The following is a 47,967-nucleotide window of genomic DNA, read 5'->3' as shown; positions in this document are numbered from 1 at the left end:
GGGGGGAGCCGATGCCGCTGGCCCGCGCGGTGTCGCGGCTCGCGTCGACCCGGTTGCGGGCCGCGGCGCACGGCCACCTCGGCCGCCACGACCACGGCGCCCTCGACGGACGGGGCGGGCACGGCGGACAGGGCGCGCAGGGCCACGGCCACGGCCACGGCCACGGCCACGGGCACGGGCACGAGGGTCCCGACGTCGCCGCGATGCTCGCCGAGGCCGGGTTCTCGAGCGTCGTGAACCTGGGGGCGGGGGAGAGCAAGCTCGGCGGCTTCACGTTCTGGCGCGCGCAGGGCTGACGGGTCGTGAGCGGCGATAGTCGCGATAGCGACTATCGCCGCTCACAGGCGGTGGCCATCATGGCGACTTGATGTCAGATGTCTGTGGGCTCCGAGGTGTGCGGGGCGGGTGACGCAGGCCGCTCTGCGCGGGCCGGCGGAGGCCGAGGGTCGGTGAACACCCAGCTGAGAGCCTCAGACGTTCTACACCTTGGCGATGGACAGCAGAAGTTCTGAAGAACTATTGACAGTGGGGCCGGGGTTGCTACAGTGAGCGCGCTCACTTAGCTGATGTCAGACGTCAGTTGCCAGAATCGGGTCGAACGCCTCCTCGGAGAACGTCAGTGACGACTTGGCTCCGCTTCCGCCGGTCCGTGACCGGGTGCGTCGAATGGGGTTTCCGCCGCCAGGCGGGGGCCCACCAGGCGCGTGCGGGTGCGGGGGCCGGGTCGGCACCGGCCGGCCTGGAGGGAGAACGGGATGTCCGTCCACGACTCGGAGTTCGTCTTCGAGCCGATCGGGGTGGGCCGCGGGTTCGAGAAGATCGTCGCCAACCTGCGGGGCGCGATCGTGCGAGGAGATCTGCTCGCCGGGCAGCGGCTGCCCTCGGAACCGGAGCTCGCCCATCAGCTCGGCGTGTCACGGCCGATGCTGCGCGAGGCGTTGAAGGCGCTGGAGGTGTCGGGGTACCTGGAGGTCCGGCGCGGCTACGGCGGTGGGCGGTTCGTGGCGATGCCGGAGCCGGAGGAGTTCCACGCGATCACGTCGGCACCCCTGTCGACGATGGACGTGGAACCCCGCCACGTCATGGACGTCCGGCTGGCGGTCGAGCCGATGGCGGCGCGGCTGAGCGCGCAGGACGGCGACACCTCCGACCTGGAGCGGGCGCTGCGGCTGTTGGGGATGGCGGGCACGCGACCCGCGCGGGCGGTGGAGGCGGTCGTCTCCTTCCACGTCGGGCTGGTCGAGGCGTCGGACAACCCGGTCTTCGTCGCGGTGTTCGAGAGCCTGCGTGGTCCGGTGGCGATGAGCCTCGGTCAGCGGGTCCGCGAGCCGGAATGGCCTGGTCGCGCACGTGACGGTCTGGCCCATGTCGTGCGCCTGATCTCCGACGGCGAGGGCGGCGCGGCCGAGCGCGCGATGCGCAAGTACCTGCTCGACTTCGAGGACGACCGGGAACGGCGGGAGGAGGACGCGTGACCAGCTCCGGTGCGATCGACGGGACGACGTCGCGGCCGTTGTTCAGCGTCACCGACGACGGGCCCGACGGGCAGCTGTTCGACCGGGCGGTCGAGGCGATGCCGCGGGAGCGGATTCGCGCGCTGCAGCTGGACCTGCTCCGCACGCAGCTCGCCGGACTCGGGCGACGGTCGCCCTTCTACGCGGACCTCTGGGCCGCCAACGGTTTCGACCCGCTGTCCGTCGCATCGCTCGACGACTTCGACGCCCCGCTCACGACCAAGGAGATGCTGCGCGACAGCCAGCTGGAGTCACCGCCGCTCGGCCGGCACGCCGGCGTTCCGATGGCCGACGTCGTGCGCGTGCACGCGTCGAGCGGGACGACGGGGCGCCCGTCGTACGTCGGCATCACCGGCCGGGACCTGGAGGACTGGACGCAGGTCGTCGCGCGGGTCCTCTACAGCGAGGGGATGCGCCCCGACGACGTCGTCGTGCACGCGTTCGGCCTCGGGTTCTTCGTCGGCGGGCTGCCGCTCAAGGACGCGACCGAGCGCATCGGTGCGACCTTCGTCCCGATCGGCACCGGCAGCAGCGACAGGGTCGTGCAGAGCATCCGCGACCTCGGCGGCACGGTGCTGATGTCGACGCCGTCGTACGCGACCTACCTCGCCGAGTACTGCCGCAACAAGCTCGGGCTGGAGCCGGCCGAGCTCGGCCTGCGCAAGCTCCTGCTCGGTGCCGAGCCGGGCGCGTCGATACCCGCTGTCCGGGCCCGGCTCGAAGCCGACTACGGGGCCGTGGTCGGCGACGGGATGGGCAACGCCGACGTCTTCCCGATCTACCTGGCCAGCTGTCCCGAGCAGGACGGGCTGCACCTGTGCGCCGAGGACCAGTTGCTCACCGAGCTGGTCGACCCGGACAGCGGCCGGCGGCTCGACTGGACCGAGGGCACCGAGGGCGAGCTCGTCGTGACCCATCTGCGGCGCGAGTGTGTCCCGCTGGTGCGGTTCCGGGTCCGCGACCGGGTGGTCGTCGGCGCGACGACGTGTCCGTGCGGTCGGACGAGCCCGCGACTGCACTGCGTCGGCCGGACCGACGACCTGTTGTTCGTCGCCGGCGTCAACGTGTGGCCCAGCGCGGTCAAGGACGTGATCGCGTCCATGGCCCCCCGCACCACCGGCGCGATGCAGATCGTGCTCGCCGACGCCGGGCCCGTCGTGAGGCCACCGATGCGGGTGCAGGTCGAGTATGGCCTCGACGTCGAGGATCTCGACGAGCTGCGGACCGACGTCGAGAACCTGTTGCGCGACAAGCTGGTCGTCGCCGCGACGGTCGATCTCGTGCCGCCGAACTCGCTCCCGCGCTGGGAGATGAAGGCCCAGCTGGTGAGACGGCGCCGATGACGCCGGCCCCCGAACGCACGCCCGCGAACCGAATCCGACGCACCGAGGAGAGGACACGGATGAAGCCCCGGACAGCGCTGACCGAGGAGGTGACGAGCGCGTGCTGAACATCGACATCGACACCGGCGGAACCATGACCGACGGTCTGGTCAGCGGCGACGGCACGGTGTTCTCGATCAAGGTGGAGACCACCCCGCACGACGTGACCCTCTCGTTCCTCGAGATCCTCGACGCCGCCCGCGCCCACGTGGGCGCTGCGTCGCTGCGGGATCTGCTCGACGACGTGGCGCTGATCCGCTGGTCGTCGACGATCACGTCCAACGTCCTCGCGCAGAAGTCCGGGCCCAAGCTCGGTCTGCTCGTCAGCGCAGGCCACGAGGACGACCTCTACACCTCCCCGGAGGAGGCGGCGACGGTGCTCGGACCGTTGATCGCGCGGGAGAACATCACCGGGATCAGCGCCGACGCCGATGACGACGAGGTCCGCACCGCGGTGAAGGGGTTGTTCGACAAGGGAATCCGCCGGATCAACATCTCGTTGCAGGGCGCGTTCGAGGACAACTCCCGGGAACGCAAGATCGTGTCGATGATCGACGCGCAGTACCCGGACCACTTCCTGGGATCGATCCCGGCGCTGCCGGCGAGCGAGATCCTGTTGCGTCCCGACGACTCCACCCGGACGTTCGTGTCGCTGATCAACGCCTACGTCCATCCGTCGCTGGCCACGACGCTCTACCGCGCGGAGGAGACCCTCAAGCAGGAGCACGCGTGGCGTGGCAACGTCCTGGTCGGACACATCAACGGTGGCGTCGCGCGAATCGGCAAGACGACCGCGTTCGACACCATCGAGTCCGGCCCGCTGTTCGGTACCCACGCGAGCGCGGCGGAAGCCGCGCGCCTCGGCGACGCGAAGGTCCTCGCGATCGACGTCGGTGGCACGACCGCGAAGTCGTCGGCGGTCGAGAACGGTCGGGTCGTCGATCGCGACGAGGGTCATCTGTTCGGGATCCCGGTGCGTACCAACCTGCCGCTGCTGCGCTCGATCGCGCTCGGGGGCGGTTCGGTGGCCCGGGCCGCGGACGGTGCCGTGACGCTCGGCCCGGACTCGATGGGCGCCGCGCCCGGCCCCGCCTGCTACGGCCTCGGGGGGCGCAACGCGACGACGACGGACGCGTTCGTCCTGCTCGGCTACCTGGCGCCCGACGCGTTCCTCGACGGCAGGCGCACCCTCGACGTGAGCGCGGCCCGCGACGCGATCGCCCGCACCGTCGGGGACCCGCTCGGGATCTCCGCGGTCGAGGCGGCGCAGCGCATCGTCGACACGGCGTTCGACATGACCGCGGACCTCGCCCGTGAGACCGCCGCCGAGATGGGCTGGGACCCGGCCGACACCGCGGTGTACGCCTTCGGCGGCAACGGCCCGCTCTTCGCGACGGGCGTCGCCGAGCGGATCGGTGCCGGCACGGTGCGGCTCTTCGGGTTCGGCAACGTGCTGTCGGCCTACGGCTCGGCGATCTCGGACGTCGTGCACGTCTACGAGTCCGCGGTGAACTCCGCCGATGCCGCCCGCGCCGCCGCGGGACGGCTCGCCGACGAGGCCCGTCGCGACCTCGAGGGCGAGGGCTTCGCCCCCGACGAGGCCGTGCTGCTGTGGGAGGTCCGCGGCACCGGCGGCGTGCGGGGCACGGCCGTCGGAGCCGTCGACACCGCGCTGTCGGCCGTCGACGATCCGTCGCTGGTCCGGCTGACCGTCAGGTTCTCCCTGGCCAGCCTGGAGAAGGTCGCGGTCACCACCGGCTCGGCGGGCGCGGGCACGGGGGAACGCGGCGGCATCCCGACCCGCGACTGGGCGTCGGTGGCCGGCTCGACGGTGGCCGGTCCCGCCCTCGTCGACGGAGGCAGCTTCACCTGGCTCGTCGGTCCGGGCTGGTCGCTGACCGTGGACGCCGCCGGTGACGCCGTCGCAACCAAGGGAGGCAACTGATGCCCAGCACCATCCACGTCGCGGAGTACCTCGACCTCGATGTCGATGCCGAGCGGTGGCGCTGCCACTCCTGCGGCCACGACGTCGGCGACGCGCGGGAGAACTACAAGAGGGGGCTGCTGATCCACGAGCGCGACCCCGGCGAGGTGCACCCCCCTCTCATCGACGGTGAGTTCACCTTCGCGCCGAATCCGGAGTGGATCCGGATCCTGGAGTTCTACTGCCCCGGATGCGGCCGCCAGGTCGAGACCGAGTACCTGCCCCCGGGGCACCCGATCACCCACGACACCGAGATCGACCTCGACAGCCTCAAGCGCAAGCTCGCCAGCGGTGAGCTGCACATCGACGAGCACGGCAAGCTGGAGGTGACCGCATGAAGGCGATCGACATCGACGTGGGCGGCACGTTCACCGACCTCGTCCTGACCTGGGACGACCGGCGCATCACCGCGAAGGCGCCGACCACGCCCTACGACCTGTCGGTCGGCTTCCTCGACGTCCTGACCGACGGTGCGGACCAGCTCGAGATGTCCATCGACGAGCTGCTGCCGCAGATCGAGCTGGTCCGGTACTCGACCACCGTCGCGATGAACCGGCTCATCGAGCGCAAGGGGCCGCGGCTGGGCCTGCTCACCACGGAGGGGCACGAGGACGCGATCCTGATCGGGCGCGGTGCACAGTGGACCGACGGGACCCGGATCTCCGAGCGCCGCAACGTCGCGGTGCAGAACAAGCCGGCCCCCCTGATCACCCGGGACATGATCGCCGGCGTCCGTGAACGGGTCGACTCCTTCGGGGCCGTGCTGCGTCCCCTCGACGAGGACGACGTGCGGCGCAAGCTGCGCAAGCTCGTCGACGGCGGAGCCCGCGCGATCGCGGTGTCGCTGCTGTGGAGCTTCGCGCATCCGGAACACGAGCGCAGGATCCGCGAGATCATCCGCGAGGAGTACCGCAGCTACCACGTCGGCTATCTGCCCGTCGTGCTCTCGCACGAGGTCGTCGGCAAGGTCGGCGAGTACGAGCGCACGATGACGGCCATCCTCGACGCGTACCTGCAGAGCTCCATCAAGGCCGAGATGGAGAGCACCTGGGACCAGCTGCGCGACCACGGCTACCGGGGGAGCTTCCTGCTCACCCACAACACCGGCGGCTCCGCGGAGATCTTCAAGACGACCGCGTCGCGCACCTACAACGGCGGCCCGATCTCCGGGCTGATGGGCAGCTACCACATCGGCAAGGCTCTCGGGTACCGCAACGTCATCGCCTCCGACGTGGGCGGCACCAGCTTCGACCTGGGCATGGTCGTCGACGCCTCGGTGCGCTCGTACGAGTTCCGTCCGATCATCGACAAGTGGATGGTCGGCATCTCGATGCTGCAGTCGACGACGATGGGTGCCGGTGGCGGCTCGATCGCCTGGATCAACGAGCTGCTCGGCGGCCGGCTCGAGGTGGGCCCCCGATCGGCGGGCTCCTACCCGGGCCCGGTCTGCTACGACCTGGGCGGCACCGAACCCACCACCACCGACGCCGACGTCGTGCTCGGCTACCTCAGCCCCGACGGCTACTTCAACGGCCGCATGCCGCTCAACCGGGACAAGGCGGTCGAGGCCGTCGAAATGAAGATCGCCAAGCCGCTGGGGCTCGGTGTCGACGAGGCCGCGGCCCTGATCCGGCGCATCGTCGAGCAGAACATGGCGTCCGCGATCAAGCGTGAGGTCCACCTGCGGGGCTACCACCCGGAGGACTTCGTCCTGTTCGCCTTCGGCGGCGGCGGTCCCACCCACGTCGCCGGCTACGGCGCGGACGTGCCCACGTCGGTGATCTTCCCGCAGGCGCCGGTGTTCTCCGCGCTCGGCAGCTCGGTCATGGACATCATGCACGTCTACGAGCAGTCCAAGCGGATCCTGTTCCTCAACGGCATGACCCAGCAGTTCACCGACGACTACCAGGCCTACAACGTGCCGGTCCAGGAGATGGTCGCGCAGGCCAGGGCCGACCTGGCCTCCGAGGGGCTCGACCCGGACTCGGCCGTGTTCACCGTCGAGCTCGACATGCTCTACGGCGGCCAGGTGCAGGTCAAACGGGTCGCGTCGCCGCTGCTGTCGATCAACTCGCCGGAGGAGGCGCAACGGGTCTACGACGAGTTCGAGAAGGAGTACTCCGAGGCCTTCAGCCCGCACGTGGTCAACAAGCCCGGCGGCGCCTACATCGAGAACATCATCGTCAAGGCCACGGTGCCCACGGAGAAGCTCGAGCTCCCGGTCCACGAGCTCGTCGGCAATGACCCGTCGGCGGCGCGGACCGGTACCCGCAACGCGTACTGGCCCGAGCAGGGCGGGCGCGTCGACACCCCGGTGTTCGGCTTCGACCGGCTCCGCCCTGGCAACCAGGTCGACGGCCCGGCGCTGGTCGAGGCCGAGTTCACGACCATCGTCATCCCGCCCGGCAAGAGCCTGACGATCGACCGGCACGGGCTGGGCCTGCTCCAGAACACCGACGTCGCCGGAACCGATGCCGCCCGACCCGCCCGCGCCGGCGAGCCGGCCCTGGAAGGAGCTCCCGCATGAGCTACCCGAGTTTGGCGGAGAAGCTCGCCGCACTGAAGGTCAGCGAGCCCACCGAGTACGAGCGGTCCTGCCTGGAGTCGGTGAACGCCGGCGACTACGAGATCGGCGTGCAGCGCACCGCGGACATCCTCGACGAGGGCTACGAGGTGTTCATGCGCAGCTCACGCTCGCAGATGGGTGTCGCGGGCGACTCGATCGTCGCGATCTTCAACGCGCAGGGCGACCTGGTGAACGCGTCGGCGGGCACCTACCTGCACGCGGTCATCCCACCGATCGTCATCAAGTACATCCTCAAGAACTTCCGCGAGAACCCGGGCATCGCCGACGGCGACATCTGGTACACCAACGACGCGCTCTACGGCGGGATCCACAACCCCGACCAGGTCGCGATCATGCCGGTCTTCTTCGAGGGCGAGCTGGTGGCGTGGACCGCCGCCCTGTCGCACACCACCGAGACGGGGGCCTGCGAGCCCGGCGGCATGCCGGTGTCGGCGAAGTCCCGGTTCGACGAGGGTATGAACCTGCCCCCGATGAAGATCGGGCACGACCACGTCCTGCGCCACGACGTGATCGAGATGTTCGCCGCGTTCGGGCTGCGGTCCGAGGTCAGCGTGACCGTGGACCTGCGGGCCCGCTGCACCACGGCCGACCGGGTGCGGGTGCGGCTGCTGGAGATGTTCGCCCGCGAGGGCAAGGACTTCGTCACCGGCCTGTTCCGGCGCATGCTGATCGAGGCCGAGCAGGGCGCGCGCAAGCGGCTCGCGTCGTGGCCCGACGGGGTCTACCGCTGCGCGACGTTCTCCGACTCGGCGGGCACCGAGCACGGCCTGATGCGCAACTGCTTCATGACCATGACCAAGCGCGACGACACGCTCCACCTGGACTTCACGGGCACCAGCCCGGAGAACGGGTCGTCCTACAACGCCCACCCGCAGGCGGTGATCGGCCACCTCGCGAACTACATCTACGAGTACGTCTTCCACGACCTGCCGATCTCCTCGGCGACGTTCCAGCCGATCGACTTCGAGTTCCCACCGAACTCGATGCTCTCCCCGGCGCCCAACGCCGCCACGAGCTGCGCCGTCATGGCGGCCACCGGGGCGATGAGCTCGATCGCCAACTGCGTCGGCCGGGCCCGGTTCGGGACCACCGAGTGGCGCCAGGTGACGGCCTCGCTGGGCAACGGCGGCAACGCCTCCGTCCTCGCCGGGGTGTCGCAGTGGGGCATGCCCTTCGCCGACATGCTCGCCTACACGATCAACACCGAGGGGCAGGGCGCCCGCTCGCACTCCGACGGGATCAACGCCTACGGCTTCCCCTGGTGTGCGTTCGGGCGGGCACCCGACGTCGAGAACATGGAGAACGAGCTGCCCATGCTCGTGCCGTTCTCCCAGCACTGGCCCGACTCCGGCGGCGCCGGCAAACACCGCGGCGGGGTGGGCACCGCGCAGCTGTGGGTCGCCCACCACGCCCCGTACGTGATCTTCATGTCGATCGCCGACAACTCGATCGTCCAGACCCCGCAGCCGCTGTTCGGCGGCTACACCATGCCCACCTGCCCCGGACTGTCGATGGAAGGCGTCGACATCCCGGAGCTGCTGCGCGCGGGCGAGGAAGGCACCCTCGACCTGGCGAGCCTGCTCGCCGGCAAGTACGGCGGGCAGATCGTGTCGGAGACCTACGCCCGCACCGCCCGGCCGGTGATGGGCGACCAGGTCATCACCCTGGGCATCTCCACCGGCGGCGCCGGCTACGGCGACCCGCTCGACCGCGACCCGCAGGCCGTGGAGAAGGACGTCACCGACGGCCTGATCTCGGACTGGTCGGCCACCGACGTCTACGCCGTCCGGTTCAACGAGCGCACCGGCCGCGTCGACCCGCAGGCCACCGCGGCGGCGCGCCGCGACGTGCTCGCCGAGCGCAAGGCCCGCGGCAAGACCTGGGACGAGTTCCACGAGGGCTGGTCCCGGCGCAAGCCCCCGGAGGAGGTCCTCGGCCTCTACGGGTCCTGGCCGGACGGGGCGGTCGTGAACCCGCTCATGCGGATGTGACCGGAGGCCGTCGATGACTCTCGCGCCTCGTGCACGAGCGCAGGCCATCGCGGCGCGGCGGGGCGGCCGGCACACGCTGGCCGTCCCCCTCGCGCTGCGGCTCGCCGCGAAGATCGCCGAACGTCCCTGGGACGCGTTCCTGCGCGACCCCACCCAGCTCGCCAACGGGCTGCGCGACCTGCTCGACGCCGTCGGACCCGACGGTGTGCCGGTCACCGTCCCGAGCGTGCTCACCGAGGAGCGGGACGCGCGGCTGGACGCCGCGCTGGAGGCGACGCGCCGGCTGCGGGTCACCGTCGGCGACAACGCGGTCCTCGTCGCCGTGCTCGACCCGGACCCGGGCCTGATCGACACGGTCAGAGCGTTCCTCGACGCCGGGATCGACGGCGTCGTCCTGCACGGCGACGTACCTGCCGCGGACGCCCGCACGATCGGCAACGTCACCCGCTTCCACCGGGCGATGGCCCACGTCCTCGGCCCCGGCAGCTCCGGCCTGCCCGGCGCCGAGGCCGTCGCCCTCGACGCCCCCGTCGCGAAGACGGGCCTCGTCCTGACCGACGGCGAGGTGCCCGACGGCACCCCCGTGCCGCTCGTTCAGGACTGGGTCGGTGGCGTCCGTAGCTGACACCGCGCCGACCCTCGGCGACCCCGGGAGGGCGTCCGGCCTCCCGGGGCTCGTCGGGTGACGCGCGTCCGACGAACAAGGGGCAATCCCTCATGCAGTACAGCGATACGCAGTACGGCGATGCAGCCATCCCGCTCGGCCACGCCTGGTCGTCCCCGTTCGCCAAGTGGCAGGGAACGTTGGCCGAGACGCCGAGCCTCGACCTCGCCGTCGCGGTCACCTCGCGTGCGATGTCCGACCGCGACATCGACCCCGGCGAGGTCACCGGCCTGACCCTGGGATGGACGGTTCCGCAGCCCGAGATCTTCTACGGCGCGCCCACCCTCGCGGCCCGGCTCGGGGCCACCGGCGTCTCGGGGCCGATGATCAGCCAGGCCTGCGCGACGAGCGTCGCCGCGCTGCAGGCGGCCGCGCACTGCGTCGAGAGCGCCGGCGGTGTGCAGCTGGTGGTCGCCACCGACCGGACCTCCAACGGCCCGACGCTGACCTACCCCGCCCCGTCGCGGCAGGGCGGGGCGCCCGTGCAGGAGCACTGGGTGCTCGACAGCTTCGGCCGTGACCCCTGGGCGGGGACGTCGATGATCGCGGCCGGCGAGGCCGTCGCCGGCGAGATCGGCGCGACCCGCGACGAGCTCGACGACCTCACCGCCCTGCGCTGGGAGCAGTACACCAGCGCGCTGGCCAACGACCGCGCGTTCCAGAAGCGCTACCTCGTCCCGGTGGAGATCGCGAAGCGGAAGGGCGCGCTGGTCCTCGACGCCGACGAAGGCGTCCGCTCCAAGGAACGCGACGCGATCGGGAAGCTCCCGCCCGTGGGCCCCGACGGCGTCCACACCTTCGCGTCCCAGACCCATCCCGCCGACGGCTGCGCCGGTGCGGTCGTCACCACCGTCGACCGGGCCCGCGAGCTGTCCGGCGGGGCCGGGATCGTCCGGCTGCTCGGCACCGGGTTCGCCCGCGTCGCCAAGGGCCGCATGCCCCAGGCCCCCGTGCCCGCGGCCGTGGCCGCGCTGCAGGCCGCCGGCCGCAGCGTCACCGACGTCGCCGCGGTGACCACCCACAACCCGTTCGCGGTCAACGATCTCTACCTCAGCCGGGAGACCGGCATCGACGTGGAACTGATGAACGCCCACGGCTGCAGCCTGATCTTCGGCCATCCCCAGGGGCCGACCGGGCTGCGGTCCATCGCCGAACTGATCGAGACCCTGCGCGAACGCGGGGGAGGGGTCGGGCTGTTCACGGGATGCGCCGCGGGAGACACCGGCGGCGCCCTCGTCATCGAGGTGACCGACTGACATGACCGCACACGACGACACCGCCGCGACGTCCCCGGCCACGTTCGCCCGGCCCCGGATCGTCGCGAAGACCCGGCCCGACGGCTCGGTCCTGCTGCGCTCCACCGACGGTCTCGGCCCGCACAGCGACCACGTCGGCCAGGAGCTGCATCGGTGGGCTGACGCGGCGCCGGACCGGCTGCTGATCACCGAACCCACCCCGCAGGGGCGTCGCGACGTCACCTACGGTCGGGCCCGCACTGCGGCGCAAGGTCTGGCGCAGGCGCTGCTCGATCTCGGAGCGGCGCCGGACCGGCCGCTGCTGGTGCTGGCCGGGAACTCCCCGGAACACCTGCAGCTCACCCTCGCCTGCTACCTGGCCGGGGTCCCCGTGGTGCCGGCGAGCATCGCGTACTCGTTGTCCTCGGCCGACCACCGCCAGCTCCGCACCATTGCCGCGCTCGTCCGGCCCGCGGCGGTGTTCGTCGACGACGTCACGGCGTTCGCCGGGGCGATCGATGCGGTCGTCGACGCCGTTCGCGCCGCCGGCGTGAGCGCACCGACCGTTCTCACCCGCGGCGCAGCGACGCCTCGGGGCGGCGCGCCGGTCGTGACGTTCGACGAGCTCGCCGCCACGCGACCGGGGGAAGCCGCGGCGCGCGCCTACGAGGCCGTCACGCCGGACACCGTCGCGAAGATCATCTTCACGTCGGGGTCGACCGGATCGCCCAAGGGCGTGCTGACGACGCACCGGATGCTCACCAGCAACCAGCAGATGATGCGCCAGGTTTGGCCGTTCCTGCAGACCGAGCCGCCCGTGCTCGTCGACTGGCTGCCGTGGAGCCACACGTTCGGCGGCAGCCACAACGTCGGCCTGGTCCTCAGCAACGGCGGCACCCTGCACATCGACGCCGGACGGCCCACGCCCGCCCTGTTCGACCGCACCCTCGCGGCCCTCGCCGAGATCGCCCCCACCATCTACGTCAACGTGCCCGCCGGATACACGCTGCTCGTGCCACGGCTGGAGGCCGACCCCGGGTTCGCCCGGCACTTCTTCTCCCGGCTGCGGCTGCTGTTCTACGCTGCCGCCGCACTCCCGCAGGCCCTGTGGGACCGGCTCGAAGCCCTCGTCGACGAGCACGCCGACCACCCGATCCCGCTCACCGCGTCGTGGGGCACCACCGAGACCGCGCCCGCGGCGACGTCGGCACACTGGTCCGGCTCCCGCTGCGGCTGCATCGGGGTCCCGCTGCCGGGGGTACGGCTCAAACTCGTCCCCGTCGACGGCAAGAAGGAGATCCGGATCGCCGGCCCGTCGATCACCCCGGGCTACCACGACCGGCCCGACGCGACCGCCGCCGCGTTCGACGACGAGGGCTTCTACCGCACCGGCGACGCGGTCGTCCTCGTCGATGCGGACGACCCCGACCAGGGCCTGATGTTCGACGGCCGGATCGCGGAGGACTTCAAGCTCACGACCGGGACGTGGGTCCACGTCGCGACGGTCCGCGGCACGCTGCTCTCGGCGGCCCGGGTGCTCACCGACGCGGTCCTCGCCGGCCACGACCGCGACGAGGTCACCGCGCTCGCGTGGCTCAACGTCGACGAGGCCCGCACCGTGTGCGGGCTGGCGCCGGGTGCCGACGTCCCGCTCGACCACCCCGACCTGCGGCGGCACCTCGCGTCGGCGCTGGCGGAGGTCGGTGCCGCGGCCGGCTCGGCGGGCCGGGTGGCGCGCCTGCTGCTCTGCGACGAACCACCCGACCTCGATGCCGGGGAGATCACCGACAAGGGCTACATCAACCAGCGCGCCGTCCTCGACCGCCGCAGCGACCTCGTCGAACTGCTCTACGCACCCCACGTTGACCCGAGAGTCATCGAGTCGGCATCGGTCGCCGCCGCTCCCTAACCGGCGGCGCCGACCCGCGCGAGCGACCGGTCGGGCAGCGTCACGACCAGGCAGATCCCGCCGACGACCAGCAGGAACACAGCCAGCCGGTGTAGGCCCGGGGTGTCGGCGCCGTGGGCGAAGAACCCGCCGGTCGCGGCGGCGGCGACGATCGCGCCGAGGTAGGAGAACGTCCGCAGCAGCCCGGCCGACGACGCGGTCCGCTCCGGTTCGGACTGGTGGTAGACGGCGTTCTGGTTGCCGAGACCGCCCAGCCCCATCCCGACCCCGCCGACGACGGCGACCAGCACGAGCAGCCAGATCCCGCTCCCGGCCCCGAGCACCAGGAACAGCGCGACCAGCACGACCTGGGCGACGGCGCCGACGACCAGCTTGGCGCGCACCGCGCCGTGGCGACCGGTCAGCGCGGTGACGACGACCGTCGTCAGGAACATCGGGAGCATGACGAGCCCGGCCTGCGTCGGGGTGAGTCCGCGCGTCTCCTGGAGCCACTGGGTGAAGCCGTAGATGAAGGCGTAGCCGATCGTGAACGTCAGCAGCGCGCGGACGTACGTCGCGACCAGGGCGGGGTTGCCGCCCAGCACCCGCAGGTCGACGAACGGGTTCGTGGTGCGCAGCTCGCGTACCGCGAACACCGCGGCCGCTGCGACGGCGACGAGCACCAGGTACCAGTGGCCCGCCGAGGGCGACATGAGGAACAGCAGCAGCGTCGTCAGCGTGACGGTGAACAGCGCGATGCCGAGCAGGTCGATGCGGGGACGCGCCGCGCCGTCGCCGGGCGCGGTGTGGCGGGGGAGCCGCAGCGCGCCGAGCACCAGGCAGGCGACGGCCAGCGGCACGTTGACGGCGAACACCGCGCGCCAGCCGCCGAGCCCGACGAGCACCCCGGCGATCGTCGGCCCCACGACGGCGACGGTCTGGCTGGCCATCGCCAGCAGGGCGAGGACGCTCGCCGGGCTGTCCTGTCCGGTGCGCGTGCCCTCGCTGCGGATCAGGTACATCGCGGCCGGGTAGCCGGCGCATGTGCCGAAGCCGAGCAGGACGCGGGCGATCACGAGCACCCACAGCGACGGTGCGAGCGCGCCGAGGACGCCGGCCAGCCCGGCCAGCGCGGTGCCCACGAGGTAGAGGCGGCGCGGGCCGTGGACGTCGATCAGCCTGCCGACGACGGGCTGCCCGACGGCGGTCGCCAGGTACAGGCCCGACACGAGCCACGCGGTCTCCGACGGTGGCGCCCCGAACGCCAGCCCGATCGGCACGAGCGACACCGCGATCATCGACGTGTTGACCGGGTTGAGCGTCGCGCCGAGCATCATCGGCGCGATCAGCCGGCGGTCGAACGCGTCGGTGACGCGGGTGCGGCTCACGGTGCGACGACCCGGTCGAGCAACGCCATGGCCTCGACGACGGTGCGCCGCTCGGCCTCGGTGAGCTGCTCCTGCAGGGCTCTGGCCAGCCATTCCTCGCCGGCGCGGCGGCCGTCGTCGAGCAGCGCGGCGCCGGCGGGGGTGAGGGTGAGCAGCCGCCGACGACCGTCGCCGGGGTCGGGCCGGCGCTCGGTGAGGCCGCGCTCCTCCAGCACGGCGAGCGTCGCCGCGATCGACTGCGGGCGGACGCGTTCGGCGGCGGCCAGGTCGCTCGCCGACAGCGGACCGGCGCGTCCGATGCGGCTCAGCGCGGAGGTCTGCGACGGGGTGAGGTCGGCGTTGTCGTAGGTCTGGCGCAGGCGTCGGCGCAGCCGTCCGACGAGCACGCGGACGTCGCGTGCGGCGTGGGCGGCGGACTCGGACAGCGCTGCGGGCATGCCGCCCACCGTAATTTCTTCAGTTCAGACTGTCCAGTTCTGCCTGTGCAGTTGTGTCGCGGCGGCCCGGCTACGACGGCGTCGTCGCGCTCCTGGGCCGGGCGTCCGACGACCCGGAACGGGTGCCCGCCGCGGGCGCGACCGCCCCCGCCTCGGCGCCGGTCCGCTGCGCAGGCAGCTCCGTGACCGGGTCGCTGCCGGCCGGGAGACGGCGCGCGAGGAGCGTGCGGGCCCGGTCGCGTGCCCCGAGCGCCAGCCTCCTGCCGCGACCCGCGCCACGCCGGGCGGTGCGCACACCCGCGTCGGCCAGCAGCGTCGCCCGGCCGGCGAACGTCGCGGGATACACGTCCAGGCGGTGGATGTCGCGCACGTCGTCGGCCCACCGCATCTTGTACGGCTCGGCCGAGCCCATGAACTCGTAGCTGCGCCCGCTCTCGACCGACGTCCGGATCTGCTCGAACAGCAGGATCAGCCCGGGCGAGTACTGCCGGTGGTCGGGCTCGTAGCTGGCCTTGAGCGGGTAGGTCGCGTAGTCGTCCTCGAGACACAGCTCACCCGCGATCGCGTGGCCGTCGACCTCCAGGAACGACACCCGCAGAATCCCGGCCGCGCCCGCCCACGCCGTGAGTCCGCCGTAGAAGGCGCGGGTCCGGTCGTCGGACAGGATCGCCGTCCCGGACTCGCCCTTCCAGCCGCTCGCCTCGATCTCCAGGAACCGCGCCACGGCCCTCTCGACGCCTGCCGTGCCCCCGTCGGCGACGTGCCGGACCGGGCCGAGCTTCTCCAGCTTGCGCCGGTTGCGCTGCAGCTGCCGGACCCGGCGCGCCTCCCGCCGCTCCACATAGGACTCGAACGTCACGTCGCCCGGCACGTAGGGGGAGCGCTGCACGACCTCACGGCGCACGTGGGCGCGTCGCCGGGCGAGCGTGTCCGCCGTCGAGTCGCTCACCAGCGTCGTGAGGTGGCTGAGGTCGAGCCGGCGGCCGTGCGAGAGGACGTGGTCGAGCAGGGCGGTGCGGGCCAGGTCGTCGACGGCGACGGGACCGGACACGAAGCTGTGCCAGTTCGTCGCGCTGCGCACGACACCGTGGCGCTCCACCAGCGGCATCACGGCAACCAGCTCGGCGCCGCGGCGCACGGTCACGATGCGACGCCTGCCCTCGCCGAACGCGTCCCACCAGGCGGCGAACCAGCCCGGCCGGTGGAAGGGCGTTGCCCCGACACGGTCGACGAGGTCGTCCCACTCGGCGGCGAGCTCGGGGGTCACGACAGGATGGGTGTGTACTTCGGACACGCGGGATCCTCGGTGGTGGGACGGGCACCGCTGGGTGCCCGGCGACGTCGGGGGAAGGCCTGAGGACTGACCTCGGGCGGCCCACGACGGTGCGGCACCACCCACGGCGACCACCCCGGCGCTGCGACCACGACCCCCGTGCGCACCCCGGTTCCCGCCGGCCCGGCCGGGACCGGGGCGCCCGCCGGGGCGGCGACGCCCCGCGCCCGCCGGACCCACGTCCGCGCCGACCGGGACAGCGCCGCAGCGACGCCCGCGTGCACGACGACACCGAGCGCGAGCAGCACGGCCGGCGGAGCCGCGTGCCACACCGTCACGTACTCGACGTACTCGACCAGGAGGAACGCCAGCGACCCCAGCGCGGCCCAACCCGCCCCGCACCGCGGCTCGCGGCGCTCGGTCGCGGTCGTGGGCCGACCGGTGACCGCGGCCGTGGCGACGGCGACGAGCGCAACCGACGCCGTGAGCGCGAGGGCCGCCGGGAGCCAGCGGGCCGTACCGGCCAGCAGGCCGTCGGCGACCGCGTCGTCGGTACAGCCCGCGTACGCCACGAGCGTCAACGCCTGGCTCGCGAGCCAGCCCGCCGCCGCGATGGCGGCGACCGTCAGGAGCGAGGTCGCCCCCTCCGGACGGTCGCGCATGCGGTCGGCCTCCTGTCGGACGGTCCCCGCTGCGCCGGCCGCACGATCGGGGAAACGTTCCGAAAGAGTAAATGTTGAACAGACCCCTGTACGAAGCGGGTGCGATCCGCTAGAAGCTCGACCGCCCGCGAGCTCGACGTGGTACTGGTCCGGGTCGTGATCGAACCAGTCCGGTGTCGGACTCGGCGGGTGTTGGTGTGTTCGGCGGTCAGGAGACTAGGAACCGGTAGCGGCTGTGACGTCGGTTCGTGGAATGCCTGGTCGTTGCGGCTAGCTGTTGTTAGCCTGGGGCGGTCGAGGGGAAGGACGGTGTCGACGTGGACGCCACTGCCGAGCAGCAGTTGATCGCCGAGCTGACCGACCTGGTGGAGCGGCGCACCACCGCGATGGCGCCGGAGGTCCGGTACGAGCCCGCGGCGTCCTACACCGACCCCGCGCGGCACGCCGCCGAGCGGGAGCTGCTGTTCCGCGAGTACCCGCTGCCCGTCGCCACGAGCGCCGAGGTGCCCGGCCCGGGCGCGTTCACGACGTCGCAGATCGGCGATCTCCCGGTGCTCACCGTCCGCGGGGACGACGGCGTCGCCCGTTGCCTGGTCAACGTCTGCCGGCACCGCGGGAACGTCGTGTGCGCCGAGCCGGCGGGCACCCGGCGGACGTTCAGCTGCGAGTACCACGCCTGGTCCTACGACCGGGCCGGGCGGTTGCGATCGACCGTCGACCGGGATGGTTTCGAGGGCCTCGACCGCGACGCCCACGGCCTCGTGGAGCTGCCCACCGAGGAGCGCCACGGCATCGTGTGGACGCTGCCGAAACCCGGCGGCGCACTCGACCTCACCTCGCACCTGGGGGACGAGTTCGAGTCGGAGATCGCCGACCTCGACCTGGCGTCGTTCACGCTGTGGGACCGCGTCGTCATGTCGCAGCCGTTCGACTGGAAGTGCGGCGTCGACACCTTCCTCGAGGTGTTCCACCTCGCCTACCTGCACAAGAAGACGGTCGGGCCGTTCTTCGTCGGCAACGTGGGCGCCTACACCGGGTACGGGCTGCACCACCGGTACTCGGCCGTGCGCAACAGCTTCATGGAGATGGCGGCCGGGCCCGCGCAGGAGCGCACGGTCTACCCGCACAGCTCGCTCGTGCACCTCGTCTTCCCCAACACGATCCTGACCTGGCAGATGGACCACATCGAGATGTGGCGCTTCTATCCCGGCACGGGCGACGGCACGTGCACCGCGGAGGGGCTCATGCTCACCCCCGAGCCGGCGACGACCGACAGCGCACGCCGGCACTGGGAGCGCAACTGGCGCATCCTGCTCGACACGATCCTCGAGGAGGACTTCGCGACGATGGAGCGCGTGCAGCGCAACCTGCGCACCGGCGCGGTGCCCGAGCTCGCGTTCGGCCGCAACGAGATCGCGTTGCAGCACTTCCACGAGGGCGTGCACGCGGAGCTGCGCCGCAACGGGATCGACCCGTGAGCACCGCGGGTCTGGCGCGCACTCGGGTCCGGCGGGCCGACATCGTCGCCGCCGCCCTGGAGCTGTTCGCGGACAAGGGGTATCTCGCGACGACGATGGACGACATCGGTCGCGCGGTGAACGTCCGCGGGCCCAGCCTGTACAAGCATGTCGCGTCCAAACAGGACCTTCTGGTCGAGATCATGGAGACCTCGATCGAGACGGTCCTGCGCGACCACCGGGTCGCCGTGGGTTCCACCGACGACGTCGGCGACCAGCTGCGCCGCGCCGTCGAGGCGCACGTCCGGTTCCATGCCCGGCACCGGCTGGAGGCGTTCGTCGGTACCCGGGAGCTGCGGCACCTGTCGGAGGGGGCCCGGGCCGCGATGGCCGCCCGGCGCCGCGACTACGAGCGGGGGTTCCGGGTGCTCGTGGAGCGCGGCGTCGCCGAGGGCCGGTTCCGCGTCGGTTCGGTGCGGCTGACGACGTACTCGATCCTCGACATGGGCGTCGGCGTCTCGGTGTGGTTCCGCGACGGCGAGGAGTTCTCGGTCGACGAGATCGCCTACCGCTACGGCGATCTCGCGATGCGGCTGGTGGGCGCGGCCTGAGCGTCAGCGGGCCGCGACACCGTCCAGCCAGGACACGAGGTCGGCGACGACCTCGTCGCGGTTGGTCTCGTTGAACACCTCGTGCCGGGCGTCGGTGTAGTAGCGCGTGGTGACGTCGGCGCCCGCGGTGCGGTAGCGGTCGACCAGCGGCTCCAGCGCCGTGAGCCCGGCGTTGACCGGGTCGGCGGTGCCGGCGAGGACCAGCAGCGGGAAACCGCCGGGTACCGACGGCTTCGTCATCCGGTCGGCGGCCGCCCACATCCCGGCGGCGCTCGTGGCGTCGAGACCGAAGCCGCACAACGGTTCCGCGACGTAGGCGTCGACCTCGGCCTCGTCGCGGGAGAGCCAGTCGTAGTCGGTCCGGGCGGGGGCGAAGGGGGCGTTGAAGGCGCTGAGATCGACGTCGGCGGACGGGTCGACGGCCGCGGCGAGCAGGTCGAGCGCGCCGGAACCCGACAGCACGGCACCGGTGACGTCGGCGGCGTGGTCGAGCAGGAACTGCTGCACGACCCACGAGCCCATGGAGTGGCCGAGCGCGATGACCGGCAGGTCGGGGCGCTCGCCGACGGTGCTGCGGACGGTCAGCGCGTAGTCGGCGACGACCCCGTCCCAGCCGGCGTCTCCGAAGTCGCCCAGCGCGGTCCCGGCGATGCCGGCGGTGCGGCCGTGTCCACGATGGTCGACGGCCAGCAGGTCGTAGCCCGCGGCGGACAGGTCCTTGCCGAGGGCGTCGTAGCGCAGCGAGTGCTCGCCCATCCCGTGGGCGAGGACGATCGCGGCTTTCGCGTCGCCGTCGGTGGTCCATCGCTGGCCGACGAGCCGGGTGCCGTCGGAGGTGCCGACCATGAGTGCGGAGCGCGCCATCGTCGCACCCTATTGCCCTCCCGGGGCGGGTGGCGTCTCACGACGAGACATGTTCCTTCAACCGGTCGAGGAACACGGCCTGCCCCTTGACGATCTTCTCCCGCGCCTCGTCGAGGGTGAACCACGCGGCCCGGTCGATCTCGGGGAACTCCTGCATCCGCCCCGACCTCGGCGGCCACTCCACCTCGAACATGTTGCTGACGATCGCGTCCGCGTCGAGGTCCCCGGCCAGCGCGAACGCGGCGATCAGCTTGCCCGACCCGCGGACGGTGCCGAGGTCGACGAGCTCACCCTCGGGTACCGGCGAGCCGAGCTCCTCGGCGAACTCGCGCACCGCCGCCGCACGCGGTTCCTCGTCGTCGCCGTGCTCGCCCTTGGGGATCGACCACGCGTGCGCGTCCTTGCGTGCCCAGAACGGGCCGCCCATGTGTCCCAACAGGACCTCCGGGCCCGCCCGGTGCAACAGGATCCCCGCACTGCGCCGCATGGACGCCGATGCTCCCAGCTCAGTCCCCGAGGACCCGCCGCAGGTACGGGTTGGTGAACGTCCGGTGCGGGTCGAGGCGGTCGCGGACGGCGCGGAAGTCGTCGAACCGCGGGTAGAGGGCGGCGAGGTCGTCGGCGGCGAGCGAGTGCATCTTGCCCCAGTGCGGACGCCCGCCCAGGCCCCGCAGGATCGACTCGGCCGCGTCGAAGTACCGCGTGTGGTCCACACCGACGTACTGGTGGACGGCGACGTAGCCGCTGTCGCGGCCGTACGCGGTGGAGAGCCACACGTCGTCGGCCGCGGCGACGCGCACCTCGACCGGGAACGCGACACGTTCGCCGCTGCGCCGCAACCAGTCCTCGATCCCGGCGATCGCCTGCGGGACCGCCTCGCGGGGCAGCGCGTACTCGGTCTCGCGGAAGCGGACCCGCCGCGGCGTCGCGAACACCCGGTAGGACCGGTCGACGAACGTGCGTGCGCTCAGTGCCCGGGTGGCGATCGCGTTGACCCGCGGGATCAGCGACGGGCGCGCAGCGCACGCCCGGTTCGACCATCCGAACACGGTGTTGGACAGCAGCTCGTCGTCGAGGATGCGCCGCCACCGCGGCAGCGGCCTCTGCTCCTCGGCCGTACGGTCGTTCCGCTTCGTCAGCAGCCGGCGGGTGTGCGGGAACCAGTACAGCTCCGCGTGGTCGTGGGCCTTCGTGAACGCGTCGAACGTCCCCGGCTCGCTCAGCACCTCGTCGAACGCGGCAGGGGTCTCGTGCGCGTGCAACAGGAACGCCGGCACGCAGCGCAGCGTCACCGTCGCGACGATCCCGAGCGCGCCGAGACCGACCGCCGCCGCCGGGAGGTCGTCGACGGGGCAGTCGAGCAGGGTGCCGTCGGCGAGGACGAGCTGCATCCCGGCCACCTGCGTGCCGAGCCCGCCGAGCGTCGCCCCGGTTCCGTGGGTGCCGGTGGCGAGGGCCCCGGCGACGGTCTGGACGTCGATGTCGCCGAGGTTGGGCATCGCCAGGCCCCGCTCCCACAGCGCGGGGCCGAGCTCGTGGAGGGTGGTGCCGGCGAGGACCGTGGCGAGGCCCGTCGCCGGATCGGCGGAGACGATGCCGCGCAGACGCTCCAGCCGCAGCGCGAGCCCGTCGGTCACCGCGATCGGGGTGAACGAGTGACCCGACCCGAGGGCCTTCACCCGCAGCCCTGCCGCCGACGCCCGCGCCACGATCCGCTGCAGCTCCTCGACGGTCGCGGGTCCGGCGGTGTCGGAGGGCGTGGCGGTCGCGGTGCCGGCCCAGTTCGTCCACGTGGTGGGCATCCGCAGAGAATGGACTGGACGCGCGTCCAGTTCAACCTTGACCCGCACCCTCGGCGCCGACGACGATGCCGGGATGGCGTCACGTCGGATGGACAAGCTGGAACGCCGCGAGCAGCTCGTCGACGCCGCCCTGCGGGTCGCGGAGGACGAGGGCATCCCGGCCATGACCGTCCGCCGGGTCGCCGAGGCCGCGGACGTCTCCCTCGGACTCGTCCACTACTGTTTCCGCGACAAGGACGACCTCGTCTCCGCGGTCGCCGCGCGCGCCGTCGAGCAGCTCGAACGTGCCGGGATCGACGCGCTCGCCCAGGTGGGGGACACCCTGCTCGAGGCACTGCAGGCCGGGGTGCGCGGCATGTGGGCGGCGTCCTCCTCGAGCCGCCGCCGCCAGCTCGTCACGTACGAGATCACCACCCACTCGCTGCGCACCGACGGGATGCACGCCGTCGCCGTCGACCAGTACAAGATCGGGCAGATGGCCGTCGAACAGTTCCTGACCCAGGCCGCGGACGCCACCGGCCACGGGTGGACCCGGCCCGTCGAGGACCTCGCCGGCATGACCCTCGCGGTCATCGACGGCGTCTGCCTGCGCTGGCTCGTCGACGGTGACCAGGAGGGCGCGCTGGCCCGCCTCGACGGGTTCGCCGAGACCCTGGCCCGCGACGCCGCACCCGTCGCCGACGCCCGGGCCGAGGTGTCGTGACCATCTCGACCAGCCCCGGCATCGTCACCCCACGGCTGCGCACGGCCCGCCGCGCCACCGCCGCCGCGTTCGCCGCGCAGGGGTTCCTCTTCGCCGTCCTGCTCACCCACCTGCCCCAGTTCGAACAACGGCACGGCATCGACGACGGCACCGTCACCCTCGTCGTGCTCGGGGTGTCGCTGCTCGCCGGCGTCGGCAGCGTCGTCGCCGAGGCGCTGGCCCGCCGACGCGGCAGCGCCGTCGCACTCACCGCGGGCCTCGTGACGATCGTCGCCGCCACCCTCGCCATCGCGCTCGCCCCCGACGTCGCCGTGCTCTTCGTCGGCTTCGGCTGCTACGGGCTCGGCCTCGGAGCCGTCGACGCCGGCAGCAACATGCAGGCCGTCGCCGTCCAGCGCGGCTACGGGCGCAGCATCCTCACCTCCTTCCACGCGTGGTGGTCCGGCGCCGGGATCGTCGGCGCACTGTGGGTCGCGCTGAGCGCACGGATCGGGCTGTCCCTGCCGGTCGGGCTCCTGATCGCGGCCGCCGTGGCCGCCCTCCTCGCCGCCTTCGCCCGGCGCGGCATCCTGCCCGGTCGCGAGCTGCCCGCGCCGGTCACGGGAACGACCGGACCCGCCGTGGCCGTCGTGCCCTGGCGCCCCGTCCTGCTCCTCGGGTCCGCGATGGCCTGCTTCTACGTCGCCGACGCCGCCGTCTCCAACTGGTCCGCCCTCTACCTGCACGACCTCCTCGGCGCCGCCGCCGGCACCGCCGCCCTCGGGTTCGCCGCCTACCAGGGCGCGGCGCTGACCTCCCGCGCCGCGGGCGACCAGCTCGTCCGCCGCATCGGCGCCGTCGCCACCGTGCGCATCGGTGCCCTCGTCGGCATCGGCGGGTTCGTCCTCGCCGTCCTGGCCTCCAACGCGGGCGTCGCCATCGCCGGGTTCGCGCTCGTCGGGCTGGGGCTGCCCGTCGTCGCCCCGCTGTGCTTCTCCGCCGCCGGCGCCCTCGCCCCCGGCGCGACCGACGCCGTCATCGCCCGCGTCAACGTCTTCAACTACCTCGGTGCCGTCGTCGGCGGGGTCGCCGTGGGGCTCGTCGGCACCACCGTCGACCTGCGCGCGGGCTTCGTCGTCCCGCTCGTGCTCGCGATCGCGCTCGTCGTGCTGGCGCGTGGGTTCGTCCCCCACACCGCCGTCGCCCACACCGCCGTCGCCCCCACCGCCGGCCCCCAGGCCGCCGTCCCCCGGACCGAGGACGCCTCGTGACCGTCTCCCTGCGTACCCCCACCGCCGGCTCCGTCGCCGTCGCCGCCGCCCGGCTCGACGCCGCCACCGCCCACCTCGACGCCCCGCTGCTCGCGCTCGACCTCGACGCGCTGCGCGCCAACGCCGCCGACCTCGTCGCCCGCGCCGGCGGCACCCCGATCCGGGTCGCGTCGAAATCGGTGCGCTGCCGCGCCGTCCTCGACATCGCCCTGTCGACGCCCGGGTTCCGCGGCGTCATGGCCTACGCCGTGCGGGAAGCCGTCCGCCTCGCCCGCGCCGGCGTCGACGACGTCCTGCTCGGCTACCCCAGCGTCGACCGCGGCGCCCTCGCCGAGCTCGCCGCCGACCCCGTGGCCCGCGAACGCGTGACCCTGATGGTCGACGACCCCGCCCAGCTCCGCATCGCCCGCGACGCCGCCGGACGCAGCGGGCTGCGGGTCTGCATCGACGTCGACGCCTCCCTGCGGATCGGGCCGCTGCACCTGGGTGTGCGGCGGTCCCCGGTCCGCACTCCCGCCCACGCTGCCGAGCTTGCCTCCCTGGCCCGCCGGCTCGGGTTCGACGTCGTCGGCGTCATGTTCTACGAAGCCCAGGTCGCGGGCCTGCCCGACTCCTCGCTCGCCGTCCGCCTCGTCAAACGCGCCTCGGTCGCCGAGCTCGCCCGCCGGCGCACCGCCGTCGTGCAGGCCGTCACCGCGGTCGTCGGGGCGCTGGAGATCGTCAACAGCGGCGGCACGGGCAGCCTCGAACCCAGCTCCGCCGACCCCACCGTCACCGAGGTCACCGCCGGCTCCGGGCTCTACGGCCCCACCCTGTTCGACGGCTACCGCGCCTTCACACCGCGCCCCGCGCTGATGTTCGCGCTGCCGGTGGTGCGGCGCCCCGCCGCCGCGATCGCCACCACGTTCGGCGGCGGGTACATCGCCTCCGGCCCCGCCGGCGCCTCCCGCGTCCCCACCCCGGTCTATCCCGCGGGGCTCTCGCTGCTGGGTACGGAGGGGGCGGGGGAGGTGCAGACGCCCGTCCGCGGCCGGACCGTCCCCGCCATCGGCGACCGCGTCTGGTGGCGCCACACCAAGGCCGGTGAGGTCTGCGAACGCTTCACCGAGATGCACCTGGTGGAGGGCGGCCGGGTCGTCGGCAGCACCCCGACCTACCGCGGCGAGTCCTGGACCTTCGGCTGAACCCCGCCCCGGCCCGGTGCCCGCGCTACATGAACGTCAGGGGCGGGTCGTCCTCGCGGGTCAGGGACAGGAACGCGTGCTCCGTCTCGCGCGTCACGTCCTCGATGCGCGCCGGGCTCCAGGCTGGAGCCCTGTCGCGGTCGACGAGCATCGCGCGGACACCCTCGGCGAAGTCGGGCCGGCGGATCGCGCAGCGGGTCAGGACGTACTCGACGCGCAGCGCGTCCTCCAGCTCCGAGAAGCCCCGGGCGTCGCGGACGGCCCGAAGCGTCATCGTCGCCGCCAGGGGCGCGGCCCGGCCGATCGCCTCGGCGGCGGCGCGGGCGTCGGGGTGGGGGTCGGCGGCGAGGGCGTCGCGGATGCCGGCGAGGTCGGCGGCGGAGTAGCAGCGGTCGATCCACTCCCGCGCCGCGTGCAGCGCGCTCGGACCCGGGTCCACGGCGAGGTCCTCCGCCGCGGTCACCGCCGGGGCGCCGTCGCGCAGGGCGTCGAGGAGCGCGGGGAGGTCGTCGACCTGGAAGTCGGCGAACCCGCAGGCGATCGCGTCGGTGGGGCCGAGGCGGGCCGCGGTGAGGGCGGTGTGCACCCCGGTCTCGCCGGGGGCGTGCCCGAGCAGCCAGGTGCCGCCGACGTCGGGCACGTAGCCGATCGTCACCTCCGGCATGGCGACGACGCTGCGTTTGGTCACGACCCGCACGCTGCCGTGTGCCGAGACCCCGACGCCGCCGCCCATGACGGCACCGTCCATCAGCGCGACGTAGGGCTTGGGGTAGCGGGCGATGCGGGCGTCGAGGCGGTACTCGTCGGCGAGCAGCGCCGCGCCGTCGCGACCGGTGTGCGCGACGAGGTAGCGCACGTCCCCGCCGGCGCAGAGCCCGCGGTCGCCGGCACCGTCGATCGCGACGGCCTGCACCGCGTCGTCCGCGGCGAACCGGTCGAGCGCGTCGGTGAGCAGCCGGACCATCTCGTGGTCGAGGGCGTTGAGCGCCTTCGGCTTGTTCAGGGTCAGCCGCCCCAGCGCACCCTCGCGCCGGACGAGCACGGGCCCCTGTGCGCGGCAATAGTCGCTATCGCGACTATTGCCGCGCACGACCCCCGGCGTCACGTGACGTCCAGCGCGCCGGGCAGCACCCGCGCGGCCTCGACGAGGCTGGGCCCGTACCACGTCAGCAATCGCCCGCTGACCAGCGCTGACGGTGCCGTGAACGACTCGGGCCCGTCGTCGGAGGTGAAGAGGTAGGGCTCGTCGGGGAGTACCACGAGGTCGTGGGGCGGGAGGTCTTCCAGGGAGAACTTCGGGTATCGCGAGGGGGCGTCGGCCAGGACGTTGTCGACGCCGAGGCGCGCCAGCACCGCGCCAGTGAACGTGTCGCTCCCGCACGCCATCCAGGGCTTTCGCCAGATCGGGATCACTGCCCGCCGACGCCGCGCGGGCACCGGGAGGGCGGCCCACGCCGCGCGGGCGTCGACGAGCCACGGCGGCTCGTCGAGACCGCAGGCGGCGAGCATGCGGCCCAACGAGTCGAAGGCGCCGTCGACGGTCCGGATGTCGGTCACGTACACCGGCACGCCCGCGGCGCGCAGGGCGTCGAGATCGGGGAGCCGGTTCTCCTCCTGGTTGGCCAGCACGAGGTCGGGCTCCAGCGCGATGATCGCGTCGACATCCGGGTTCTTGGTGCCGCGCAGCCGCGGGACGTCGAGGCCTGCGGGGTGGGTGCACCAGTCGGTGGCGCCGACCAGCATGCCGGGCGCCGACTCCGCGAGCGCCTCGGTGAGCGACGGGACGATCGACACCACCCGCTGCACCGGCAGGGGGACGTCGACGTCGCGACCTTCGTCGTCGGTGACCATGAACGTCTGTCTCACGCCGCGACCGTAACCGGGGCCGGCAGGCTGTGCAGTGGTCGTTCCCACGTGCGCGCCGAGAACCGGCCGCAACCTCACGGTCGTGCTCGGGCCGCCGGACAGCAGTGAGGTTGCGCGCGGTGGTAAACGCCCCGCGGACGCCCCAGCCCGGCCCGCCCGCGGACGGACCGACCCGGAGGGCAGGCCTCCGGCTCCTTGTGAGTGGCGATAGTCGCTATAGCGACTATCGCCACTCACAGGGGTGGGTCGGCTCACATGTTGCGGCGGTACTGCCCGCCGACCTCGAAGAAGGCCTCGGTGAGCTGTCCCAGGGTGCAGACGCGGGCGGCCTTCATCAGTTCGTCGAAGACGTTGCCCTCGCCGGTCGCGACGTCCTGCAGCGCCCGCAGGGCCTCGGGGGCGGTGCCGGCGTGGCGGGACTGGAAGTCGGCGAGGCGGTCGAGCTGGGACTGCTTCTCGGCCTCGGTGCCGCGGGCGAGCTCGATCTCGGCGGGCGGCTCGTCGGACTCCGGCTTGAGGAAGGTGTTGACGCCGACGATCGGCAGTGTGCCCTCGTGCTTGCGGTGCTCGTAGAGCATCGACTCGTCCTGGATCTTGCCGCGCTGGTAGCCGGTCTCCATGGCGCCGAGGACCCCGCCGCGGGCGGCGATGGCGTCGAACTCCTTGAGGACGGCCTCCTCGACGAGGTCGGTGAGCTCGTCGACGACGAACGATCCCTGCAGCGGGTTCTCGTTCATCGACAGGCCCCACTCGCGGTTGATGATCAGCTGGATCGCCATCGCGCGGCGCACCGACTCCTCGGTGGGGGTCGTGACGGCCTCGTCGTAGGCGTTGGTGTGCAGGGAGTTCGCGTTGTCGTAGAGCGCGCACAGCGCCTGCAGGGTGGTGCGGATGTCGTTGAAGTTCATCTCCTGCGCGTGCAGGGACCGTCCCGAGGTCTGGACGTGGTACTTCAGCTTCTGGGAGCGCTCGTTCGCGCCGTAGCGGTCGCGCATCGCGACGGCCCAGATCCGCCGGGCGACCCGGCCGATGACGGTGTACTCGGCGTCCATGCCGTTGGAGAAGAAGAACGACAGGTTGGGGGCGAAGTCGTCGATGCTCATGCCGCGCGCCAGGTAGCTCTCGACGAACGTGAACCCGTTGGCGAGGGTGAAGGCGAGCTGGCTGATGGGGTTCGCCCCGGCCTCGGCGATGTGGTAGCCGGAGATGGAGACGGAGTAGAAGTTCCGGACCTTGTGCCGGATGAACCACTCCTGGATGTCGGCCATCATCCGCAGGCTGAACTCGGTGGAGAAGATGCAGGTGTTCTGGCCCTGGTCCTCCTTGAGGATATCGGCCTGCACCGTGCCGCGGACGTTCGCGTAGGCGAACGCCTGCAACTGCTCCAGCTCCGCGGCATCCGGTGAGCGACCCTCGTCCTCACGGAACCGCTCGACCTGCTGGTCCACGGCCGTGTTCAGGAAGAACGCCAGGATCGTGGGCGCGGGACCGTTGATCGTCATCGACACCGAGGTGGTCGGCGAGCAGAGGTCGAAACCGCCGTAGAGGACCTTCATGTCCTCGAGCGTCGCGATGGAGACGCCGGAGGTGCCGACCTTGCCGTAGATGTCGGGACGGGTCGCGGGGTCGCGGCCGTAGAGAGTGACCGAGTCGAACGCGGTGGACAGCCGCTTGGCGTCGGAGTCCTCGGAGAGGTACTTGAAACGGCGGTTGGTGCGGAACGCGTCGCCCTCACCGGCGAACATGCGCGCCGGGTCCTCGCCCTCACGCTTGAACGGGAACACCCCGGCGGTGAAGGGGAACCGGCCGGGCAGGTTCTCCTTGCGCAGGAACCGCAGCCGCTCGGCCTCCTCGGTGAACGGGGGCAGCGCGACGCGGCGGACCTTGTTGCCCGACAACGTCTCGCGGGTCAGCTGGGTGCGCAGCTCCTTGTCCCGGATCGTCACGACGAGCTCGTCGCCGGAGTAGTCCTCGACGGTCTGGTCCCAGCTGTCGAGCAGCGCGGCGGAGTCCTGCGAGACGGCCTTCTCCGCGGACGCCAGCAGGTCGTCGAGGGCGGTGACGTCGGCATCGACCGAGTCGAGCTCCGTGCGGGCGGTCCGCAGGTGTTCGCGGCGGCGGACCGACCCGGCCTGTGCGGCGGTCTCGGCGTGGTAGTCGCGGACGGTCTCGGCGATGTCAGCGAGGTAGCGCACCTTGTCGGGCGGGATGACCGCCGCGTGCAGGTGCGAGGTCTTGCCCTCGACGCGGGGCAGGCGCCCGTCGTGGACGGTGAGCCCGTCGTCAGCGAGCAGCCCGGTGAGGTGCTGGTAGAGGGCGGTGACGCCGTCGTCGTTGAACGTGGCGGCGCTGGTGCCGTAGACCGGCATGTCCTCCCAGCTCGAGCCGAACTCCTCGCGGTTGCGCACGAGCTGGCGCCCGACGTCGCGACGCGCGTCCTCCGCACCCTGGCGCTCGAACTTGTTGATGGCGACGACGTCGGCGAAGTCGAGCATGTCGATCTTCTCCAGCTGCGACGCGGCGCCGAACTCGGGCGTCATCACGTAGAGCGAGCGGTCGACGAAGGGCACGATGCCGGCGTCGCCCTGGCCGATGCCGGGGGTCTCGACGATGACGAGGTCGAACCCGGCGGCCTTGAGGACGGACACGACGTCGCCGAGGTTCTCGGGCAGGTTCCCGTCGACGCCGCGGGTGGCCAGCGAGCGGAAGAACACCTGCTCGCCGGTGAGGCTGTTCATCCGGATGCGGTCGCCGAGCAGCGCGCCACCACCCTTGCGGCGGGTGGGGTCGACGGCGAGGACGGCGATGCGGAGCTTGTCCTCCTGGTCGAGCCGGAAGCGGCGGACGAGCTCGTCGGTGAGGCTGGACTTGCCGGACCCGCCGGTGCCGGTGATGCCCAGGACGGGCACGGGACGCTGCGAGTCGCGGATCCGTGAGAGGACGTCGGCGGGCAGCGCTCCGGCCTCGGCGAGTGTGAGGGCGCGGGCGAGGGTGGCGTGCTCGCCGGCGAAGACGCCGTCGTAGGAGGCGGGGGGCGTCGCCGTGAGGTCGACGTCGCACTCCCGGATCATCAGGTTGATCATGCCGGGCAGGCCGAGGCGCTGGCCGTCGTCGGGGGAGAAGATGCGGGAGACGCCGCGGGAGTGCAGCAGCTCGATCTCCTCGGCGACGATGACGCCGCCACCGCCGCCGTAGACCTTGACGTGGCCGGCGCCGCGCTCACGCAGCAGCTCGACGAGGTAGCTGAAGTACTCGACGTGCCCGCCCTGGTAGGAGCTGATCGCGACGCCCTGCACGTCCTCCTGGATGGCGGCGGCGACGACCTCGTCGACAGACCTGTTGTGCCCCAGGTGGATCACCTCGGCGCCCTGCTTCTGCAGGAGGCGCCGCATGATGTTGATCGCCGCGTCGTGGCCGTCGAACAGGCTCGCGGCCGTCACGAAGCGGACGGGGTTCGCAGGCACGTGCAGTTCTGACGACGCCACAGATCCTCCAGCCAACAGGTACGACAACTACCGATTTAGTTTGACATCCTAGTATCGGACGTACAACTGAATGCGGCGCGACGTCTCCCACAGCACGGAGCGTGGCGGGCGGAGCCGTCAGGCAGCGCGGCGCCGCGACATCGCGACGGGCGCGGCGACGGCGTCGGGAGCCTCGAGGGAGGAGGGCGTCTCGACCGGTGCGGAGCGGCGTCTGCGCGAGACCGCGGCGCCCCCGAGTCCGATGACGGCGAGCACGAGGCCCGCGGCCGCGATCGGTGCCAGGCCGGCGTCGGGAAGCGCGATCGCGATCACGAAGGCGACCGGCGGCCACCACAGCATCGCTCGCAACACGCCCGGCGGCGACCAGTCCTGCCCCCTGTCAGCCATGTCGGGGGTCTACCCCGATGGAGGGGCGATCATGCACACGGTGCGCCCGACCGGGTGCAGCGGCTAGCGTCGTCGACCATGACCGGCATCGACGCCGTGGGCCGGACGCCCGCCGAGATCGTCCCCGTCCTGTTCGACGAGAACGTGCTGTTCGCCGACCTCGTCCGGGACTCCGACCCCGACCTCCCCGTCCCGACGTGTCCTGAGTGGACGATGCGCAAGCTGGGCACGCACGTCGCCCGGGGGGACCGCTGGGCCGCCGCGATCGTGGCGAGCCGGGCGACCGAGCCCGTCGACACCCGGACCGTGGCCGACGGCAAGGCGCCGCTGCCCGCCGACGAGTTCGGCGCCTGGATGCGTGGTGGCGTGGCGGCGCTGGCCGAGGCCGTCGAGAACGTCGGCGCCGACACCCCGGTCTGGACGTTCACCGGTCCGAAGCCCGCCGGATGGTGGCTGCGGAGGCGGCTGCACGAGCAGACCGTCCACCGTGCCGACGCCGCGATCGCCGTCGGCGCGAGCTTCGACATCGCCCCGGCCCTGGCCGCCGACGGGCTCTCGGAGTGGCTCGACCTGCTCACCGCCCGCCCCGGCGTCGGCGGCCCGATGCTCGCCGGCGACGCGACGATGCACCTGCACTCCCACGACACGGACGGCCTCGGGTCGTCGGGGGAGTGGGTGGTCCGTCCGGCGGGCGACTCGGTCAGCTGGGAGCACGGCCACGAGAAGTCGACGGTCGCGGTCCGCGGCTCGGCCGCGGACCTGCTGCTCGCGATCCTGCGCCGCATCGACGCCGAGGACCCCCGGGTGGAGGTCCTCGGCGACAAGTCGGTCCTGACGGCGTTCCTGGACGCGACCCCGTTCTGAGGTCGGGTACCGGCGACACCGGGTCTTCGGGGACTCAGCCGTGCCGGAACCCGCGGCCGGTGCGGTCGAGGGGGTCGGGGGCGAGCCCGAGATACCGTCCGCGCAGCGCGTCCCAGGCGGCGAGGCGGCCGAAGTCGGGTTCGTCGAGCACGTTCTGCCGGTCGTCGAGGAACGGGTTGGGCAGCATGACGGTCATCAGCTGGTCACCGCCGCCGTTGAACAGCCGGATCCCCCACGACGTGGGGGTGCCGTCGGCGACGTGGCGGTAGAACTCGGCGCGGGCACAGCGGCGCAGCGCACCGAGCGCGGGCCCGCTCGCGGTGTGCTCGCCGATGCACAGGTGGAAGTGCCACCGACCGAAGTCGACGGTCACGTAGCCGTCGTAACTGCTGATCTTCCGTGGCGCATTGGGTGCGGCGACCTCCCAGGCGGCGCCCTGCACGATCGTGCCGAAGTGGATGTGTTCCCAGTGGTCGGTGAACACGTCGCGGACCAGCTCGAGCAGGGTCGCCTCGTCGGTCGGCAACGACCAGAGGTGCAGGGTCCCGACGCCCAGCTCCTCGGTGACGGTGGGTGCGGTCATCGTTCCTCCGTGAAGTCGTGGGGGTGGCCCCGACGGGTGTGCGCTCCGCGTCGCAGGTCTATGTGGGAGTGCCCGCGGACAGGCGGGTCGCCGGCGTCGGGGGCTGCGCCGCCCACGACCGCAGCGCGGACCAACCGTCGACGAACGCGCTGCGGCCCCGGTGGCGGACGGTGAACCGACTGCCGCCGAGGTGCTCGATCTCGGCCTCGGCCGGCCCGTCGACCGTCGCGGACCAGCCGTGCCGGGCCAGCACCCGGCCGATGAGGGCGCGGTGCGGCTGCCCGGCCACCACCACGGCCCGCCGGTCGGTGTCGTCGGCGACCGCGAAGGTGCCGGTGACCGGGTCGAACGCCAGCCCCGCCGTGTCGAACACGGCGGCCACCGCGCCGTCGGCCACGAGCTCCTCGGGCGGACCGCTGCACAGCCCACCGGCGGGGTCGACCAGCCAGACGTGGTCGGCCAGCCGCAGGACGAGCTCGAGATCGTGGGTGGACACCACGACGGCGATACCTCGGTCGCGGGCGAGCGTGCGCAGCAGCCCCAGCAACGCCACCCGGGAGGAGACGTCGAGGAACGCGCTCGGCTCGTCGAGCAGCAGCAGAGCCGGGTCCTGGGCCAGCGCGCGGGCGGTCAGGATGCGCTGGCGCTCGCCGTCGGAGAGCTCGGCGACCCGGCGGGCGGCGAGGTGCCCGGCCCCGACGGCGCGGACGGCCGCCTCGATCGCGGCCTCGTCGGCGGGGCGCAGCCGCCCGCGAGCCCCGGTGTGCGGATGACGGCCCAGGGCCACGAGCTCGCGCCCGGTGAGCAGCCCGGGATCGACGCGGTCGGTGAGCACGACGGCCAACTGCACGGCCCGATCGGCGGCCGGCATGGCGAGCAGGTCGGCGTCGCCGAGCCGGATGGTGCCGGTCAGCGGCCGCTGCAACCCCGCCAGCGTCCGCAGCAGCGTGGACTTGCCCGCCCCGTTCGGGCCGAGCAGCACCGTCAGCTCGCCGGGCTCGGCGCGGGCGGTGAGTCCGTGCAGCACGGCGGTGCCGCGGTAACCGACCGCCAGATCCTCGACCGACAACCCGCCCCGGGGGCCGTTCCGCTTGCCGGTCGCCCCGCCGCGGCCGTGGTCCGTCACGTGACCACCCCGGTACGACGGGCCCGCAGCAGGACCGCGATGACCACCGGCGCCCCGACCAGCGACGTCATCACGTTCAGCGGCACCACGGTCTCCGTCCCGGGCGGGTGGCCGGCGACCGCGCAGACCAGCGCCGTGACCACTCCGACCAGGGCGGTCGCGGGCACCAGCACCCGGTGGTCGGACGTGCCGACCAGCAGCCGGGCCAGGTGCGGGATGGCGATGCCGATGAACGCCACCGGCCCGCAGAAGGCGGTGACGCCCCCGGCGAGCAGCGCCGCCGCGACCATCGTCAACAGCCGGGTACGGTCGACGGCCACACCCATGCTGGTCGCGTAGCCGTCGCCGAGGAGCAACGCGTTGAGCGGCTTGACGAGCAGCACCGCCAGCAGCAGCCCGGCCGCGACGACGGGGGCCAGGATCGGCAGGTCACGCATCGAGGTCGCGTCGAAGCTGCCCAGGCCCCACACCACGTACTGCTGTGCGATCCGCGGGTCGGTCCACACGAGCACGAGGCTGACCACTGCCGACGTGACCGCGCCGACCATGATGCCGACGATCAGCAGGGTCACCGAGGAACGCACCCAGCGCGACAGGGTGAGCACCACCGCGAGCACCAGCCCGGCGCCCGCGGCGGCGGCGCCGACCGCGCCGAGGCGGCCCAGCCCGACCAGCCCCGCACCGAACGTCGCGCCGAACGCGGCCGCGGTCGTCGTCGCCAGGAACAGGGCGACGCCCAGGCTCGCGCCCGAGCTGACCCCGAGGATGTACGGGTCGGCGAGGGGGTTGCGGAACAGCGTCTGCATCAGCAGGCCTGCGACGCCCAGCGCGGCACCCGCGAGGACGGCCGTCACGGCACGGGCGAGCCGCACCGACCCGACCACGACCGCCCAGCGCGGATCGGATGGTTCGCCCCCGACGAGGACCGCGATGGTGTCGGGCAGGGGCACGCTCACCGGGCCGAGCGCGACGGCGAGCACCAGCAGTGCGACGGCGACGGCGCCGAGGACGGTGAACAACCCGGCCCGGCGCAGGATCACGCGGGCACCTGCCGGTAGTAGACGAACTCGTGCCCGGGCAGCGCCTCGGGGTGCAACACCGCGATCAGATCGGCGAGGATCTCCTCGGGGTGGGTCACGCCACGCTCGTGGAAGTCGTTGCCGCCGGTCGGGCCGATCCGCTTGTCCGGCGTCCAGACCCGGCCGGAGCGGACGGCGGCGAGCTCGCCGTAGCGGGCGTCGGCGGCGTGGACGTCGGCCATCGTGGCGAAGGTGCCGGTCGCCAGCCACACCGGTGCGGCGCCGTCGGTGGTGTAGACGCCTTCGAAGTCCTTCTGCACCGCCCCGGGACCGGTGTTCGCGACCTCCGACCAGGTGCCGCCGGCGTCCCGCACGAGTGCGCCGGTGGCGCTTCCTCCAGTGGGGACCGACCAGGTGCCCTGGTAGATGCCACCGAGGGCCACGGGGGTCGGGGTGAGTCCGGCCGTCGTGGCGACGAGTGCGTCGTATCGTCGTGCGATCGCGTCGAAGGTCTGCTCGGCTTCGGCCTCGCGGCCGGTCAGCACCCCCATGACCTTGATCCACTCGGCCTTTCCGAGAGGTCCGGCGTCGAGATACTCGGCCCAGCCGATCACCGGGACCCCGGCGTTGCGCAGCGCGGGGAAGGCGGGGTTGTCGGTTCCCTGGCTGAGCAGCACGTCCGGTGCCGCCGTGATCACCTTCTCGGTCTCGATCGCCCCGCTGTCCGAGAAGCCCCGGACGCCGCCGGCGTCGATCTCGGCCCGCACCTGTGGGCCGGAGACGAAATCGGGAGTACCCACACCGGTGAGGACGTCGAGCGCCCCGATGTCGACGAGCAGCGGCAGCTGGGTGGTCGACTCCGCGTAGAGGCTGCGCACCGGCGTCTCGATCCGCTGCGCGTCCGCGAGGTCGGCGGGCAGCTCGGGGGCCTGGGCGCCGCAGCGCAGCAGCACGTACGACTCGGGGGCGGCGCCGGGATAGGGCTGCGCCACGGTGAGGACGGCGTAGCTGCGGTGGTAGGTGAGGGTGAAGTTGGTCGAGCGTGTGGCTGTGGGCTTGTCCGGGAAGAGGTCGGCCGCGGCGTCGGACGACGTCGGGCAGTCCGGCCGAGCAGGTGCGGCCTGTGGTGGGGGCGGGGCCGAGCAGGCCGCGACCAGCAGCAGGGCGAGCAGCGCCGGCGCCAGGGCACGGACGGGCCTGACACCTGCAAGAACGTTCATATGAAGAGATATAGCTGATCATCCGAGCGCGCCACAAGTCGCTCGCCGCACTGTGTGAGCACCCCGACGAGCCCGCTCGTCTAGGACTCCGGCCGCGCTCGGCGTGGCAGCAGCACTGCCAGCGCCGCACCCGCGAGGACCATCGCCGCGGTCACCCACAGCACGGTCTCGAACGCCGTGTCCATGCCGCGGCCGGCCGCCGTCGAGAAGAAGACGGTGCCCAGCACGGCGACGCCGATCGCGGAGCCGAGCTGCTGGTCGGCGTTGAGCACGCCCGATGCCGAGCCGACCATCGGCAGCGTCACCCCGGCCAGGACGATGTCGAAGAACGGCGCGATGAACAGTCCCATCCCGATGCCGCTGACGAGCAGCGCCGGGGCGAACTCCCAGCCGGTCGTCGGTGGCGCGACGTGCAGGGTCACGACGACGCCGGCGATCCCCGCGGCCATGACGACGGCACCGGCCTGCAGGACGGGGCGGCCGAACCTCCGGCCGAGCCACGCGCCGGACAGCGTCGCCCCGATCGCGACGCCGAGTGCCCACGGCGCGAGGACGAGCCCGGCGCGCAACGGGCTGAAGGCGAGGCCGAGCTGCAGGTAGAGGCCGAGCACGAGGAACAGGCCCGTCATCCCGCCGAAGAACACGAGCCCGACGATCATGCCGCCGGAGAAGGCGCGGGACCGGAACAGCGCCGGTTCGACGAGCGGTGAGCGGCCCGCGCGGGCCCGGCGGACCTGGTGCCACGCGAACACGCCGAGCACCGGCACCGACGTCGCCAGTAGCGCGTACGACCAGCCCGGCCACCCCAGTTCGCGGCCCTGTACCAGCGGGAAGACGAGCAGCAGCAGGCCGAGTGTGACGAGCGCGGTGCCGACGGGATCGGGACGGGCCGTGCGCTCCCCGCGCGACTCGGGCAGCACCTTCAGGGCGACGGCGAGACACGCGAGACCGATCGGCACGTTGACCAGGAAGACGGTGCGCCAGCCCGCGCCGCCCAGGTCCCACGCGATCAGGGCGCCGGCGAGGATCGGGCCGCCGACAGCGGCGAGGCCCATCGCCGGACCGAACGCGCCGAACGCGGCGCCGAGCTCCCGGGGCGGGAAGGCGGACTTGATGATGCCGAACCCCTGTGGGATGAGGATGGCGCCGGCCAGGCCCTGCAGGACGCGGCAGGCGATGAGGACGCCGGGTGTCGGGGCGAGCCCGCAGAGCGCGGAGAACGCGACGAACCCGGTGAGCCCGACGAGGAAGACGCGTCTGCGGCCGTAGAGGTCGCCGAGGCGCCCGCCGGTCACGAGGCCGACGGCGTAGGCGAGCGTGTAGCCGGCGGCGATCCACTGGATGGTCGTGGCGTCGCCGCCCAGTTCGTGCTGGATCGACGGCGCGGCGATCCCGACGACGGTTGCGTCGAGCAGGTCCATGATCTCGGCGACGAGGACGACGACGAGCGCGAACCAGCGCAGTGGGTAGGCCGGTGCTGCCGGCGGGGTCTCGGTGGCGAGTGACACGGGCATCTCGTTTCGAACGGCGTTCGTTGACGAACAGTGTTCTACTCTCGAACGGTGTACGTCGTCAAGAACGGTGTTCGTTCCGCGGCGCGGGCGGCTACGCTGCGCGACATGAGCACGGCCCCCGCGCTGCCCGAGCCCCCGTGGCGCACCCCCCGCAAGGACCCGGCCAACCGGCGCACCCTCAGCAGGGAGGCGATCGTCGCCGCCGCGCTGCGGGTGCTGAAGGCCGAGGGCATCGACGCGGTGAGCATGCGGCGCGTCGCCACCGAGCTGGGGACGGGCGCGGCGTCGCTCTACGCGCACGTCGCCAACAAGGACGAGCTGCTCGCGCTCGTGTTCGACGAGGTCGCGGGCGAGATCACGCTGCCCGAGCCCGACGGCGCCCGGTGGCGGGAACAGGTCACCGACCTGTGGACCGAGTCGCGCGCGGTCATGGCGCGCAACGGCGACATCGCCCGCGTCGCGATCGGCTCGGTACCGATGGGGCCCAACTCGTTGCGCCTGGCCGAGGTGACGACGGCGATCCTGCGCGCGGGTGGCGTGCCGTCTCGGCCGGCGGCGTGGGCGGTCGACGTGATCGGGATGTTCGTCTCCGCGTCGGCGATCGAGTCCGCCCAGCACGAGCGGGCCGGTGTCGACCAGGAGGCCTACCACCGCCAAGTGGCCGACTACTTCCGCAGCCTGCCCGCCGAGCTGTTCCCCGTACTGGCCTCGCTCAGCGCAGACCTGACCAGCGGCGACGCCGACGAGCGGTTCGCCTTCGGGCTACGGCTCCTGGTGGGCGGCCTCGCGGCGGAGGCGGACCGCGCGAACCCCCTGTGAGTGGCAATAGTCGCTATAGCGACTATTGCCACTCACAACCGGCGGGTCAGCCCGGGAAGTCCTCGCGCAGCAGGTCCATCAGCAGGCCGTCGTGCCAGGTGCCGTCTGCGCCGCGCTCGTAGCGGCGCATCACCCCGACCGGCCGGAACCCGACGCGCTCGTAGCTGCGGATCGCGCGCTCGTTGGTGGCGGCCGGGTCGATGACGATGCGGTGATGGTCGCGCCGGGTGAACAGGTACCGGACGAGGGTGCGCAGGGCGTCGGCACCGAGGCCCTGGCCGTGCGCGTCTGGATGCAGCGCGATGTCGACGCCCGCGTGCCGGTAGTCGGGATCGTCCTCCTCGTGGAAGATCACCAGCCCGATGACGTCGCCCGCCAGCTCCACGGCGTAGCCGTGCGGGCCGAGCAGCTCCCGGCGCACCCGCTCCAGGTCGTAGCCACCCCACCAGCGCTCGACCTCGGGGTGGCGCAGGATGTCGATGAACGCGCTGACGTGCTCGGACCCGGTGGGGCGCAGCACGACGACCTGCCCGGCGAGCGCGTCGGTGCCCTCGACGTCGGGAGCCGGGGCGCCGCGCAGCGGCGCGGCCGTACTGGGGGAGTGTCCTACCGTCATCTGGTCCTCCGGTCGGGAGCGGTCAGGGTGTGCCGGGCGGCCTCGCGCAGTGACGCGGCGCCCGTCGGCTGCTCGAAGACGACGTCGGCGTGGCGGCCGTCGATCTCGAGCGACGCGATGGTGTTGCCGAAGTAGGGTCCGCCCAGTTTGTCCCAGGTCACCGGCGGTGTCTCGGCTCCCGTGCGGGCGGCCCAGGCCCGGGTGAGGCGGGCCGCGGCCCGGTGCCAGGCCAGCCGGAACCCGATCCGCACGTAGGGCGGCACGTGGTTGTGGACCGGTGAGCAGGTGAGCTGGTGCACGGGCGCCTCGCCGGCCCCGACGACGTCGGCGCGTGCCGCGTAGCTGTGGTGCACGTCGCCGGACAGGACGCTGACCGACGCGGGCGCGGGCTGGTCGCCGCGGGCGTGGGACGCGGCGGCGACGAGGCGGGCCAGCCGTTCGAACGAGGCGTAGAACGCGGGCCAGTGCTCCAGGTCGGCGGCCTGGCGGATCTTCTCGCCGAGCGCCCCGCGCCACCCGGGGCGGGCGGTGGCGTCCTCGTTGACGGTCTCCAGGTCACCGATCGCGGGCGGCAGCAGCCAGGGCACCGACGTCACCAGCAGCAGGTGGTCGGTCGGGCCCGGTTCGAGGGCGCGGTCCTCGATCCAGGAGAACTCGCGGTCGCCGATCATGAGGTGCTCACCGCCGCCGAGGATGCGCCCGTTGCGCGAGTCCATGACGACGATCCTGGTGCGCCCCAACGCCCAGCGGAAGCTGAACCGGACGCCCTTCGAGCCGTCGACCTCGGTGTCGGCGCGGTCGGCCAGCTCGGCCAGCAACGGCCAGGTGTCCCCGCCGTGGGCGAGGACCGCGGCGTAGTCGGGGTCCTCGGCCAGTTCCTCGGGGGAGAGGTTGCCGAGGTGCTGGTACACCCAGTACGACGCGAGGCCCGAGCGGATCCGCTCGGCCCACCACGACTTCTCCGCCATTTCTGCGCGCCAGACGTCGGAGGTGTTCCAGTCGTCGCGGATGTCGTGGTCGTCGAAGATCATCCCCGTCGGGACCGTCGACATGATCCAGCGGATCTCGGGGTCGGTCCACGAGTCGCGGTAGAGCCCGACGTACTCCTCGTAATCGACGATCTCGTCGTCGGGCCAGTCGGGGTGCTGGTCACGTCGGTGGGCGATGCGGCGCACCGTCTGCGGGGTGAGCTCGTCGGCGTAGACCTGGTCGCCGATGAGCAGCAGCGCGTCGGGCCACTCCTCGGGCGGGCCGCCGGCCATGCGGGCGGCGTAGGCGTCGAGGGCGTCGATGCCGAAGGTCGCGGCAAGCTTCGGGTCGGCGAGCTTCACGTAGCGGCAGGAGCCGAACAGGATGCGGTGGCGGCCCGCCGACCCCGGGCCCCGCGTCGCGATGCTGCTCTGCGGGTAGGGCGAGCCGGGCAGCGGCCAGACGCGTTCGCCGTCGAGGTGGACCTCGTAGGGGGTGCGGGTGTCGGGCGTCAGCCCGGTGACGACGACCAGCGCGTAGTGGTGACCCGACACCTCGAACGTCGGCGCCCGGCTGCCGAGGACCTCGACGGTCGCGGGCGCGGACGTCTGCACCCAGACGGTGGCCGAGTCGTCGCCGACGTGACGCAGCACGGGACCGAGGACCAGGGACGTCACCGGGTCAACCTATCGGGCGTGGACCTCGCCGTCGTGCGCGTGCTCCAGCCCGAGCAGCGCGGCGCCGACGACGCCCGCGTCCGTGCCGAACGTCCCCGGCCGTACCTCGGCGACCGGCCGCGCCTCCCGGGCGTAGGCGTGTTCGAGGTAGGCAGCACGGGCGGGGTCGAGCAGCAGGTCGCCCGTGGTGACCAGGCCACCGCCGATGACGACGGCCTCGATCTCCAGCATGTTGGTCAACGACGCGATGCCGATGCCGAGCCAGCGGCCCAGGGTCGCGAACAGGCCGAGCGCGGTGGGGTCGCCCAGCTCGGTGGCGCGGGTGACGGCGTGGCCGGTGACGTGCCCGTCGTGCTCGTCGCGGGCGATCCGGGCGATCGCGCCGCCGGGGTCGGCGGCGGCGGCCTCGCGCGCCATCCGGTCCAGCGCCGTCCCGGAGGCGACGGCTTCCAGGCAGCCGCGGTTGCCGCAGCCGCACACCGGCCCGTCGGGGGCCACGATGATGTGCCCCAGCTCCCCGCCCCGCCCCGTCGGGCCGCGGTAGATGACGCCGCCCAGCACCAGCCCGCCGCCGACGCCGGTCCCGACGGTGAGGAACACCATCTCGCGCAGGCGGTCCCTGCCCAGCCGGGCCTCGGCGAGGGCGGCGACGTTGGCGTCGTTGTCGACGGTCGCGGGCAGCCCGGTGGCCTCCTCCAGCTCGTCGCGGACCCGCCAGTTCCGGTAGGTGTTGTTGGGCGCCCAGCGGATCAGGCCGGCCGGCCACTCGACGATCCCCGCCGCGCCCACGCCGATGGCGCCGACCTCGGGATGAGCGGTCAGCAGGTGCTGGGTGATGCCCAGCAGGAGCTTCGTCATCGTGGTGCCGTCGGAGGTCTCCGGCGTCCGCTCCGACACCTCGGCCAGGATCGTGCCGTCGTCACCGACGACCGCGCCGCGGATGTTGGTGCCGCCGATGTCGAGGCCGATCGCATGGTTGCCGGGCTGCGCGCTCACACCAGAACTATGGCCCATCGGCGGACGGGTTTGGCGTTTCCGGTGGCGGGGAACGTGCGGGCATGCCGGTCCTGCGACGTGTAGCCAGACCCATGCTCGCCGCCATGTTCATCAGTGGCGGCATCTCCGCTCTGCGCGCCCCCGAGGGTCACGCGCAAGCCGCGAAGCCCGTGCTCGACGCCGCGGCGCCCGCGCTCGACCCGGTGCTGGACAAGGCCGTCGAGGTGACGCCGATCGACTCCCGGCCCGACGCCGAGATGCTCGTGAAGGTCGACGCCGTGGTGAAGATCGCCGCGGGGTCCCTGCTCGCGCTGGGCAAGACGCCACGGCTGGCGTCGACGGCGCTGGCCGCGAGCCTCGTCCCGACGACGCTGGCCGGGCACCGCTTCTGGGAGATCGAGGACCCCGAGGAGCGCAAGGCGCAGCAGATCCATTTCCTGAAGAACGTCGGGCTGCTCGGCGGGCTGCTCATCGCCGCCGCCGACACCCACGGCAAGCCGTCCGTCGCCTACCGGGGCAGGCGGACCGCCCGGCTCGCCGCCGCGGCGGCGGGGGAACGCGTCGACGCCGTGACCGGGGCCGCGCACGACATCTCCGGCCGGGTCGCGGGCGCCGCCCACGACGCGGGCGGCGCGGTGTCCGGGATCGCGGCCGGGCTCGCCGGTCTCGCGCCGGGCGTCGCCGCGTCGGCGAAGTCGTCGGGGCTCGCCGACAAGGCGTCGGAGGCCGGTGCGGCGCTGGCCGACCGGGCCTCGGCGGTGGGCGCGGCCGTCGCCGAGCGGGCACCGGTCGTGGGCGCGGCCGTCGCCGACCGGGCCACGAAGGCGGGCGCGGTGATCGCGGAGAAGGCGCCGGAGGTCGGTGCGGCTCTCGCCGATCGCGCCACCAAACTTGCTGACAGGGCTCCCGACGTCGGCGCGCAGCTGGCCGACCGCGCGTCGAAGGTCTCGGCGACGGTGGCCGACCGGGCCCCCGACCTGCGCGACACCCTCATGGCCAGGGCCGCCGAGCTGAGCGACGACATCGCCGACCGGTCCGCCGACGCCAGTGAGCGGGCCGCCCGCCTGCAGCGCCGCGCCGACAAGCACGGGGAGCGGCTGCAGAAGCTCGTCGAGAAGCGGGGTGTGAAGTGGCAGGCGCTGCTCGCCGAGCACGGCGGGGACCTGCAGGCCGAGGCGGGCAGGCGCGGCAGGAAACTGCTGAAGGCTGCCGAGAAGCGGCGCGCCGCGTGGGAGAAGCAGGCCACGAAGGCGGCGGCCAAGGCGCGGAAGAAGGCACCGGGCTACGTCGACCAGCTGTCGACGCTGGCGTCCGAGGCCGCCGAGCAGGCCGCGAAGCTGCGCGGTGACCTCGCCGCGCGCGCGTCCGAGCTGGGGGCCGCGGCGGCCAAGGCTGCCGACGGCGCAGCGACCGACACCCGCACGCGGCTGTCGAAGGTCGGCTGACCGACGCTCCCGTGAGAGGGCCCGGACACCCGGGGTGTCCGGGCCTCTCCGTCGCCTCAGACCGAACGCTGGTACGCGCGGAACGCCCTGGTCGCGAGCGCCGACAGCGCGAGCGCGACGACCGCGAGCCCGAGCAGCCGCCATCCGATGCCGGCCGGGTCGGGATCGGCCGACAGCGCCGACCGGCTCGCCGTCACGGCCCAGTCGACCGGGTTCCAGGTCGCGACGGCCTGGATCCAGCCGGGCATCGCCTCGCGGGCGATGATCGCCGACGAGAGGAACGACAGCGGCAGCGTCAGCATCGTCGAGAAGCCGATGAGGGCCTCGCGTCGACGCACCAGCAGTGCGACGCCGTTGGACAGCGACCCGAACGCCGCCGCGAGCAGCACCGCGGCCACCAGCATGACCAGCACGCCGACGACGCCGCCCGCGAACCGTGCCCCCGACGCCACCGCGACGACCACGATGACCAGCGACTGGATGACCGTCGTGAAGCCGGTGTAGGCCACCGACGAGCCCATCATCGCGCCGCGGCTCGCAGGCGAGGACAGCATGCGGTCCATGACGCCGCGGTCCATGTCCTCGATGAACGCCATGCCCGACCAGCCGCTGGAGAACAGCACCGTCATGATCACGACGCCGGGCGCCAGGAACTCCAGGTAGGACCCGGCGCCGAAGCCGGGCAGCGCCACGACGGCGCGGAAGAGCTGACCGAACAGCAGCAGCCAGATCAGCGGCTGCACCAACGTCACGATCACGAACGCGGGCTGGCGCAGGAAGCCGCGGACGTGCCGGCCCGTGAGATGGACGGTGTGCGGGACGAGGGTGGTCATGCCGCGACCTCGGCGAGCGTGCGCCCCGTGAGGCGCAGGTAGACGTCGTCGAGCGACGGGCGGGCGACGCTGATCGCCGCGACGCTCACGCCACCCCGTTCCAGCGCCGCGAGCAGCCCGGGGACGGCCTGGGCGCCGTCGTCGACGCGGGCGCGCAGGGCCCGCCCCTCGGTGGTGACGTCACCGACCCCGGCCCGGTGCAGCACGGCGGCCGCGAGCGACGGGTCGTCGGAAGGGGCGAGGCCGACGACGACGGTGTCCCCGCGCAGGTCGCTCTTGAGCGCGTCGGGCGTCCCGGTCGCGACGACCCGCCCGTGGTCGACGATCGCCACCCGCTCGGCGAGCTGGTCGGCCTCCTCGAGGTAGTGCGTGGTGAGCAGGACGGTGGTGCCCTCGTCGCGGGCCAGGGCGGCGATCTCGGTCCACAGGTCGGCGCGGGCCTGCGGGTCCAGCCCGGTCGTCGGTTCGTCGAGGAAGAGCACCGGCGGACGGTGCACGAGGCCCATGGCGACGTCGAGTTTGCGCGCCATACCGCCGGACCAGGTGCGTACGACGCGGCCCGCGGCGTCGGCGACGCCGAAGCGGGCGAGCAGGGCGTCGGCCCGGGTGCGCGCCTCGGCGCCGGACAGACCCTGCAGCCGTCCGGCCAGCACCAGGTTCTCCCGGCCGGTGGCCTGCGGGTCGGTGGCGGCCCGCTGCGTGACGACGCCGATGTTGCGGCGCACCTGTGCGGGCTCGGCGGCGACGTCGTGTCCGGCGACGGTCGCGGTGCCGGAGTCGGGCCTGGTGAGCGTGGTGAGCACCTTGACGGTCGTCGACTTGCCCGCACCGTTGGGCCCGAGCAGGCCGAACACGGTGCCGGGTGCGACGTCGACGGTGAGCCCGTCGAGCGCGGTGACGTCGCCGTAGCGCTTGACGAGCGCCTCGGCCTGGATCGCGGTGTGCATACGGCAGCCCTTCGCCTGATCCGGGCGGCCCGTCCGCGGCTATCGTGAAGGTGCCCTGGGTCGCACCGCGTGCGGGCCGACCTGGGAACGGGGCCCCGGCCCGGGTGTAGCCGCACCCGGCCGGGGTTTTCTTCGGTCGGACATCTGTCCGTGCGCGAGTATCCGAGTTCGAGTACATGACGTCAAGTATGACGTCAGAGTGATGTCAGTTCGTGGGCCCGCGCTCCGCGGCGATCCGGGCGAGGACCTCGTCGTCCGGCGGCATCTCCCCGGTCTGGTGGACCGTGCGCCACAGCTCGTAGCCCTCGAGCGTGCCGGCATCGAGGTCGGCGAGCAGCGCCTCGACGAAGGTGAGCTCGGCGCGGGCCAGCGTGAGGCGGTACTCGAACTCGATCGACATCAGCCGGGGCAGGCCCTCGCTCTCGCCACGGCGCAGCGCTGACGCGCCCCCGTCGATCATCGAGGAGAGCCGGTGCACGCGCAGCCGCAGCAGGCCGGCGACGACGTCGGGTGGCAGGCCCGGCAGCATCGACAGCGCCGCCTCGAAGCTGGTGAACTCCTTGACGGGCACCGAGATCAGCTCGCTCAGCCAGTCCGCGAACTCCACCCGCCCCGGCTCGGTGACGGTGTAGACGGTGCGTTCGGGGCGCCGCCCGTCGCGCAGCGTCTCCGCCGGCTCGATCAGCCCACGCTTGGCCAGCGAGTCGACGACCGAGTACAGCGAGCCGTAGTTGAGCTTGATGCTCTCCTCCTTGGCCCGGCTGCGCAGCGTTGTCGCCATCTCGTAGGGGTGCATCGGGCGCTCGGTGAGCAGACTGAGTACGGCGAGGGCGAGCGCGTTGGACCTCGATCGGGCGGGCACGGCGGTCAGAGTATTCGATCCCGGGTATGTCTGGATGTGTTTGCCCGGCCGTATCGACCATGATGGACGTCGATGGACGATGATGTACGCCCATGAGCGGCGAGACCTGGACGAGCGACGAGTGTGCCCAGGCCTGGGGGGTCAAAACCACGACGTGGCTGGGCTACGTGTCACGTGGGCAGGCGCCGGGCCCGCTCGACATCGGTGGCCGGCGCAAGCTGTGGGACGCCGAGGAGGTCCGCGCCTGGCCGCGCCCGGGTGCGGGGCGTAGCCGCAGCGGGGCGGGGCCGGAGGCGGAGGCGCTGCTCGCGGAGATGGCGGAGGTGGCCGACCGCATCGACGAGCTGCGCACCCGCCAGCAGGAGCTCCTGTGCCGGGGCAAGCAGGTGGGCCTGGAGATCCGGGCGATGGCCCGCGCTTCGCGGATCTCCCCGCAGACCGCCTACGGCCGCCTCGACGGCTGCTGATGCGACGACCCTGTGAGTGGCGATAGTCGCTGTAGCGACTATCGCCACTCACGACCCGGGCAGTGCTCACGATCCGGACAGGCGGGACCGCACCCACGCCGTCAGCATCTCGACGTGGCGCGTGAAGGTCTCGTCGGCCGTCGACGGCGCCGGGACCGCCGCCATGACCGCGCGGTTGTGTCGCAGGTCGAGATCGGGGTGGGAGTCGAGCAGCGCCAGGGGTCGAAACATCGTCGGTGTTCGGCTAGAACGGAGCCCGTGAGCCTCGCCTACGTCGTCGGGACCTTCGACACGAAGTCGGCCGAGCTGTCCTATGTGGCCGGCCTGCTCCGGACCGCCGGAGCAGACGTCCGGACCGTCGACGTGTCCACCTCGGAGGCTGCGCGGTCGACCGCCGACGTCGGGCCCGCCGACGTCGCCGCGCACCATCCCGACGGCGCCGACGCCGTGTTCACCGGTGACCGGGGGAGCGCGGTCGGCGCGATGGCCGTTGCGCTGCAGGCATTCCTGGCCTCGCGCGACGACGTCGGCGGCGTCCTCGGGCTCGGCGGCTCGGGCGGGACGGCGCTGATCACCCCGGCGATGCGGGCAGTGCCCGTCGGCATCCCGAAGGTGATGGTCTCGACCGTCGCGTCCGGCGACGTCGCCCCCTACGTCGGCGCCGCCGACATCGCGATGCTGCACTCGGTCACCGACGTCGCCGGGCTCAACCGCATCTCGCGGCAGGTCCTCGGCAACGCCGCGCACATGCTCGCGGGCGCCCTGGCCAACGCGGTGCCCGCGGCGGCGGACCGCCCCGCCGTCGGCATCACGATGTTCGGGGTGACGACGCCGCTGGTGACGCAGGTGCTGGAACGACTCGACGACGTCGACCCGCTCGTCTTCCACGCCACCGGTACCGGCGGGAAGGCGATGGAGAAGCTCGTCGACGACGGCCTGATCGGCGCCGTCCTCGACGTCACCACCACCGAGGTCGCGGACCTGCTCGTCGGCGGCGTCATGGCGGCAGGCGAGGACCGGCTCGACGCGATCGCCCGCACCGGGGTGCCCTACGTCGGCTCCTGCGGGGCCCTCGACATGGTCAACTTCGGCGCGCCCGACACCGTCCCCGCCGCCTTCGCCGGGCGGACGTTCTACGAGCACAACGCGCAGGTCACGCTGATGCGGACCGCGGCCGACGAGAACCGTTCCTGTGGGGAGTTCCTGGCGCGCAAGCTGAACGCGTTGACCGGGCCTGCGGTGTTCCTGATCCCCGAGGGCGGGGTCTCCGCGCTCGACGCACCGGGTCAGGCGTTCCACGATCCGGAGGCCGACGCGGCCCTGTTCGAGGCCGTGGAGTCCGCAGTGGCGCGCCCGGGGGTCGTACGCCGGGTGCCCCACCACATCAACGACCCCGCGTTCGCCGACGCAATCGTCGCCGCCTGGAAGGAGCTGCGGCCGTGAAGCGGCACAGGAGGGTCGACCTCGTCGAACGATTCCAGGACATGGCCCGGCGCGGCGAACCCATCGTCGGCGGGGGAGCGGGCACCGGGCTCTCGGCCAAGTGCGAGGAGGCCGGCGGGATCGACCTCATCGTCATCTACAACTCCGGCCGCTACCGGATGGCCGGCCGCGGCTCGCTCGCCGGGCTGCTCGCGTACGGCAACGCCAACGACATCGTCGTCGAGATGGCCGCCGAGGTGCTGCCCGTCGTCAAGGAGACACCCGTGCTCGCGGGCGTCAACGGCACCGACCCGTTCATGATCACCGACCGGTTCCTGCGCGAGCTCGACGACCTCGGCTTCGCCGGCATCCAGAACTTCCCGACGGTCGGGCTCATCGACGGCACCTTCCGCGCCAACCTCGAGGAGACCGGGATGGGCTACGGCCTGGAGGTCGACCTCGTCGCCGCCGCCCGCGCCGCCGACATGCTCACCACCCCCTACGTCTTCTCCGCCGACGACGCGCGCGCCATGACCCGGGCCGGTGCCGACATCGTCGTGTGCCACATGGGGTTGACCACCGGCGGTGCCATCGGCGCCGAGACCGCGAAGACCCTCGACGACTGCGTCGCGCTCGTCGACGAGTGGTCCGCCGCCGCCCTCGACGAACGCGACGACGTCCTCGTCCTCGTCCACGGCGGGCCCGTCTCCATGCCCGACGACGCCGCCTACGTGCTGTCGCGCACCGCGCACTGCCACGGCTTCTACGGGGCGTCGTCGATGGAGCGGCTGCCCACCGAGAAGGCCCTCACCGAACAGACCCGTGCGTTCAAGACCGTCCTCGAGGAGAACTGACATGCCGCGTCCGTACGCCAGTGGAGTCGTCACCGCGTCCGCCGACGACGTCTGGGCCCGCATCCGCGACTTCAACGGGATCGCCGACTGGCATCCCGGCATCCAGAGCAGCGAGCTCAC

44 protein-coding genes and 1 pseudogene (1 of these 45 only partly in view) are annotated in these 47,967 nt (G+C 72.7%); 22 read left to right on the top strand and 23 right to left on the bottom strand.

Going from position 1 to position 47,967, the window contains the following annotated elements; translation table 11 throughout:
• The 10 genes from PSU4_RS01230 to PSU4_RS01185 all read left to right on the top strand — a co-directional run.
• Nucleotides 1-296 (top strand): hypothetical protein (locus PSU4_RS01230; RefSeq protein ID WP_222596129.1); only part of this gene is annotated, 296 nt, incomplete at its 5' end.
• Nucleotides 297-755: 459 nt separating this feature from the next.
• Nucleotides 756-1,475: a FadR/GntR family transcriptional regulator gene (locus PSU4_RS01225; protein ID WP_147101808.1), complete on the top strand. Its 720-nt coding sequence runs from the start codon at nucleotides 756-758 to the stop codon at nucleotides 1,473-1,475.
• Nucleotides 1,472-2,857: a phenylacetate--CoA ligase family protein gene (locus PSU4_RS01220; RefSeq protein WP_147101806.1), complete on the top strand. Its 1,386-nt coding sequence runs from the start codon at nucleotides 1,472-1,474 to the stop codon at nucleotides 2,855-2,857. Before PSU4_RS01225 ends, PSU4_RS01220 begins: the two co-directional genes overlap by 4 nt.
• 100 nt (nucleotides 2,858-2,957) lie before the next feature.
• Nucleotides 2,958-4,841 (top strand): hydantoinase/oxoprolinase family protein, encoded by a 1,884-nt coding sequence (locus tag PSU4_RS01215; RefSeq protein ID WP_147101804.1) that lies wholly within the window; start codon nucleotides 2,958-2,960, stop codon nucleotides 4,839-4,841.
• A complete protein-coding gene (locus PSU4_RS01210) occupies nucleotides 4,841-5,218 on the top strand; it encodes an acetone carboxylase subunit gamma (RefSeq protein WP_147101802.1) in 378 nt (125 codons plus the stop codon). The genes PSU4_RS01215 and PSU4_RS01210 overlap by 1 nt, the downstream gene beginning before the upstream one ends.
• Nucleotides 5,215-7,407: a hydantoinase/oxoprolinase family protein gene (locus tag PSU4_RS01205; RefSeq protein ID WP_147101800.1), complete on the top strand. Its 2,193-nt coding sequence runs from the start codon at nucleotides 5,215-5,217 to the stop codon at nucleotides 7,405-7,407. Before PSU4_RS01210 ends, PSU4_RS01205 begins: the two co-directional genes overlap by 4 nt.
• Nucleotides 7,404-9,458: a hydantoinase B/oxoprolinase family protein gene (locus tag PSU4_RS01200; protein ID WP_147101798.1), complete on the top strand. Its 2,055-nt coding sequence runs from the start codon at nucleotides 7,404-7,406 to the stop codon at nucleotides 9,456-9,458. Before PSU4_RS01205 ends, PSU4_RS01200 begins: the two co-directional genes overlap by 4 nt.
• A gap of 13 nt (nucleotides 9,459-9,471) precedes the next feature.
• On the top strand, nucleotides 9,472-10,083 hold the full coding sequence (locus tag PSU4_RS01195) for a hypothetical protein (protein WP_147101797.1): 612 nt from the start codon (nucleotides 9,472-9,474) through the stop codon (nucleotides 10,081-10,083).
• Between the two features lie 92 nt (nucleotides 10,084-10,175).
• On the top strand, nucleotides 10,176-11,378 hold the full coding sequence (locus tag PSU4_RS01190; RefSeq protein WP_147101795.1) for a thiolase family protein: 1,203 nt from the start codon (nucleotides 10,176-10,178) through the stop codon (nucleotides 11,376-11,378).
• 1 nt (nucleotide 11,379) lies between these two features.
• On the top strand, nucleotides 11,380-13,266 hold the full coding sequence (locus PSU4_RS01185; protein ID WP_147101793.1) for a feruloyl-CoA synthase: 1,887 nt from the start codon (nucleotides 11,380-11,382) through the stop codon (nucleotides 13,264-13,266).
• Here PSU4_RS01185 and PSU4_RS01180 read toward each other — a convergent pair.
• The 4 genes from PSU4_RS01180 to PSU4_RS01165 all read right to left on the bottom strand — a co-directional run bounded on the left by PSU4_RS01180 (nucleotide 13,263) and on the right by PSU4_RS01165 (nucleotide 17,005).
• On the bottom strand, nucleotides 13,263-14,633 hold the full coding sequence (locus PSU4_RS01180; protein WP_246114882.1) for an MFS transporter: 1,371 nt from the start codon (nucleotides 14,631-14,633) through the stop codon (nucleotides 13,263-13,265). The two genes, PSU4_RS01185 and PSU4_RS01180, sit on opposite strands and share 4 nt — an antisense overlap.
• A complete protein-coding gene (locus PSU4_RS01175; protein ID WP_147101789.1) occupies nucleotides 14,630-15,070 on the bottom strand; it encodes a MarR family winged helix-turn-helix transcriptional regulator in 441 nt (146 codons plus the stop codon). The genes PSU4_RS01180 and PSU4_RS01175 overlap by 4 nt, the downstream gene beginning before the upstream one ends.
• A 70-nt stretch (nucleotides 15,071-15,140) precedes the next feature.
• Nucleotides 15,141-16,364 carry a GNAT family N-acetyltransferase gene (locus tag PSU4_RS01170; RefSeq protein WP_147101787.1) on the bottom strand — a complete coding sequence of 408 codons (1,224 nt, stop codon included), beginning with the start codon at nucleotides 16,362-16,364 and terminating at the stop codon, nucleotides 15,141-15,143.
• Nucleotides 16,334-17,005 (bottom strand): hypothetical protein, encoded by a 672-nt coding sequence (locus PSU4_RS01165; RefSeq protein ID WP_147101784.1) that lies wholly within the window; start codon nucleotides 17,003-17,005, stop codon nucleotides 16,334-16,336. The genes PSU4_RS01170 and PSU4_RS01165 overlap by 31 nt, the downstream gene beginning before the upstream one ends.
• 317 nt (nucleotides 17,006-17,322) lie before the next feature.
• On the opposite strand from PSU4_RS01165, the gene PSU4_RS01160 reads away from it, so the two are divergent.
• Together PSU4_RS01160 and PSU4_RS01155 are read left to right on the top strand one after the other, a co-directional pair.
• Entirely contained in the window at nucleotides 17,323-18,483 is a 1,161-nt protein-coding gene (locus PSU4_RS01160) for an aromatic ring-hydroxylating oxygenase subunit alpha (protein WP_147101782.1), read from the top strand.
• Entirely contained in the window at nucleotides 18,480-19,073 is a 594-nt protein-coding gene (locus PSU4_RS01155) for a TetR/AcrR family transcriptional regulator (protein WP_147101779.1), read from the top strand. Before PSU4_RS01160 ends, PSU4_RS01155 begins: the two co-directional genes overlap by 4 nt.
• Nucleotides 19,074-19,076: 3 nt before the next feature.
• Here PSU4_RS01155 and PSU4_RS01150 read toward each other — a convergent pair whose 3' ends face one another.
• The 3 genes from PSU4_RS01150 to PSU4_RS01140 are packed head-to-tail and all read right to left on the bottom strand — an operon-like array spanning nucleotide 19,077 to nucleotide 21,739.
• Complete coding sequence (locus tag PSU4_RS01150) at nucleotides 19,077-19,937, bottom strand: alpha/beta fold hydrolase (protein ID WP_147101777.1); 861 nt, start codon at nucleotides 19,935-19,937, stop codon at nucleotides 19,077-19,079.
• A 37-nt stretch (nucleotides 19,938-19,974) separates the two neighbouring features.
• Nucleotides 19,975-20,424: an NUDIX hydrolase gene (locus tag PSU4_RS01145; protein ID WP_147101775.1), complete on the bottom strand. Its 450-nt coding sequence runs from the start codon at nucleotides 20,422-20,424 to the stop codon at nucleotides 19,975-19,977.
• A 19-nt stretch (nucleotides 20,425-20,443) separates the two neighbouring features.
• The gene (locus PSU4_RS01140) at nucleotides 20,444-21,739 is read right to left on the bottom strand and encodes a D-arabinono-1,4-lactone oxidase (RefSeq protein ID WP_147101773.1); all 1,296 of its coding nucleotides are present in this window, start codon (nucleotides 21,737-21,739) and stop codon (nucleotides 20,444-20,446) included.
• Between the two features lie 37 nt (nucleotides 21,740-21,776).
• On the opposite strand from PSU4_RS01140, the gene PSU4_RS01135 reads away from it, so the two are divergent.
• Genes PSU4_RS01135 through PSU4_RS01125 form a run of 3 tightly spaced genes read left to right on the top strand, consistent with a single transcriptional unit; the run spans nucleotide 21,777 to nucleotide 24,876 of the window.
• Entirely contained in the window at nucleotides 21,777-22,442 is a 666-nt protein-coding gene (locus PSU4_RS01135) for a TetR/AcrR family transcriptional regulator (RefSeq protein WP_147101771.1), read from the top strand.
• On the top strand, nucleotides 22,439-23,692 hold the full coding sequence (locus tag PSU4_RS01130) for an MFS transporter (RefSeq protein ID WP_147101769.1): 1,254 nt from the start codon (nucleotides 22,439-22,441) through the stop codon (nucleotides 23,690-23,692). The genes PSU4_RS01135 and PSU4_RS01130 overlap by 4 nt, the downstream gene beginning before the upstream one ends.
• Nucleotides 23,689-24,876 carry an alanine racemase gene (locus PSU4_RS01125; protein ID WP_246114881.1) on the top strand — a complete coding sequence of 396 codons (1,188 nt, stop codon included), beginning with the start codon at nucleotides 23,689-23,691 and terminating at the stop codon, nucleotides 24,874-24,876. Before PSU4_RS01130 ends, PSU4_RS01125 begins: the two co-directional genes overlap by 4 nt.
• A 25-nt stretch (nucleotides 24,877-24,901) precedes the next feature.
• Here PSU4_RS01125 and PSU4_RS01120 read toward each other — a convergent pair whose 3' ends face one another.
• The 4 genes from PSU4_RS01120 to PSU4_RS01105 all read right to left on the bottom strand — a co-directional run bounded on the left by PSU4_RS01120 (nucleotide 24,902) and on the right by PSU4_RS01105 (nucleotide 30,614).
• Nucleotides 24,902-25,981: a 3-hydroxyisobutyryl-CoA hydrolase gene (locus PSU4_RS01120; RefSeq protein WP_246114880.1), complete on the bottom strand. Its 1,080-nt coding sequence runs from the start codon at nucleotides 25,979-25,981 to the stop codon at nucleotides 24,902-24,904.
• On the bottom strand, nucleotides 25,978-26,727 hold the full coding sequence (locus PSU4_RS01115; protein ID WP_186816684.1) for a helical backbone metal receptor: 750 nt from the start codon (nucleotides 26,725-26,727) through the stop codon (nucleotides 25,978-25,980). The genes PSU4_RS01120 and PSU4_RS01115 overlap by 4 nt, the downstream gene beginning before the upstream one ends.
• Before the next feature lie 266 nt (nucleotides 26,728-26,993).
• Entirely contained in the window at nucleotides 26,994-30,227 is a 3,234-nt protein-coding gene (gene icmF, locus PSU4_RS01110; RefSeq protein ID WP_147101767.1) for a fused isobutyryl-CoA mutase/GTPase IcmF, read from the bottom strand.
• Nucleotides 30,228-30,344: 117 nt separating this feature from the next.
• The gene (locus PSU4_RS01105) at nucleotides 30,345-30,614 is read right to left on the bottom strand and encodes a hypothetical protein (protein WP_147101765.1); all 270 of its coding nucleotides are present in this window, start codon (nucleotides 30,612-30,614) and stop codon (nucleotides 30,345-30,347) included.
• A gap of 78 nt (nucleotides 30,615-30,692) precedes the next feature.
• On the opposite strand from PSU4_RS01105, the gene PSU4_RS01100 reads away from it, so the two are divergent.
• Nucleotides 30,693-31,478 carry a maleylpyruvate isomerase family mycothiol-dependent enzyme gene (locus PSU4_RS01100; RefSeq protein WP_147101763.1) on the top strand — a complete coding sequence of 262 codons (786 nt, stop codon included), beginning with the start codon at nucleotides 30,693-30,695 and terminating at the stop codon, nucleotides 31,476-31,478.
• Between the two features lie 34 nt (nucleotides 31,479-31,512).
• Here PSU4_RS01100 and PSU4_RS01095 read toward each other — a convergent pair whose 3' ends face one another.
• The 5 genes from PSU4_RS01095 to PSU4_RS01080 all read right to left on the bottom strand — a co-directional run bounded on the left by PSU4_RS01095 (nucleotide 31,513) and on the right by PSU4_RS01080 (nucleotide 36,940).
• Entirely contained in the window at nucleotides 31,513-32,061 is a 549-nt protein-coding gene (locus PSU4_RS01095) for a DUF7676 family protein (RefSeq protein ID WP_147101760.1), read from the bottom strand.
• A gap of 58 nt (nucleotides 32,062-32,119) precedes the next feature.
• Nucleotides 32,120-33,187, bottom strand: a complete 1,068-nt coding sequence (locus PSU4_RS01090) for an ABC transporter ATP-binding protein (protein ID WP_222596128.1) — start codon at nucleotides 33,185-33,187, stop codon at nucleotides 32,120-32,122.
• Complete coding sequence (locus PSU4_RS31760) at nucleotides 33,184-34,227, bottom strand: FecCD family ABC transporter permease (RefSeq protein WP_222596127.1); 1,044 nt, start codon at nucleotides 34,225-34,227, stop codon at nucleotides 33,184-33,186. Before PSU4_RS31760 ends, PSU4_RS01090 begins: the two co-directional genes overlap by 4 nt.
• A complete protein-coding gene (locus PSU4_RS31755; protein ID WP_222596126.1) occupies nucleotides 34,224-35,426 on the bottom strand; it encodes an ABC transporter substrate-binding protein in 1,203 nt (400 codons plus the stop codon). The genes PSU4_RS31760 and PSU4_RS31755 overlap by 4 nt, the downstream gene beginning before the upstream one ends.
• Before the next feature lie 80 nt (nucleotides 35,427-35,506).
• Entirely contained in the window at nucleotides 35,507-36,940 is a 1,434-nt protein-coding gene (locus PSU4_RS01080) for an MFS transporter (protein ID WP_147101758.1), read from the bottom strand.
• Nucleotides 36,941-37,045: 105 nt separating this feature from the next.
• Here PSU4_RS01080 and PSU4_RS01075 point away from each other — a divergent pair, with 105 nt between their 5' ends.
• Nucleotides 37,046-37,759 carry a TetR/AcrR family transcriptional regulator gene (locus PSU4_RS01075; RefSeq protein WP_147101756.1) on the top strand — a complete coding sequence of 238 codons (714 nt, stop codon included), beginning with the start codon at nucleotides 37,046-37,048 and terminating at the stop codon, nucleotides 37,757-37,759.
• A 46-nt stretch (nucleotides 37,760-37,805) separates the two neighbouring features.
• Here PSU4_RS01075 and PSU4_RS01070 read toward each other — a convergent pair whose 3' ends face one another.
• The 3 genes from PSU4_RS01070 to PSU4_RS01060 are packed head-to-tail and all read right to left on the bottom strand — an operon-like array spanning nucleotide 37,806 to nucleotide 41,017.
• On the bottom strand, nucleotides 37,806-38,375 hold the full coding sequence (locus tag PSU4_RS01070) for a GNAT family N-acetyltransferase (protein WP_147101754.1): 570 nt from the start codon (nucleotides 38,373-38,375) through the stop codon (nucleotides 37,806-37,808).
• A complete protein-coding gene (locus tag PSU4_RS01065) occupies nucleotides 38,372-40,021 on the bottom strand; it encodes an alkaline phosphatase D family protein (protein WP_147101752.1) in 1,650 nt (549 codons plus the stop codon). The genes PSU4_RS01070 and PSU4_RS01065 overlap by 4 nt, the downstream gene beginning before the upstream one ends.
• Nucleotides 40,022-40,030: 9 nt before the next feature.
• On the bottom strand, nucleotides 40,031-41,017 hold the full coding sequence (locus PSU4_RS01060) for an ROK family protein (RefSeq protein WP_246114878.1): 987 nt from the start codon (nucleotides 41,015-41,017) through the stop codon (nucleotides 40,031-40,033).
• A gap of 92 nt (nucleotides 41,018-41,109) precedes the next feature.
• Here PSU4_RS01060 and PSU4_RS32940 point away from each other — a divergent pair.
• A pseudogene (locus tag PSU4_RS32940) lies at nucleotides 41,110-41,551 on the top strand (DoxX family protein); the annotation flags it as partial.
• A 967-nt stretch (nucleotides 41,552-42,518) separates the two neighbouring features.
• On the opposite strand, the gene PSU4_RS01050 reads toward PSU4_RS32940, so the two are convergent.
• The 3 genes from PSU4_RS01050 to PSU4_RS01040 all read right to left on the bottom strand — a co-directional run bounded on the left by PSU4_RS01050 (nucleotide 42,519) and on the right by PSU4_RS01040 (nucleotide 45,104).
• Nucleotides 42,519-43,295 (bottom strand): ABC transporter permease, encoded by a 777-nt coding sequence (locus PSU4_RS01050; protein WP_147101745.1) that lies wholly within the window; start codon nucleotides 43,293-43,295, stop codon nucleotides 42,519-42,521.
• Nucleotides 43,292-44,242 carry an ATP-binding cassette domain-containing protein gene (locus tag PSU4_RS01045; RefSeq protein WP_147101743.1) on the bottom strand — a complete coding sequence of 317 codons (951 nt, stop codon included), beginning with the start codon at nucleotides 44,240-44,242 and terminating at the stop codon, nucleotides 43,292-43,294. The genes PSU4_RS01050 and PSU4_RS01045 overlap by 4 nt, the downstream gene beginning before the upstream one ends.
• A gap of 205 nt (nucleotides 44,243-44,447) precedes the next feature.
• Nucleotides 44,448-45,104, bottom strand: coding sequence for a PadR family transcriptional regulator (locus PSU4_RS01040; RefSeq protein ID WP_222596124.1), 657 nt, complete (start codon nucleotides 45,102-45,104; stop codon nucleotides 44,448-44,450).
• Nucleotides 45,105-45,196: 92 nt separating this feature from the next.
• Here PSU4_RS01040 and PSU4_RS01035 point away from each other — a divergent pair, with 92 nt between their 5' ends.
• On the top strand, nucleotides 45,197-45,571 hold the full coding sequence (locus PSU4_RS01035; RefSeq protein ID WP_147101741.1) for a helix-turn-helix transcriptional regulator: 375 nt from the start codon (nucleotides 45,197-45,199) through the stop codon (nucleotides 45,569-45,571).
• Nucleotides 45,572-45,637: 66 nt separating this feature from the next.
• Here the strand turns inward: PSU4_RS01035 and PSU4_RS31085 are convergent, their stop codons facing one another.
• Entirely contained in the window at nucleotides 45,638-45,802 is a 165-nt protein-coding gene (locus PSU4_RS31085) for a hypothetical protein (protein WP_186816680.1), read from the bottom strand.
• 27 nt (nucleotides 45,803-45,829) lie between these two features.
• Here PSU4_RS31085 and PSU4_RS01030 point away from each other — a divergent pair, with 27 nt between their 5' ends.
• The 3 genes in view from PSU4_RS01030 to PSU4_RS01020 are tightly spaced (at most 1 nt apart) and all read left to right on the top strand, a layout consistent with a single transcriptional unit that may run on beyond the window.
• Nucleotides 45,830-47,014: a Tm-1-like ATP-binding domain-containing protein gene (locus tag PSU4_RS01030; RefSeq protein ID WP_147101739.1), complete on the top strand. Its 1,185-nt coding sequence runs from the start codon at nucleotides 45,830-45,832 to the stop codon at nucleotides 47,012-47,014.
• Nucleotides 47,011-47,847 (top strand): phosphoenolpyruvate hydrolase family protein, encoded by an 837-nt coding sequence (locus PSU4_RS01025; protein ID WP_147101737.1) that lies wholly within the window; start codon nucleotides 47,011-47,013, stop codon nucleotides 47,845-47,847. The genes PSU4_RS01030 and PSU4_RS01025 overlap by 4 nt, the downstream gene beginning before the upstream one ends.
• 1 nt (nucleotide 47,848) lies before the next feature.
• Nucleotides 47,849-47,967: the beginning of an SRPBCC family protein gene (locus PSU4_RS01020; protein WP_147101735.1), read on the top strand. It continues 322 nt past the right edge of the window; the window shows 119 of its 441 coding nt (coding positions 1-119); the start codon lies at nucleotides 47,849-47,851; its stop codon lies beyond the right edge, outside the window.

Source organism: Pseudonocardia sulfidoxydans NBRC 16205, from assembly GCF_007989085.1.
Lineage (GTDB): Bacteria > Actinomycetota > Actinomycetes > Mycobacteriales > Pseudonocardiaceae > Pseudonocardia > Pseudonocardia sulfidoxydans.
The sequence above is the reverse complement of the archived record's forward strand: the minus strand, read 5'-3'. Positions and strand labels throughout refer to the sequence as shown.

Excerpts from the sequence above, each read along its gene's own strand:
- PSU4_RS31755 (WP_222596126.1), bottom strand. The coding sequence starts at position 35,426 with ATGAACGTTCTTGCAGGTGTCAGGCCCGTCCGTGCCCTGGCGCCGGCG.
- PSU4_RS01035 (WP_147101741.1), top strand. The coding sequence starts at position 45,197 with ATGAGCGGCGAGACCTGGACGAGCGACGAGTGTGCCCAGGCCTGGGGG.
- PSU4_RS01195 (WP_147101797.1), top strand. The coding sequence starts at position 9,472 with ATGACTCTCGCGCCTCGTGCACGAGCGCAGGCCATCGCGGCGCGGCGG.
- PSU4_RS01095 (WP_147101760.1), bottom strand. The coding sequence starts at position 32,061 with ATGACCGCACCCACCGTCACCGAGGAGCTGGGCGTCGGGACCCTGCAC.
- PSU4_RS01045 (WP_147101743.1), bottom strand. The coding sequence starts at position 44,242 with ATGCACACCGCGATCCAGGCCGAGGCGCTCGTCAAGCGCTACGGCGAC.
- PSU4_RS01075 (WP_147101756.1), top strand. The coding sequence starts at position 37,046 with ATGAGCACGGCCCCCGCGCTGCCCGAGCCCCCGTGGCGCACCCCCCGC.
- PSU4_RS01080 (WP_147101758.1), bottom strand. The coding sequence starts at position 36,940 with ATGCCCGTGTCACTCGCCACCGAGACCCCGCCGGCAGCACCGGCCTAC.
- PSU4_RS01190 (WP_147101795.1), top strand. The coding sequence starts at position 10,176 with ATGCAGTACAGCGATACGCAGTACGGCGATGCAGCCATCCCGCTCGGC.
- PSU4_RS01200 (WP_147101798.1), top strand. The coding sequence starts at position 7,404 with ATGAGCTACCCGAGTTTGGCGGAGAAGCTCGCCGCACTGAAGGTCAGC.
- PSU4_RS01150 (WP_147101777.1), bottom strand. The coding sequence starts at position 19,937 with ATGGCGCGCTCCGCACTCATGGTCGGCACCTCCGACGGCACCCGGCTC.
- PSU4_RS01165 (WP_147101784.1), bottom strand. The coding sequence starts at position 17,005 with ATGCGCGACCGTCCGGAGGGGGCGACCTCGCTCCTGACGGTCGCCGCC.
- PSU4_RS01140 (WP_147101773.1), bottom strand. The coding sequence starts at position 21,739 with ATGCCCACCACGTGGACGAACTGGGCCGGCACCGCGACCGCCACGCCC.
- PSU4_RS01210 (WP_147101802.1), top strand. The coding sequence starts at position 4,841 with ATGCCCAGCACCATCCACGTCGCGGAGTACCTCGACCTCGATGTCGAT.
- PSU4_RS01225 (WP_147101808.1), top strand. The coding sequence starts at position 756 with ATGTCCGTCCACGACTCGGAGTTCGTCTTCGAGCCGATCGGGGTGGGC.
- PSU4_RS01175 (WP_147101789.1), bottom strand. The coding sequence starts at position 15,070 with ATGCCCGCAGCGCTGTCCGAGTCCGCCGCCCACGCCGCACGCGACGTC.
- PSU4_RS01070 (WP_147101754.1), bottom strand. The coding sequence starts at position 38,375 with ATGACGGTAGGACACTCCCCCAGTACGGCCGCGCCGCTGCGCGGCGCC.
- PSU4_RS01205 (WP_147101800.1), top strand. The coding sequence starts at position 5,215 with ATGAAGGCGATCGACATCGACGTGGGCGGCACGTTCACCGACCTCGTC.
- PSU4_RS01050 (WP_147101745.1), bottom strand. The coding sequence starts at position 43,295 with ATGACCACCCTCGTCCCGCACACCGTCCATCTCACGGGCCGGCACGTC.
- PSU4_RS01100 (WP_147101763.1), top strand. The coding sequence starts at position 30,693 with ATGACCGGCATCGACGCCGTGGGCCGGACGCCCGCCGAGATCGTCCCC.
- PSU4_RS01145 (WP_147101775.1), bottom strand. The coding sequence starts at position 20,424 with ATGCGGCGCAGTGCGGGGATCCTGTTGCACCGGGCGGGCCCGGAGGTC.
- PSU4_RS01105 (WP_147101765.1), bottom strand. The coding sequence starts at position 30,614 with ATGGCTGACAGGGGGCAGGACTGGTCGCCGCCGGGCGTGTTGCGAGCG.
- PSU4_RS01185 (WP_147101793.1), top strand. The coding sequence starts at position 11,380 with ATGACCGCACACGACGACACCGCCGCGACGTCCCCGGCCACGTTCGCC.
- PSU4_RS01115 (WP_186816684.1), bottom strand. The coding sequence starts at position 26,727 with ATGGTCACCGACGACGAAGGTCGCGACGTCGACGTCCCCCTGCCGGTG.
- PSU4_RS31085 (WP_186816680.1), bottom strand. The coding sequence starts at position 45,802 with ATGTTTCGACCCCTGGCGCTGCTCGACTCCCACCCCGATCTCGACCTG.